Raw genomic sequence first — 54476 nt, 5'->3', positions numbered from 1 at the left:
TCCGCCCCTACGGGGCACCTTCTCCCACCAGGGGAGAAGGGAGGCAATCGCCTCCGATGGCTTATATGCAAGTCGTGCCGAACAGTATTGCCCTTCGGGCCACCTTCTCCCACAAGGGGAGAAGGGAGATCCGTCGCAGATCCTGGCCCGCTCGGGAGGCGACTTCAGAGCAAGCCGTGCTTACGCCCTCACCACCCCCGCTTCCTCCATCTGCTGCCAGGCGGCGTCGAGGGAGCCGTTGAGGTCGATGCCGCGGCAGGCGGCTTCGATGACGGTGACTTCGAAGCCCAGGCGGCGGGCGTCGAGGGCGGAGTAGGCGACGCAGAAGTCCGTGGCCAGGCCGACGAGGAACAGGCGGTTGAGGCCGCGCTCGCGGAGGTAGCCGGCCAGGCCGGTGGGGGTGGTGCGGTCGTTCTCGAAGAAGGCGGAGTAGCTGTCGATCTCGCGGAGGTAGCCCTTGCGGATGATCATCTCGCAGTTGTGGACCTCAAGCGCCGGGTGGAACTCGGAACCTTCCTCCTCCTGGATGCAGTGGTCGGGCCAGAGGATCTGGGGGCCGTAGGGCAACTCGATCGTGCCGAAGGGCTTCTCGCCCGGGTGGGACGACGCGAACGAGAGGTGGTCGTCCGGGTGCCAGTCCTGGGTGAGAATGACGTGCGAGAACTTGCGCGAGAGCTTGTTGATGACCTTCGGCAGCTCGTCGCCGCCGGGAACAGCCAGCGCCCCGCCGGGGCAGAAGTCGTTCTGCATGTCCACCACCAGCAGCACGCGGTTCTCGCGAGGGGTCGCCGAATGCACCGCGCGGCCGGCCGTCCTCGCCGCGGGGATGATCCCGGAGGACATGATCGACGGCCGCGTCGCCGACCGGATCATCGACGAGAGCGACGACCCGCTGCCGCTCGGGTTCTGGGCGGCGCGGATCTCCTCAATCAATTCCGCGTGGGTTTGGTGCCGGTCGTGGGGCCGCTTGGACATCATCTTCGCGACGAGCTGTTCCACGGCCAGCGGCACGTGCGAGGGGAGGGCGGGCGGATCCTCGCGCTCGATGAGGCGGAGCAGGCCGAAGACGGAGTCGGCCTGGAACGGAGGCTTGCCGGCCAGCATGTGGTAGAGCGTGGCGCCCAGCGAATAGACGTCGGCTCGAAGGTCCACCGCGGAGGCGTCCAGGAACTGCTCCGGCGGCATGTAGGCGGGCGTCCCCAACGACGTGCCGGCCTCGGTCCGCGGCGAATAGGCCATCGTGGCGCCCGAGTCGATCGTCGCGCCGCCGCCGTCGTCGTCGCCGGCCACCTTCGCCAGCCCCAGGTCGGCCAGCTTCACCTGCCCGCTGGAGGTTAACAGGATGTTCGCCGGCTTGACGTCGCGATGGATCACCCCCACCTGCGTCCAGGCCTCGCCGAGCGCCTGCGCGACGGCCTCCGCAATCTGCAGCGAGCGGTCCACGCCGACGCTCTGGCGCTCGGCGATGTGGGCCTCCAAACTCTGGCCGTCGACGAACTCCATGACGATGTAGCAGCGGCCGTCGGCCTCGCCGCAGTCGAACACCCGGACGATCCCCGGATGATTCAACCGCGCCGCCAACCGAGCCTCGCGGAGAAACCGATCCGCCCCGCCCTTGGCCACCTGATCAGGATTGAGGAACTTGACCGCGACCGCCAGGTCCAGATCCTCATGCCATCCCCGATAAACCACCCCCATCCCCCCCACGCCGATCCGGGAGTCCAGCCGGATTCGGCCGAGGCTCGGGAGCTCTCGAAGGGAGTCGTCGGACATGGCGGACCTCGGCGCAAGGCGGTGCAAGGGATGGACGATTCGGGCGACGGGAACCGTCTTCCCCCCTGGAGGGGGAAGACAGACCGCGCAGCGGTCAGATGAGGGGGAACGACCGGCGTCGGCCGCGCATCCGGCGGTTCGTTCTCAACTCGACGCCGATCCCCCTCATCCGGCCCTTCGGGCCACTTTCCCACGCGAGGGGAGAAGGCCGTTGCGGTGGTCGCCCAGATCCGGATTCTTCATCCAATCTACCGGGAACGCCGCCCGATAAGGAAGCCGGGGGGCACGTCTTGGGGGAGAGGTCTGGTCAGTCGAACCATTCCTCGAAGTCGTCGACGACTCGGGCGTTGAGGGCGCGGGCGACAGCCTTCATCTTGGTGATGATCTCCTCGTCGGGCCTCAGGACGTCGATGCGGCCGTTGAAGAGATCGAACCAGGCGATGTTGTCGTCGACGCCGTGCCCGGAGTATGCCGTCCAGGCCGTCAGACCCTCGTTTCTGTATTGATGACCTTCGGGTCCATTCGTGGCGACATCGGTCCGTAGCATCTCGGGATCGGACGCGACGTACGCCAGCCACTCGTCGAGCGTGATCGGCGTCGATTCCGACTCGCCCCAATCCGAGGCCCGCGTGATGTGGACTTCGTATCCCATACACTCCGTCTCCGTGGACCGTCCGTCGGCCGGGATCACTGCTCGGGGCGGCGTTGCTCGCGGAGGTTGCGGTCGTATTCCTGCTGGAGACCATCCGATTCGCCGCCGCGGTGGGCAAGCACCTGGAGCTCCTTTCGGGTTTTGCCGTCGCGTTCAGGTTCGCGCGACGTCTGTCGTCTCAGAGCAAACCGCTGTAGAATGAGAAACATGGAAACCGTCACTCTGCAAGAGCTGGAGCGAGACCCCAAGCGGTTTCTCGACCGCGTCGAGGCGGGGGAACGCCTGGTGATCTCTCGAGGCGGACGGCCCGTGGCGGAACTCCGGCCCATCGACGTCTCCCCGACGCCCCGAGGACCACGCCCGTTCGGCCTGGCCGCGGGGGAGTTCACCGTCCCGGACGACTTCGACGATCCGCTGCCGGAAGACCTGCTTCGGGCGTTCGAGGAGTGATGCGGCTTCTGCTCGACACCCACGTCTTCCTTTGGTACATCACCGCCGACCCCAAGTTGCCGGCCTCCTTCCTGGAAGCCATCCAGGATCCCGGGAACGAGGTGTTCCTGAGCGCCGTCTCGATCTGGGAAGCCGTTATCAAACACGGTCTGGGGAAACTGCCGCTCCCCAACGCGCCGGCCGAGTATCTGCCGCGAGAACGCGAGGTCCACGAGATCATCGCTCTCCCCGTGGACGAGGGGGCGATGTCGCATCTCGCCGGTCTTCCGAGCCTGCATCGCGACCCGTTCGACCGCCTCCTGATCGCTCAGGCCCTTCAACACGGGCTGACGATCCTCACCATCGACGCCGAAGTGACGGCGTACCCCGTGCCGCGACTCGAGCCGTCCTGAACGAACGGCCGTGGGGTTCGCTTAGTCGTCGGCGAGTCTGCGGAACAGGTCGGCGCGGTGGCGTTCCATCACTTCCAGCAGGGAATCGTCCTCGATCTCCCGGAGGGTCTCGTCGGTCTGATCCTCGACGAGGAAGGCGAGGCTTGCGAGCAACTGCCCGAAGCGTACCCCGGGCGACAATCGACGAAGCGCAGCGAGCTTCTCGACGAGTTCTTCCTGGATCGTGGAGGGCGTGGAAGAGCGTCTCCAGTTTTCGGCATCGGAGCCACGTCGCTCAAGTGGAGAAGCGAACCACGCAGGCCAGAACAAAGACTCCAGGCAGCCTACCGTCAAACCAACCCCGAAGGTGTTCGGAATCGCCGGCCATGGCATACTTTCCGTCGAACAGGGTTACAACGGAGGACGTACTTGTACCCAGCAGACGCACAACGATGGGACGGCTTCCGGCCTGGTCAGCCCTGGAGTGGGCTGTTTCCCTGTGGAATTGCCCCGATGTCGGGGACGGCCTATGATTTGCGTGAAATCAAAAGAAATCGCCGGGAATGGCGTCACGAAAACGGCGCTGCGCCGAATTTCCTAATGCGGGGTTGCGTCCCGGGGCGGTGCGAGGCAGGCTGGAGGCCACCTCCTTTCTGAATTCAGGCTTGAGTACGGGCGTTCTTCCCCGATGCGATCGGCGGAGCTTGCGGGCATGCTCGACAAGGTCAAGCTCGGCGATTTCCTGAGAGGCTGGGCGGAGCGGTTGGGTTCGTCGGAGTCGACGCGGTCGACGACGACGGTGACGGCCGGGCTCATCAGCCTGACGATCCACGCGCTGTTCCTGGCCGGCCTGGCATTCGCCGGGCATCAGGTGCACGAGGTCGCCCAAACCACGTTCTCGTCCGAGGTTTACGAGCCGTCGGCGCTCGAGCCGCTGAAGACGGATTCGACGCTTCAGGACATCGACCAGAGCGATGAGCGGCCGGTGCTGGAGGCCTCCGGGTCGTTCGCGCCGATCCTGGCGACCTCGAACGTGCAAGGGGCGGCCTCGGCGGCGAGCCCAGCCACGGCCGACGAGGCGCTGGCGGCCCTCGACATGGGGCGTCGCGACCTGACCCGGGCGATGGACATGATCGCCCCCTCGGCGATGACCCTCGGCAAGAACTTCGCGATCGAGGGGAACGGCGCCGAACACGTGACCGGCGTGGAAGGGGCCGTTGACCGGATCGCCGTGGAGATCGTCCGCCGTCTGGAACAGGGTCGGACCCTCGTCGCCTGGGCGTTCGACGCCTCGCTCAGCCTGGAGGCCGAGCGCAAGCGGCTGGCCAAGCACATTGAGACGATCTACACCCACATCAACCAGCTTGACGCGAACCGGCTGGCCGCCGACGACGGGCTGCTCACCACGGTCGTCGCCTTCGGCCAGGCCCGCAAGGCGATGACCCCCAAGCCGACGGGCGACGTCTCCCTCGTCCGCGAGGCTATCGCGTCGATCCAGGCCGACACGTCCGGCGAGGAGCACACCTTCGGGACCGTCGCCGAGATCGTCACCAAGTTCGGCCGCTACAAGTCGTCCAAGGGGGACTCGTACAACCTGATGGTCATCGTCGTCACCGACGAGGTCGGCGACGACCAGGAGAAGCTGGAACCGACCATCGAGGCCGCCGTCAAGCGTGAGGTCCCCGTCTACGTCCTGGGCTCGCAGGCCCTCTTCGGCCGCGCTCAGCGCGAGATGGACTACTACGACCCCAAGACCAAGCAGATGTTCCGCGGCCTGAAGGTCGACGCCGGGCCGGAGAGCGTCGCGATCGAGCAGATCCGCCTCCCCTTCTGGTACGGCGGCCCCCAGTACGACGTCCTGGAATCGGGCTTCGGCCCCTGGGGGCTCTCGCGGCTGGCCAGCGCCACCGGCGGCATCTACTTCGTCTCTCGGTTCGACGGCGCCAAGATGGGCTTCGACGCCTCCGTGATGAAGGAATACCGGCCCGACTGGGAATCGAAGCGGGCCTATGAGGCCGACGTCTCGCGGTCCCCCCTGCGCCGGGCCGTGATCGACGCCTCGCTGATCACCCAGCAGAACCTCCCGGGGATGCCCACCCTGATCTTCCCGCCGATCGACGCTCCCAACTTCAAGGACGTTCTCCAGAACAACCAGGTGATCGCCGAGCGGACCGCGTACACGGTGGACGAGGCCATCGCCCCCATCAACGCCGTCGTCAAGTATCGCGACCGCGAGACATCCCGGCGCTGGCAGGCCCACTTCGACCTGATCCGCGGCCGGCTCCTGGCCATGAAGGTCCGCTGCTACGAATACAACTTCGCCTGCGCCCAGTTGGTGAAAGATCCGCCCAAGTTCCAGAATTCCAAGTCCAACGCCTGGCGATTCGTCCCCGACGCCCAGATCCGCTACAGCGACAAGGCCGCCGCCGCCGCCAAGGAGGCCCAGGCTCTCCTCCAGCGGGTCGTCGACGAGCACCCCGAAACCCCCTGGGCGCTCCTGGCCGCCCGGGAGTTGAAGAACCCCCTCGGATTCAAGCCTGTCGAGGCCTACCTCCAGCCTCCCCGTCCTCGCGACGAATCGGCCGCCGCCAAGAAGAAGGCGATGAACAAGTCCGCCGAGATGAAGCCCGCCGAGCCTCCCCGGCTCTGACGACAGCATGTGACGTTGCGGGTTGGGCAATTGGGGTAAATCCTGGACGTCGTCGCCTCGCTCGATTCCAATACCATGGAATTGAGTGATGCTCTCGAATGTTCAGGAGGGTGCCGGATATGCGCGGCGTTTCGGCGGCGGTGGCGTTCTGTGTACTGCTGTCATGGACGGGGCGTAGCCGGGCGGATTACTTCTACACCACGTTGGTCCCCTTCGGGTCGAACGTCGGGACCGCTTACGGGATCAACGACCAGGGCGACGTCGTGGGGAACTACGTGACATCGGGAGGCGCATCCAACGGCTTTCTGTACTCGGGCGGCGGCTACACCTCGATCTCCTACAGCCTGTTCACCGGGACGAGCGTCGCGGGGATCAACAACCTCGGCTCGATGGTCGGGTTCTACTATCTGCCGTTCGATTCGAACCCGGGGGGCTTCCGGATCGACGGCGGCGTGATCAACGGCCTGGAGATCCCAGACTCCCGATACACCCAGGCCCTGGGCGTCAACAACCTGGGCCAGATCGTCGGGCTTTTTGAAGGCACTCGAGGCGGGCGTCACGGCTTCATCGTGGACGGGCTGACGTACAAGCAGATCGACGTGGGGGCCGACACGACCCTCTCCGGGATCAACGACAAGGGGGACATGGTCGGCTCGTACCTGGGGATGGACGGCTTCTACCACGGCTTCGTGTACCATCCCGACGGCACGTTCGACACGATCACGGTCGCCGGCGCGACGGAGACTCACGCCATGGGGATCAACCAACTCGGGCAGATCGTGGGCTACTACGTCGACGCGAACGGCGTCGCCCACGGCTTCCTGAACGTCGGCGGCAACATCACGACCATCGACGCGTCCAACGCTCTGGGGACGTATGTCTACGGGATCAATTCCCAGGGTTCGATCGTCGGCGAGTATCTCGGCGCCGCCGACTCGACGTTCCACCCCTTCCTCGGCACGCCGACCCCCGAACCGGCGTCCATCGTCTCGGCCGTGATCGGCCTGACGCTCGCGGCGGCCGGCCTCGCCTGGGGGCGACGCGCAGGTTGAATCGTCCGCGTCCGGGATGGCCGCAACATCGGCGGGCGGCGGCCGCTGGCGAGAGCCTGGATCGGGTGCGATGATGACCCTATCGAGGCGGATCGCATTCGGTCGAGGTTGGGCATGATTCGACCACCGAGCAAGGAGATCGTCGTCGCCGTCGTCGCGCTGACGGCGATCGGGCTCCACCTGCTGTTGAGGTTCGGGATCGGCGTGGAGGGAACGGTCTTCGGCGTCCCGTGGCCGACCGTGCCGTTGCTCGTCGCGCTGGCGTGCGGAATTCCGCTCGTCCTGGATCTGGCGGGTCGGCTGATCCGTTTCGAGTTCAGCTCCGACCTGCTGGCGGCGCTCTCCATCGTGACGTCGGTCGTCCTGGGGGAGTATCTCGCCGGGACGATCGTGGTGCTGATGCTGTCGGGAGGACAGGCGTTGGAGGCCTACGCCGTCCGGCGGGCCTCGTTCGCCCTGGAGGCTCTGGCGAAGCGGATGCCGACGCTCGCCCACCACCGGCAGGACGGCGAGGTGGTCGACGTGCCCCTGGCCGACGTGGCGGTCGGCGACTCGCTGGTCGTCTTCCCGCATGAGACGTGCCCCGTCGACGGCGTCGTGCTGGAAGGCCGGAGCACGATGAACGAGTCTTACCTGACGGGCGAGCCTTATCTGCTCCCCAAGGCGGAGGGGGCGTCCGTCCTCTCCGGGGCCGTCAACGGCGTCGGCGCGCTGACGATCCGGGCCGAGAAGACGGCCGTGGACTCGCGATACGCCCAGATCATGGAAGTCATGCGCGAGTCCGAGCGGCGGCGGCCTCGGCTGCGTCGGCTGGCCGACCAGTTGGGCGCGTTTTACACGCCGCTGGCGATCGGCGTGGCGCTCGCCGCCTGGGCGCTCAGCGGCGACGCCTCACGGTTCCTGGGCGTCCTCGTCGTGGCGACGCCCTGTCCGCTGCTGATCGGGATCCCGGTGGCGATCATCGGCGCCGTCTCGCTGGCGGCGCGGCGGGGCATCGTCGTGAAGGATCCGGCCGTGCTGGAGAAGCTTGACGACTGCCAGGTCGCCGTTTTCGACAAGACGGGGACGCTCACCTATGGGAAGCCGAAGCTGACCGAGGCGGTCCTGGCGCCGGGCTTCGGCCGGGACGAAGTGCTAACGGCCGTGGCGAGCCTGGAACGCTACTCGCGGCACCCGCTGGCGTCGGCCGTGATCGAGGCCGCGGAGGAGGCCGGGCTGCCGTTGGAAGAGGCCGTCCGGGTCGCCGAACGGCCCGGAGAGGGGCTCGTCGGCGAGATCCTTGGGCGGTCGGTCCGTGTAACGGGGCGGAAGAAGCTCGCCGCCACGTCGCCGGAAGCGGCGGCGTTGCTGCCGCCCCCCGCCGGGGGCTTGGAGTGCGTCGCGCTGATCGACGGCCGCTACGCGGCGACGTTCCGCTTTCTCGACGAGCCCCGGGCGGAAGGCGGCAGCTTCATCAGCCACCTGAAGCCGAGGCACGGATTCCGGCGCGTCCTTCTGGTCTCGGGCGATCGCGAGAGCGAGGCCCGCCGGCTCGCGGAGAAGGTCGGCATCGACGAGGTCCACGCCGATTGCAGCCCGGAGCAGAAGCTGGAGCTTGTCCGCGAGATCACCCGGCGCGCCGAGACCCTCTTCATGGGCGACGGGATCAACGACGCCCCGGCCCTGACCGCCGCGACGGTGGGGATCGCCTTCGGGCCGGGGAGCGACGTCGCCGCCGAGGCCGCCGGGGCCGTCGTCCTGGAAAGCTCGCTGGAACGCGTGGACGAACTGCTGCACATCGGCAAGCGGATGCGGGCGATCGCCCTCCAGAGCGCCGTCGGCGGCATGGCCCTGAGCCTCATCGGCATGGGCGTCGCCGCCGCCGGATATCTGCCGCCAGTGGCCGGCGCGATCTCCCAGGAGGTCATCGACGTCCTCGCCGTCCTGAACGCGCTGCGAGCGTCGACGCCCCCGCGGACGCTCACCGATTACGAGGTCAACCCCGCCGACGTACGCTGAGGAAGTCTGTCGACGACGCCCTTATCGCCTGGTGGCGCCCCGTTGAGAAAACCTGAAGAAGCCGAAGCTGTATTTCGGCGGCGGCGATCCGACGGTCTTCCCCCCTCGCGGGGGAAGACAGACCGCGCAGCGGTCAGATGAGGGGGACGACCAGCGGCGGATCGAAAATGACCCGTCGAACGCACGTCCGACGGCGGTCGTCCCCCTCATCCGGCCCTTCGGGCCACCTTCCCCCTCCAGGGGGGAAGGCCGTTGTGGTCTCTACTCCAGCCACTGGTGGGAGAAGGAAGGCTTGATCGGGCCTTCGCGATCAGACCTGGGCGACGCCGCCGTCGACGAAGAGTTCGCTGCCGGTGACGAAGCTGGAGTCGCTCGAAGCCAGGAAGAGCGCGGCGGTGGCGATCTCCTCGGGGCGGCCCATCGAACCGCGAGGGATGAGCTGCACGAAATCGTCGAGCGCCTCCTTGGGGACGCCTTCGAGGATCGGCGTGTCGATCGTGCCGGGGCTCAGGACGTTGACGCGGATGCCGCGCGACTTCAGGTCGAGCGTCCACGTCCGGGCGAACGAGCGGAGCGCCGCCTTGCTGGCGCTGTAGACGCCGAAGGCCGGGAAGCCCATCGAGCCGGCGATCGACCCGTTCATGATGATCGACCCGCCGTCGTTGAAGAGCGGCAGCGCCTTCTGCACGGTGAAGAGCGTCCCCCGGACGTTCAGCCCGAAGATCTTGTCGAACTGCTCCTCGGTCACCTCGCCGATGGGGGCGAAATCCCCCATCCCGGCGCTGGCGAAGAGGACGTCGATCCGCCCCTTCTCCTTCTTGACCGTCTCAAACAACCGGTCGAGATCCGCGAGCTTGCTCGCGTCCCCCTGCACGCCGGTCACGTTGCGGCCGATCGCCTTCACCGCCTCGTCCAGGTTCTTCTGACGCCGGCCGGTGATGAAGACGTAAGCACCCTCCTCCACGAACAACCTGGCCGTCGCGAGCGCCATGCCCGACGTCGCCCCCGTGATCACCGCCACCTTGTCCTTGAGCCTCGCCATGCGACCGTCCTCCCGTCGTGATATGTGGCCCGAACGACGGGTATGGTAGGGTCGGCTTTCCTGGGGGCAAGTACCTACGTTTTCGTAAGTGACCCATCGAATTGAACGTCGATACTCCGAAGTCTTCCCTCAGCGAGGAGGGAAGACTCTCGACCGCCGCCGTGCTGCCTCTCTGTTCCCGGTCACATCAATAAGCGTCCGACGAGACGACCTCGCCGCCGTTGACGGTGCCGAGCGCCCGCCAGACGTTCACCTGGATGGTGGACTTGAAGAAGTGGACGCCGCCGTCGCCCATGAGGGCCTGGACGCCGCCGGGGTGGTGGCTGCGGGCGGTGACGAGGGAGTAGGTCGGGCCGCCGTCGTCCTCGTCGATCGAGACGTAATCCGAGTCGAGGGGCGGGGACGAGCCGTCGCCGGAGATCATGTTGGGGGGGAGGGCCGTCGTGAAGGCGTCGTTGAAGGTGTCGCCGTGGACCCACTTGGTGTGGCCGGCGGCGGGCGCCTTGCACGCGGACGTCGTCGTCTTCATCATCGCGAGCAACGCCGAGACGTCGGGCGAGAGGGTCGGGACGGCCAGGGCGGGGGGGAGCGCTCCGGCGCAGTCGTGATAGGCCGTCTGGTAGGTCTTGACCTCGGCGGCCAAAAGCGTCTGGCTCAGGCCGTCGCTGAGGGCCGCGAAGGTCTTCCCCTGGTTCGGAACGACGGCGCCCGGGCTGACGACTGAGTTCGGGCCGCCGTAGACGTACCACGTCCCGCCGCACCAGCCGTAGTTCGACACCCCATAGGTGCTGGTCACCCCCGCGCTGCTGGTCGTCGTGTTGGGCTGGGGCCTGACCTCGCTGGGGCAGATCAGCATCGCGACCGTCGTGGAGACCACTGTCGAGTTCGCGGCGTTGTTCGTCGCCAGCAGATAGTTGATCGAGTTGTACAGCGACCCCATCTCCAGATACGGCGCCAGCCGCGAGGTCGCTCCCCACTGCGAATTGAAGATCCGCGTCGACCCGGAAAATCCCAGGATCTGCTGCGGAGGCAGCGTCCCGTTGGCGCTCTCGTAGTTGTGGATCGCCAGCCCGAGCTGCTTCATGTTGTTCGTGCACGAAATCCGCCGCGCCGCCTCGCGAGCCGCCTGCACGGCCGGCAGCAGCAGAGCGATCAAAACCGCGATGATCGCGATCACCACCAGAAGCTCGATCAGCGTGAAACCACGTCGCGAAGGAGCATGTCGCACGGAAGAAGTCCCCTCGGTCGAGAAGAAGTCGCCCTCCCATCGTGGAAAGGCGTGCTATTGAGACTCAGTATCATTAAGGCTTGCAAATCATAATGAGTCTTAATCTTCTCCGTCAACGCGAGAGTCCCAGGGCGATGAGGTTTTCGATGTCGAGGTGGGTTTCCAGGGCCTCGGCGAGTTCGTCGAGTGCGGCGTCGACGGTCGTCGCGTGGTCGAGGCCGCTCCCGGCCGCGCCGAGCTTCGCCAGCAGGGCGCTGCGGAGGCCCGGCGATCCCAGCAGGCCGTGGCAGTAGGTGCCGATCACGCGGCCGTCGGCGCTGACGGCGCCGTCGGGACGGCCGCCTTCGAGGAGGGCGAAGGGGTGGGCGGCGCCGGGGCCGTCGGTTTCGCCCATGTGCATTTCATAACCCGTGAACGACGCGCCGAGCGCTGCTCCGGTCACGTTCGCCAGACGTTTGGCGGGCTCCAGCCGGGTCTCGACTTCCAGCAGGCCGAGGCCCGCGGCCTCGCCGGGGGGGCCTTCGATGCCGAGCGGGTCGGCGATGCGTCGGCCGAGCATCTGGAAGCCGCCGCAGAGGCCCAGCACCAGGCCGCCGCGCCGGCGGTGGGCGATAACGTCGACGTCCCACCCTTGCTCGCGGAGGAAGGCCAGATCGGCGAGGGTCGCCTTTGAGCCGGGGAGGACGACGAGCGCCGCCGCGGCCGGGATCGGCTGGCCGGGGGGGATCATCACCAGCTCGATCTCGGGTTCGGCCTTGAGGGGGTCGAGGTCGTCGAAGTTGGCGATCCGCGGCAGGATCGGGCAGGCGACGAGCTTGCGGCCGGGGGCCTCGGCGCGGGGAGCGTCCAGCACGACGGCGTCCTCGCTCGGCAGCCGACGCGCCGAGGCCAGCCAGGGGACGACCCCGAATCCTCGCCAGCCGGTGAGGCGTTCGATCGCGCGATAGCCGTCCTCGAAGAGCCTCGGATCGCCACGGAACTTGTTGATGAGAAAGCCGCGGATCATGGCGGCGTCGGCCGGGTCGATCACAGCCTTCGTACCGACGACGGCGGCGATGACGCCGCCCCGGTCGATGTCGCCGACGAGCACCACCGGCGTATCCGTCGCTCGGGCGAAGCCCATGTTGGCGATGTCCCCCTCGCGGAGGTTGATCTCGGCGGGCGAGCCGGCCCCTTCGATCACGACCAGGTCGCAACGGCCCTCGAGCCGTCGGTAGCTCTCCAGCACCTCGCCCAGCAGCGGCCGTCGGCCTTCGCGGAAGTTCCCGGCGCCCAGCGTCCCGCGCACGCGGCCGTGGACGATGAGCTGCGCCGTCATGTCGGCCTGGGGCTTCAGCAGGACCGGGTTCATGTCGGTGTGGGCCTCGGCCCGAGCGGCGACGGCCTGCAAGGCCTGCGCTCGGCCGATCTCCCCGCCGTCGACGGTCACCGCCGCATTGTTGGACATATTCTGAGGCTTGAACGGCAGAACTCGAAGCGACCGGTTCGCCAGCGCCCGGCAGAGCCCCGCCGTCAGAACCGACTTGCCCACGTCCGATCCCGTCCCCTGCAACATCAACCCAGACATTTCGCCCTCGAGACGAATTCCCCGCATGGCCCGTTTGCGACGAACCAGGATGAGAAGCAGACAGCGATTCCGCCACCCATGATTGAAGCACGAGTCAGTGACGAATATGATGCCGAAGACGTCGTCGCTGCCAGGGGAGGATCCACATCTCGTCGACCGCCGCCAGGACGACCGAAGAGCGGCGGCGTCGATTCCGAGTCTCGACGATGAACGACCTTACCGACGATCGGGATCCGTTTGAAGCCGTCGCCGAGTCGTTCCTGGCGAGGCATCGGGCCGGCGAGCGCCCTGGCATCGAGGAATACGCCGCGCGCCACCCCGAATGCGCCGACCAGATCCGCAGGCTGCTGCCGGCCATGCTGATGGCGCAGCAGGCGATATGGACCGAGGTCGATGCGGGAGTCGTCAACAATTCGTTGAAGCTGCCGGAAGCCCACCCGCTGCTCCCCGTCGCGCTGGAAGAATACGAGAACGCCTGCGCCGCCGGGACTCCGCCTTCTCCCTCGGAGTTCATCCGCAAGTACCCGGCGATCGCCAGCGAACTGGCGGCGTGCCTGGTCGGCTTCGACCGGATCCGCACGGCCGCGGGGTCCTTCCAACCGGGGCGGTCGGCGCTCCCGGCTCGGCTGGGGGATTACCGGATCCTCGGCGAGATCGGCCGGGGGGGAATGGGGGTGGTCTACGAGGCCGAGCAGATCAGTTTGGGGCGTCGAGTCGCGCTGAAGGTCCTGCCTCATCAGGTCGCGCGCGACCCGATGGCTCTGGAGCGTTTCCGACGCGAGGCCAAGGCCGCCGCGCGGCTGCACCACACCAACATCGTGCCCGTCTTCGAGGTGGGGCGCGTCGGCGACGTCGCCTTCTACGCGATGCAGTTCATCGAGGGCCAGGGGCTCGACCGCGTCGTCAATGAACTGGTGCGGATGCGGGCGCGACGGGGGATGGACAGGAACGAAGGCCGACCCGGAGCCAACCCCTCGACCCAGCCCATGACGAGGGACGTCACGCGGCTCGCCGAGTCGCTCCTGGCCGGCCCCTCGCGCGCCGAGGTCGAGTTCGCGGCGCGGGGAGGCGATGCTCCGTCCGCCGACGCCGTCGCGTTCGACCTCGTTGATCCGGACGCAACCCTGGACGGCGTGGACGAGATCGATGAAATCCCCGAGCCCCGGCGAGTTTTGCCGCTCTCCGTCACGTCGAGCGGCCCGGTGCTGCCGGGCGGCGCATCGATCACGTCGATCGAGTCGGCGGGCCGTCGGCCGTTCTATCGGAGCGTGGCTCAGATCGGCCGACAGGCGGCGCAGGGGCTGGCTTACGCGCACGCCCGCGGGATCGTCCACCGCGACGTGAAGCCCTCCAACCTGCTGCTGGACGTCGCCGGCGTCGTCTGGATCGCAGACTTCGGCCTGGCCAAGGTGGACGACGACGGCCTGACGGCCACCGGCGACCTCCTGGGCACGCTCCGCTACATGGCCCCTGAACGGTTCCGAGGCGGCGGAGACGCCCGCGCCGACGTCTACGCCCTGGGGCTCACCCTCTACGAACTTCTGACGCTCCGGCCGGCCTACGATTCGATGGACCGCTTCAAGTTGGTCGAGCGGATCAAGAACGAGGAGCCCGCGCGGCCCCGATCGATCGACGCGCGGATTCCTCGCGACCTGGAGACGATCGTCCTCAAGGCGATCGAAAAGGACCCCGGGGGCCGGTACGCGACGGCGGCGTTGATGGCCGAAGACCTGCGCCGGTTTCTGGCTGACGAGCCGGTCCTGGCGCGGCCGGCCGGCGTCTGGGAGCGTTACTGGCGGTGGGCTCGGCGCAATCCGGCGGTCGCGATTTTGGGCGCGGTGCTGACCGGGGTTCTGTTGCTCGCCACGGTCGGTTCGTTGCTGGCCGCGGAGCGGTTCCGTCGCCAGGCCGAGACCCAACGGGGCCTCGCCGCCGACGAACTGGCGGCCCGCCTGAAGACGAACCAGGCCAACGCGCGCCTGAACGCAGCCCAGGAGGAGCTTCGGCAGACCGTCTACGCGACCCGCTCGAACCTGGCGATGGCCGCTTACGACGCCAACGACATCGGCCGATCGGGCAAGATCCTCGACCTGATGCGGCCTTCGCCCGGCGAGCCCGATCGCCGCGGGTGGGAGTGGCGCTACCTCTGGAGGCTCGGGCATGAATACCGGCTCACGCTCGGCGTCGGCTCGAAGGAACAGTTCATCCGCGTCGCGTTTAGTCCCGACGGGGAGATCCTCGCCGGGCTCGAAGGCCGGGGGCGCCTCCAGCTTTGGGACCGCCGATCGGGGCGCCTGCTTCGGACGACCGGCGTCGTCTCGGAGGGACGAACTGCGGACCTCGGCGGCGGCGTCGGCGCGCTCGTCTTCAGCCCAGACGGTCGCAGCCTCGTCGGCCAGGGGCCGGATCGATGTCTCGCCCTGTTCGACGTCGGCGACGGCCGGCTGATCCGTCCCTTCGAGGGCCGGCCGATCGCCGTTCTGGGCCTGACCTGGCATCCCCACCGCGACGCCTTATACGCCGCCCTCTCGACTCACGTCGTCCGGGTGTTGAACGCCGGCGACGGCCGCGTTGAGAACCAGATCGGCGGCCACGCGGGACCGATCGCCGCCGTCGCCGTCAGCCCCGACGGCCGGATCCTGGCGACCGCCGGCTACGACCGCCGCGTCACCCTCTGGCCGCTGGACGGGGTGGGAACGTCCCGCCGACTTGAAGGTCATACCGACGAGGTGCACGCCGTGGCCTTCAGCCCAGACGGTCGTCGGGTCGCCTCGGCGGGGCTGGATCGCACCGTCAGGATCTGGGACGTTGAGTCCGGCTCGCAACTGTCCGTCATCCGCGGGCACGACGGCATGGTGGGCTCGCTGAGTTTCCTGCCCGACGGTGTGAGGATCGCCACGGCCTCCGCCGACAGGACGGTGCGCGTCTGGGACGCTGGGACGGAGCAGGAGATCCGTCGATTCCAGGGGCCGGACAGGCTTGAAGGCCTGGCCGTGAGCCCCGACGGTCGTGAGATCGCGGCGGCGGCGGGCGGCTCGGTGGAGGTTTGGGACGTCGAGGCCCCGCCGAATCCGCACACGCTCCGGAGCCCCTCGCTGCTCACCTACGGCGGCGCGGGAGAGTGCATCGCCTTCAGCCCCGACGGAGCGCTGCTGGTGACGGGGCACGGCGATCACGCCCTGCGCGTCTGGGACTTTCCCTCGCGAAAGCTGCTCCGGGTGGTCAAGGGCCACGACGGGCCGATCAAGCGCGTCGCCTTCAGCCCGGACGGCCGCATCATCGCCGCTGGCGACGATCGCAAGATGATGCGGCTGTGGGACGCCGCCACGGGCGAGTCTCGCGGCGCGTTCCCCGAGCAGGCCGGCCGCATCGCGGGCCTGGTCTTCAGCCTTGACGGCCGGACGCTCTTCTCCGCTGACTCCTCCAAGACGATCACCGCCTGGGATTTCGCGACCCGGCAGCCGCTCTACACGCTCGACGGCCATGTAGACGACATCTTCGACCTGGCCGTCAGCCCGGACGGCCGCACTCTCGCCTCGGCGAGCGGCGACGACACGTGCATCGTCTGGGACCTCGTCGAACGCCGTCCCCGCGCGACGCTTCGCGGCCACGCCAACGTGGTCGACACGGTCGCGTTCAGCCCGGACGGGAAGATCGTCGCGACGGCCTCCTCCGATCGAACCGTCAGGCTCTGGGACGCCGCCGACGGCTCGCCCCGAGGCGTTCTGGAAGGGCACGTCGACGCCCTGGAGAGCCTGGCCTTCAACCCGGACGGCCGACTCGCCTCGTCCTCGGCCGATCAAACCATCCGAATCTGGGACGTGCCCAGCCGCCAGACCGTGCTGATCCTCAAAGGCCACACCGACCGCATTCCCGAGATCCGTTTCAGCCCCGACGGCGGCGCTCTCGTCTCCGCCAGCGACGACCGCACCATCAAGATCTGGCAAGCCGCCCCGCCCGAGGTTTTGGCCATTCCCGGGGGGTGATCGGCGTTTCTTCAGCCGACTTCTCGGGAGGTCTCAGGGTGCCATGGCCACGCTTGCGTGGCCATGAACCGGTGTGGGAAGTTAGCAAGACCGTCGCTGTTCGCATGGCCACGCAAGCGTGGCCATGGCACCCGGCACGCATCATCAAGGGACACTTTCGTGACGCGATGGTTGATCTGGTCCCAGGTCGGGTTCGCCGTCATTGGGCTCGTCGCGAGTCTCGCCGATCAGGGGCGTCTCCCGCGGCATCTGTGCCCGCCGCAGTTCGTCCTCCTGGCCTGCTATGTCTCGGTCATTCTGCTCCCGGCGCTCGTCCTCCGGGCCGGCGGCCAGGGCAAGGCCGCCGGTCGAATCGTCGAGGGCGTGGTCACGATCGGGCTCGCATTGGCGACGTTCTTCGCCCTCTTGCCGCTGGTGCAGTAGGCTCAAACGCGACCGGCCGTGACCTTGTCGAAGACCCGACAGAAGTTGCCGCCGCCGATCTTGACGATGTCGGCGGGGGCGAAGCCCTGGTGGAGCATCTCGGCGACGAAGGCCGGGAAGAAGGGGCCGGAGAAGCCGGACCATGCCGTGTTGAACGCCTGGCCGGGGCGGGAGGAGAGGACGTCGGTGTCGCTGCCGATGCCGACGTGATCCACGCCGATCGCATCCGCCAGCGCCTTGATGCCGGCGACGTAGCCGCTCAAGGAATCGCAGAGCTTGGTCCAGACGCCGACCACGCCGCCGGCGTCGGCGACGACCCTGGCGTGCTCCTTGCTGATGAGGCGCGGGGCCATCATCTTCGCCATTCGCGAGTCGCCCGCCTGGGTGTTCAGGCTGGTGTGCGAGACGATCAACGGCTGCGTGGCCACCTTCAGGGCCCCGAGAACCGTCTCATGCGCGGCGTGGGCCAGGTCGACGACGATCCCCAGCCGGTTGCACTCCTTCACGACCGACGCGCCGAAGGGGGGCAGGCCCCCCAGGGTTGGGGGCTCGGTGTAGATGTCGCCCAGCGGCTGGACCTTGTCCCCCTTGTCGTGGAGCAGTTGAAGGTGCCGCAGCCCACGGTTGTAGACCTCCTCCACCCGCTCCAAATGCCCCTGGAGGAAATGAGCCCCCTCGATCGACTGCACGATCGCCGGCCGACCCTTGGCGTGGGCCGTCTGCAAGTCCTTCAGATTCTTGGCGCGGCTGAGGCCGTCGGCCTTCATCAGGGCGTCGATCGCCGTGAGCCCCTTCAGGAAGTCGGCGAAGGGCTCGTTGGCGTTGAAGCTCAGGCGGAAGGCCGCGCAGACGGCCGTCAGGCCCGACTTCTTGATCTCGTCGGCCAGGTCGAGCGGAGCCTGCGGCCTCGGCGGTTCCTGCGGCTTCTGGCCCGGCCCGCCGCGCCGGCCTCCGCCACCGCCTCCGCCTCCCCCTTCGCCGCCTCCGCCGGGGGTGACGTGGTTGTGCATGTCGACGGCGATCGTCTCGGCCAGCACCTGCGCGACCCGAGGATCCTCGGCGGGGCTCTGCGCCCGGAGCCAGCCCGGCGACAGTCCCATCACAGCGCCGGCCCCCACCGTTCCCGCGAGGAAGTCACGCCGCGTCTGGTTCCATCGCATACATCGCATCCTGAATAGGTGGAGAAATCCGTCTCGCGAGGCGGCTTCGCCTGCCGGGAGCGAATTCCCTCGGGCTTTTGGTTGTCCTGGAATCAGCGACGATCCCCCGGCGGCCGCCCCTCGGATCTCGGATTTTTCGACACTCCTCGCTCAACACCACCATAGAAGGACTGATTTGGGTGCCATGCTACGCCATCCTCTGACATGTAATCGGCCGCGGCGGAAAGTGGGCTGTCGATTGGATTTCGGCCGCGGTGGCTGTGCGGGTCTTGGGGGGCTTCGGGCCTTTTCCTGTTCCTTCGCGGGTAGTTCCGGGCCGCCTTGGGGTTTCGTCGCGTGTAGTCGTCCTTGTGGCACTCCGCCTGCTCGCGGGGCAGCGACGGTCGGCGGCGGCCTCGAGGGGGGCGGCCGTCGCGCATCGCTCGGCGGACCACGTCGCGGGCTCGCGCCGGCGACAGCCGGTTCGGGTCGCCGCCGGCCTCGGCGATCCGTCGCGAGGCGGTCAGGGCCAGCAGCCACAGGCCGATCAGGATCCACGCCGCTTCCAGAAGGCAGGTCGTCGGGGTCCGGCTCAGGAGCCGGCGTCGCTGCATCGTCTGCTTGTATGTTCGGAAGAAGACCTCTTCGCCCCAGCGGGCCCGGTAGCGCCGCTTCGCTTCGGCGTCGTCGAGCCGCGACGGGTCCAGGACGTCGGTCAGCAGGTGGACCTCCTCGGCGTCGCCGTCGCGGTCGCCGGACGTGGCCTTCAGGGTGATCCGTCGCAGGACCATCGGCGGCCGCCCTTGCTCAGAGTCGCCGTGGTCGTCGACGCACCAGCCCAGGCCTTCCAGCAGCGTGATGTTGCCGCCGACGCGGATCAGGAACGAGTGGCCGGCCCGCAGCAGCCGGCGGCACAGCGGGTAGCCGGCGAATCCGGCGTCGGCGACGACCATCGAGCCCGACAGCAGGCCGGCGATCATGTCGGCCATGTGGCGACGCTTGGAGTCGGCGCCGGAGCCCAGGGGCCAGAGGACCGTCAGGAAGACCTGGGGGCCAGTCTTCTCGCGGCCGGCTCGACCCAGGCCGCGTTCGTTGGCGAGGGTGCGCGGGGCCTCGATCCGGGTGCCGTCGACGGCGAAGACGCGACGCCCCCCGCCGAGGAGCCCGGCGGCCTCGCCGGCCGACCGGAGGCGAGCCGCGACGACCCCGACCAGATCAAGGCCGCGACAACTCAATGCCGCGGTGAACCCCGAATACGAGGAGCCGAACGTCCAGTGGAGATGGACCGCCCGGGCGACCTCGACGGCCGCCCTCCAGCGAGCCGTCAACGTCGAGCCGGCCCCCAGGACGACAACAACCCCAGCCAGACCAACCGCTGGGGCCGCCAGATCTCGACGCGACCCACCGGGAGCCGAGTGAAGAGGTGAGGCGGCAGGACTTCGCGGATCGCCTCGGCGAGCTGCTGACCGTAAGATGACGTCACCTTCGGGCCCCCGCGTCGTGACTTGATTCCGTGGTAAGAACGAAGCCATACCGGAGGCCCCAAGGCCTTGTCCAGGACCATCTTCCAGCCGCCCAACCCTCGCATCAGTGGACGGCGTAGCATGGCACCCGGCAGATTCGACGGTTCGCGGATTTCTCAGGACGACCGAGGCCCCGGCCCCGCGGGGTTGCTGTCGGGGTCGACGCGGGCCTCCAGCTCGGTCTCGATCCGGCGGATGATGTCCTCGTGACGGGTCTCTTCCTCAAGGGCCGATTCGGAGGCGTCATGGGGTTCGACGCCGTTCTTCGCGCAGAGCTGTCGCAGCAGGCGGAGGATCTCCGTGGTCTCCTGCTCGGCCAGCATGTTGACCTGCAGGTCCAGGTTGTGCCGACGTTCGCTGAGCCGGGCCTGGCGATTCTGGCTCATCATCAGGATGGGCGCAGCGTAGGCCGACTGGAACGACAGGGCCAGATTCAGCAGGATGAACGGGTACGGATCCCAGTGCCGGACCCAGGCGACCAGGTTGAGGATCATCCAGGCCGTGAGCAAGCCGGTCTGCACCAGGATGAAGGTCCAGCTCCCGACGACCGACGCGAAGGAGTCGGCCAGGCGTTCGCCGCGCGTGCGGATGTTCCGCGAGTCCTCTTCCATCCGCGCCACGACCGCGATGTTCCGACTGGTCAGCTCATCGAGCGACTGGGCCGAGTCGTTCGGCTCAGGGGGCGTCGGACAGGTCGTATGAGAAATCGTAGAAATGCTTCCCCTCCGTGATGGTGATCCCCATCTTCCCCGAGATCCCAACCAGCCCCTCGGTCCCCGAGTCGGGGACGACCGTGATCGACAGGCTGGGCTCGCCGCGGTCCATGATCCCGTGATGCTGAACCACGAAGCTCCCGGCCCGCCCCTGCAACGTCCCCGTGATCCGCTCCATCGCCACATAGCCGGCCGAGCCCTTCACCCCGCCGTGCGCCGCCAGCATCTCCCCCTTCCCCACCGCGTCCAGTTCCCCGTGATACCGCTTGTCCAGCGCCATCCGATGCACCCCCGCCTCCCCCGCCAGCGGACTCGGCTCCTGGGGCGTCATCGTCACCTCGAACTCGCCGCGGACCTGCATCGCCATCGCCGCCGCCTCCTGTTCGTTTGACTACCGAAGTGAAAGTAGCCCGGAACTCGCAAGGCCGCAAGGGCGATCGATTCGATTTCTTTCATGAAGCCGCCTGGGCATCCACCGAGCGGACCGTTCATCCGAACCATAACGGCCTTCCCCCCTCGCGGGGGAAGGTGGCCCGAAGGGCCGGATGAGGGGGGATCGGCGTCGCGTTCAGAACGATCTGCTGGATTCCATTCGAACTCTGACAAACGCCCAACACGCTTGGCCTGGGCAGGGCGAGCCCGGGCTGCAGGCGACCCGAAATGGATGTATAACCAAGGAGCCGACGCCGTCCATTTGCAGTCTCGCGGGAGAAGGAACGTCGGCATCCGAAACGAGGCGATTCCGTGGCGATCCCCGATTTCCAAACGATCATGCTCCCCATGCTCAAGCTGTTATCTGACGGCCAAGATTGGAGCGTCCGCGACCTGACGACAGCGATCGCCGATCAGTTCGGACTCACGCAGGAGGAGCGCGAACATCTCGTCCCTAGCGGCCAGCAGACGACGATTGCGAATCGCGTGAGTTGGGCTCGAACCTATATGAAATTCGCTGGCCTCTTCGAGTACCCGACGCGCGGTCGGGTACGAATCACGAATCTCGGCCGCAGCATTCTGGCGGAGAGCCCTTCCAAGATCGACGTTAGGTTTCTGAAGCGATTTCCGTCATATCGCGAGTTCAAAGAGAAGAGCGAACCGGAAACCGAGGACAAGACCACCAAGCCAGCACCGATTCTCGAAGAGGAGCAAACACCGCACGAACTCATCGAATCCGCCTACCAATCTCTCCTCCAGGCCACGGCCGAAGAGGTTCTGGCCCGCCTGAAATCGTGCTCGCCGGCGTTCTTCGAGAGCGTTGTCGTGAGGTTGTTGATGGCGATGGGTTACGGGGGGGTCGCGGGGCATGGGAGCGTCACCGGGAAGTCGGGCGACGGGGGCATCGACGGGGTAATTCGACAGGACAAGCTCGGACTCGACGTGGTCTGTATCCAGGCCAAGCGGTGGGAGGGCCCGGTCGGTCGACCGATCGTCCAGCAGTTCGTCGGCAGCATGGACTACTATCGGGCCAAGAAGGGCGTCATCCTGACGACCTCCACATTCACCAAGGACGGCCTGGAATTCCTACAGCGGATCGAGGGCAAAACCGTCGTCCTCGTCGACGGCGATCGACTCGCGGCCCTGATGATCGAGCACGACCTGGGCGTCACGACAACCAAGACGTACGCTCTCAAGGAGGTCTCGAACGACTTCTTCGACGAGGGCGAGGGTTGATCAATCAAGTTTTTTGAAATCTCCATCCGTTGATTCCGACTCCCTGAACGATCCGACGGCCTTCGGTCTCGCCCCCCTCATCCGGCCCTTCGGGCCACCTTCCCCCGCGAGGGGGGAAGGCCGTTGCGATCGCAGAGCAGGAAGGAGCGTGCGCATGGGGAAGCACGACGAGCTTCGCAGAAAGGTCGCGAAGAAGGCCGTCGCTCGGGGGATCTCGACGACCGGCAAGGGCGGGTATGAGCGGCACGTGTTGATGTGCCTGGGCAAGAGCTGTTGCGAGGGCGAGGATTGCCGCGAGGCCGGCAAGCGGCTGAACAAGCAGTTGGCGAAGCTCCGGAAGAGCGGCCGCGACGTCTATTGCTCGTTCGTCAAGTGCCTGCGGCTCTGCCGGGGCGGGCCGCTGATGGTCGTCTATCCGGACGGCGTTTGGTATCACTCGGTCACGGCGGACGTCGTCGACAGGATCGTCGAGGAACACCTCGTCGGCGGGAGGGTCGTTCAGAGCCACGCATTCGCATGCAACCCCATGAGCGAGACGACGCCCGCGCGCGGAGCGGCCTCCCCGAAACCAGAAGATTCCGGGGAGCCCGTGGTTATCGACCGTCTTCAGTGAGCCGCTTTTAGCGCCGGGGGATGACGTTCTGGATCCCCGGCTGCTGGTAGTAGTAGCCGGTGGGAGCGGTCTGATACTGGGGCTGGATGAGCGTCCGGGCGGCGTCCACGTAGCGGTTGCCGGTCATCGGCTGCGAGTACGGGTACGTCTGCTGCTGATACATGGACTGCTGCTGGCCGGGGTAAGTCGCCTGGGGCTGGACGTATCCAGAATAGCCCGATTGATAATACGTCCCCGCAGGATACCTGGGGGCGTAGCCTGGGGCCGTGGCGTAGGGCGTCGTCGTCGCTGGTGCGTAACCCGGGTAGGTCGTACCGGCGGGGTAAGCGGTGTTGGGATAGTAGTAGCCGGTCGTCGGCGCGGGTTGGCCCGTGACCAGGCTGGTGACGGCGTTCACGGTGTTTGCGGTGCTGTTCGGGGCGACGGGCGCCGGGGCGTACTGGGCGGAGGCCGTCGAAGCCGCGCCGAGCGCCAAAGAGAGCAACACGGCGGCCCTGGTCCCCAGGATCGTGGCGTGGTGGATGGTCATTGGAGTGTCTCCTCCTCATGCGTCGCATTCGCCCGCCGTCGACCGCGACGGCCGAGAACCTCGTGCGGGCGTCGGTGAGAGAGTATTGCACATGCGATGCCGAGGAGGAGACGCGAGCCGTCGGCCGGAGCCGTCAATTTTTGGCCTTGGGGACGGTGATGGAGGCGATCGAGCCGTTCTTCGCGAGGTCCTTGCCGAACGAGAGTTCGACCTTGGCGGGAGCGTCCTTCACGCCGGGGACGGTGATGGTGGGCGTGGAGCTGTAGCCGGAGCCCGCATCGGCGACCTCGTAGCCGACGACCTTGCCGTCCTGGACCAGGGCGAAGGCGACGGCCGGCTTGTTGCGCCACATCTCGCCCTTGCCGCGGTTGTAGCGGTAGTAGTTGGAGACCTCGTCGATCCGGTCGCGGTCGACGCCGTACTTGCCCAGGGCCTTCTCCAGGACCTGCTTGTTCTGACGCTTCTGCTCCTCGGTCGGCTGCGTCCCCGCCGGCGCGGGGCGAACGCCCTTGAAGGCCTCGCGGAAGACCTCGGGCTTGACCCCCATCCCGGCCGCCACCAGCACGACGGGCCGGCCGCGATCTTCTGGCTCAGTCTCATATCCACCCGAGAACGTCACGGGCACTCGTTCCGGCTTCTTCGGCTCGTCGGCTGAAGCCGATGAGAGGCCGGCCCAGGCCAGCCCCGCCAGGGCGATCGTCGTCGCAGCCACGTTCTTCATCGCGACTCGTCCTTTCGCACGCGTCCCAGAACAGGGACGGCCTCCCCGCCCCGTCGCGGGCCTTCGACGTCGAGGTCCGATCGAGGGGCATGCTCCTTCTTCGCGAGGGGAGGAGGATTATTGGACGATCTTCATCATTTTGCGTCGAACGCGCCGGCCGCTCAGGTCAGAACTTCGGGACGAACTGGCTGCGGTCCTGGTACTTGGGGCTGTGCGACCATTCGTTGAGGACGACGCTGAAGCCTCGGGCGAGGACGTCGGCGGCGAGGTCGGACCAGGGGGTGTTGGGATATTCGGCGATCACGTCGTTGAGCAGCTTCTTGGCCTCGGCGATCTTCTCGGCGGTGATCTTGGGGTCGGCCACCGGATTGACGGCGTGGTCGACGACGAAGGTGTTCGTCACGTCCGGGGTCGACTGCTTCTTGGGCTTCTGGGGGGCGTTGACCAGCTTCTCCATCAAGGCCCGATATTCATACGTCTTGACCTGATAGGCGACGGTCTGGGCGAGCATCAGGTCGTAGTGGGCGCGCCAGCGGCGCTCGGGCTCGCGGTCGCGGAACTTCTTCATCTTGGCGAGCCGCCGGCGATAATCCTCCAGGATGTTCAGCCGGACGGTGGCCCCTTCGATCTGCTCGGCGGCGGTCTGACGGAGTGCGTCGGGCTCGATCGGGAACTCGCGACGGAACGAGAAGTCGCGGGTTTCCACCACCAGGGCGTACAGGCTGCGGCGCAGCTCCGAATCGTCGCGCCGCAGGGAGTACGCGGCGCGAGAGACGTACTCGGGCATGTACTCCTTGAGGACCTCGATCGAGTAGGTCCGATCACGCTGGCGGATCCGCATGCTCTCCTCGCTGGGGAGGAGGAAGTAGATGCCGCCGGAGTCCTTCGTCAGCCGGGCGAGTTCCCAGGGGGCGAAGCCGGAGGGCTGCTCGTCCCATCGGGTGTAGAGGCCGTCCCACTGATAGCATTCGACGTCGGCCGACTCGGGGCCGCGGCGGATGGTTGGGAAGTAAACGTCCTTGGTGATCTGGTCGACGTACTTGTGGCGGACGAAGGGGTAGCCGAAGGCCGCCTGGCGACCGATGACGTACAGGGCCGTCTTGGTCTTCTTGAGGGACTCGATCGCCTCCTCGACGAACTTGCCGTCGTCGCCGGACTCGTCGGTGACCAGCACCAGAAGCAGTTTGCGATCCTTGGAGACCAGGCCCGAGTAACGGCCGACGGTCTCGCGGATCGCCTGCATCGTGTTCTCTTCGCCCGTGGAGTCGATCCGAAGGTCGCCGATCGCCCGACGGATCACGTCGATGTCGAACGTGGGCTTGTCCAGGACGAAATCCATCTCCTTGCCGAAGCCGACGATCGCGTGGTTGAGCGCGCCGGCCGCCTTCTTGTCGGAGCCGACGTACTTGCCCAGCTCGGAGGAGACGCGGTCGAACTTGGCGGCGATCGCCTTCTGGTCGTCCCGCATGCTGGCCGACTCGTCGAACAGCCAGACGACCGTCACCTTGTGGTTTTCCAGGTGGCGGAGGATCTCACGGGTGAGTTGGTTCAGAGCGTCGCCGATCTCGGAGACGCCGAAGGTGGGGTCGCCGCCGACGTGGCCGTTGACCGAAACGTCCAGCCCCAGGGCGCTCGGGATGGTGGTCAGCGCCGAGATGTTCTTCCCCTTCAGCCCCTCGATGGAGGCGAACCGGGCCTCGGCGCCCCCTCGGGGGGCCGGACCGCGGACGGACGGCGTGGCCGAGGGCTTCAGCGCGCCGGTGGCCACCACGCTGCCGATGTCCGGGCGCTCGTCGGCCGACATCGTCTCGGTCGTCGGCGCGGAGGCCATTTCGAAGCGGTCCTCCAGCCGGTCGGGCCGCTCGTCGACCGGGTCGTCCATGATCGGCGCTTCCTCGATCGCCCGGTCGGCTCCCCCGAGCGCCGAGTCGAAGTCGATCGGCTTGGCCTCGTGCGAGACGCTGGTGACCGTGGCCAGCCCCAGGAAGGCGAACATCGCCATGTGGACGAAGAGCGAGACGCTCCACGCCGGCAGGATGTGCTTGAGCCGAACCCGCCGCTTGCGCTTCGGCTGGAGCTTCCGCACCCGAGGCTCCGCCGCGCCCCCCTCGGCGGGGGCCGGCGAACCGGCCGCCTCCGAGGCCGCCGGGGATCCGGCCGCGCGAGGAGCCGCCTCCGCCCCTTCCACTGGGGGACGGGGCTGGGGCGCCAGCAAAGGATCGTCGACCACCAGGGTCAGCTGGCCGTCCGTCGCCGTCGAGTGGTCGTCGACGTTCCTCGGCGCAAGGCCGTAGTCCGACACGTCGGCGACCGGATGCTCGTCGGACGACGGTGGCGAGAAGCGTCGTTCCATGTGGGCACGCCCCGCAAGCTAGACCAATTCGATCGAAAGCCTCGCGCAGCCTTCCGGTTGCTTACCTTTATAACGCCGCCAACCCGGTCGGGGCCACCAGGAACCCCTCGACGAGGCCTCAAGACGACGACGACCCTCCGCCGACTAAGCGACCGACCTGAGCGGCAAGCCTCTGTACACCATACGACGGCCGGGCTCGTGGAGTCGAGTCGCCGAGCGAGATTCTGGAATTCCTTCCCTCATCCACTCGCCCACCGACGCGCCCGCCAGCCGCCCCCGCCGCCGGAACTCGACGCCGACGGTCGGCTTCGATCGGGTTCCTTCGCGCGCCGCCGCAAGCGAACCCACGCAACGCAAACACTTTTCCATTCGCTCTTTGCATCAACAACATCCGTCCACCGCGGCGGCTTCGTTCGATCGCCCTTTCGATGTCGGACGCCGTCTGACTGCCTTCTGATTGAACACCGGACGTCGATCTCCCGGAGTGCACCCTCCATAAAATATCGTGGCGCATGATTGGGCCGACGGATCGAAAAAACGACGTTCCTCACTCAACACCACTTGTGATCGACCGCAGAGGATTCTGTGGGTAGAGGCGGGAATGCTTTCGTCGGGCGTCGGCGACCCGGGCGCCGGCGGGATCGGCTCGAGGACGTTCCCCCGCAGTTCCTTGCTCGCCTCGTCGATGCAGACCACCGGACGGGCCGGGTCGTACGGCTCGGCGTACAACTCCAGCACGTCCTCCATGCGATGGATGAATTCCCCGTCTACGCCCTTGGGGAGGTGCCACGACCTCTTCTGCCACGGCTGGAGGTCGCTTTTTGAGGACCCGGGCGACGACGATCGCCTCGGCCTTGCCGTCGAGGATGGGCCGGGCGCCGGGGCGCCGGGGCGGGGCTTGTCGTGCTGGGCCGCCTCGAAGCCGCCGGCGGCATACCGGCGCCGGACGTTGGTCGCGGCGCCGATCGAGACGCCCGCCTCGTCGGCGATCTCCTCGTCGGTGTCGCCGGCGTCGGCCATCAGCAGGATACGGGCCCGATACCGTTGGCGGCGGGTCAACGAAGCCGCCTCCCACTGCTCCAGGGCAGCTCGTTCGTCATCCGTCAGTCCTACGACGTGTCGCTTCGTTATGAGGCTCCTCCTGGCATGCCAGGAGAGCGAAACGGCCGTCAAGATTCACTGTGGTAGAACATGAGCCCTGCGGCCCGGCGACCACCGTTCCTATCGCGTCGTCACGACGAGGCGGGAGCCCACCAATGCGCCCGGGCTCCAATTTATGGTAAAATTAAATTCATTTCGGTTTCGTTTTGACACAGAAAATCCCGTGGTTTAGCGTGTAACAGGGTCTGTCGAGCGAGACCCTGTCGCATTCGGTCCCATCTGAGTGAACTTCATCTGGGCTTTGGCATGGCTCGTACACCGAAGAAGGGGAAACCCAAGGCGTTACCCCCCGACGACGTCGTCCTTCCGGACCCCGCAGAACGGAAACCCGGCGCGGCGGGACGGAAACGGAGTCAGAGTGCCAAGGCTCTGCACGGCGGGCAGAAGCCGGGCAAAGCGAATGTTTCTCGGAACGAGACCAAACCTCGGGGGTCCACAGGTCGAGAGCTATTTCACGACGAATCCTCACCGGGAGATGAGTCAATGGCCAGCGGTACGACGGAACAACGGCTTCAGAATCTGGAACAAGTGCTCCAGAAGATAGCCGTGTTGACCGCCCAGTTTGGCACCTCGACTAACAAAGTGCAGCAACCCCAGGCCGTCACAACGACCACCTCCGCGGGGACTGACGAGATCGAGTCGTATTTCGCGCAGGGCGGGGCCTCGCTGCTGGAAGGAGCGGTGTCGCTCGCAGCGGCGGCCTCTGCCTTCACGATCGAGGTGAGGTTCCTCGGCGGCCTTACCCAGACCCAGAAGGACGCCTTCCGCAGCGCGGCCGACCGCTGGACTCGGGTCATCGTCGGCGCCCTGCCCGGCGTACAAGTCGACGGGGAACTGATCCGGGGGGTGCTGATCCTGGCGCAGGGGGCTGACATTGACGGCCCCGGCAGGGTCCTTGGGCAGGCCGGCCCCACCAGGCTGCGGCCCGCGAACGCCGGCGCCGCCGCGTTCATTCCTGCCAAGGGCGAGATGACGTTCGATGCCGCCGACCTCCAAAGTATGGAGCAACGCGGCACGCTCAATGACGTGATCACGCATGAGATGGGTCATGTTCTGGGAATCGGTACCATCTGGTCTCAGAAGCGCGTTCTGAAGGGGGCGGGCACGTCGAACCCAACTTTCACCGGCGCAGGCGCGATGCGGGAGTACGGTACTCTGCGCGGCACTTCCCCAACAGCGGTCCCGGTCGAGAACACCGGCGGACCAGGCACCGCCAACTCCCACTGGCGCGACACGGTTTTCGGCAACGAACTGATGACAGGGTTTGTCGGCGCTGCCGGGAACCCGCTCAGCCAGCTCACCGTGGCGAGTCTGGCCGATCTGGGGTATGGCGTGGACCTGAGCGCCGCGGAGCCCTATAACCTGCCGGATCTTCTTATGATGGCCGAGGCGGGGCAGTTTGCGGCGGCCGAGAGTGAACAGGATCTGGGTGTCGTTCTTCCGCATCTACCGATCGTGTTGCCCGCGACTAGTCTCAGGTAAGCTGTTCGCGACTGGCGGGCGGAGCAGTCGTGACGCCCGATGCCTGGGAGGCGGAGAACCGCGTGATGAAAGGCTTTCGCCGGCCCGAATCGATCGTCTTGCCCGAGAACGCTTGCGTCCCGGGCCCGAACGTGATTGTTCCCGCCCCGAATCGGTTCACCCACGAGGCGACCCGGCCCTTGCCGTACTCCTATTCGGGCGCCCAGGCCGGGAAGTCGCCCGATGGCACGTTCCCGGCGGGCGCCCGGGTCGTCCTGCTCCGGCATGACGGAGGTTCACAATGCCGAGTTGTGGACGGACAAGGGCTCTACGTCGAGGTCGAATACGACGGCCTGAAGCCGCTCTGAGCCTGGGCGCTCGATCTCGGCCCCGGATTCGGGGACCGAACTCTGTGGGTGTTTGGACACGGCCGAGCGCGGGCCGCCGCGTCGTCCTGGAGCCCACGCCGCGGACCGCTTCGCCGCCGACCGGGGCTCTCCATCGCCCCCTACGGATGAGGAATCGGGTGGAGACGCCTCGAACACCACATTCGGGAGCGGTCCGGCCGGGGAGCGGTCCTCCCGAGTGCCCAGCCCGCGCCCGGCGAGACGAGAGTCCCTGGCATGACCGACGCCGACCTGACCACCGAGCAGCGCCTGGAGAGGTTGGATCGGGTGCTTCGCCAGCTCGGTCGACCGTGCGTCGGGATCGGCGACACCGGGGACGAACCAGCGGCCGCGCGCGCTGGCCTCCCGAACGTCGGGGCGGGAGGGGCGACCGAGTTCTCGCTACGCGATTTCCTCGACTCGGTCGATGACTTGACCGCGGGCCAGCGGAGGCAGTTCATCGACGCGTATCAAAGAGTGATTAAGGTTGCAAATTTATATATTGATGGATGTAGATCAATGCACGCGGTCGCCCCGATCCAGCGGCTCAAGATCCTCGCAGGGCGGGCTGAGGCCATCAGTTCGGCCGCTTTCCACGTCGAAATGCGGGCCATCTTCCGCTCGCTGTGCGACTTGCACATCATCGACGTTGGCAAGCTCATCGCCGTCTCCACACTGGATTCAACCTGAGCGATCTCACTCGCTCGCCGGAGCGACGCGGATAAGGACCGGTCGACCGGTAGTTCAATGAAACAGCTCGGAGCATGCCGTGTCGGGGCGGGACGGGGCGGGGCGGGGCAGGTCCGCCCCCACCATCCTCTGGGCCATAACCCTGGCGGGTGTGCGGTTGGTTCGGAGCCAGCCCGGACAACCCCTGTGGGTGTCTGCTGTGTCGCCCGGAAAGCTCGATGACTCACCACGCCCGCCTTGATTCCGCGCCTACTCCCGCCGCGCACGGGGTCGACCGGCCGGCACGCATCCCGAATCCTCCACGCAGAAAGGAACGCAAGTCGTGCCTCTCTTCGACGGGCTAACCCTGCGGCGCGGCGACAACGACCGACCCGACCCCGGCGACGCGACGAGAGCGCCGCGCTACGAGGGGCGCGGCAACCACGGGAAGCCGCCGGGGACGACGTTCGTCGCCGATCTTCAGCAACTCCTCCACGAGTTGGGCTTCGGCTTCATTAAGCCGGCCGCCAACGGCGAATTCGACGGTCGCTACGGACCGGCCACCGAGATGGCCGTCCGCGAGTTCCAGATCTATGCCGCCTCCGAGTTCGTCGCCGAGGTCCATCCCCAGAGCAAGCAGGGGACGGCCCGCCCCTTCGACGCGCTCCGCGGACGCCAGTTGGCCGAGCCCGATCGCTACATTGCCTCGGGCCAACCTCGTCCCGCCACCGGCGTCGTGAATGCGGAGACGGCGCGGCTGTTGGAGTTCTGGCGGGACAACCAACTCCGCTGCCCGGTCGTCGTCGCGGCATTCCGGATCACTGGCTCGTTCCGCAACGCTCGCCGGACGGGCGACCCGTTCCCCAACGCTCTGAACCTATGGCGATTTGATGACCTTCGGGACCGCACGCCGCGGGTCTACGCCCGGGACTTCACGGCCGATTTCCGGCCCCTGGGCGACGCTCGCATGGCGGCGCGGGTTGAGATTCTCGCCCCGGGCCTGACGCGCCTGCGGTTCGGCACGGATGCCACCGGCGACACGGCTGAGCTCGACTTCGGTCCCGCGACGACGGCGGCGCAGGTGAACGCGCTGCTCCTGCCGCGAGTCGGCATCGAGCCGGCCGATCAAGCGCAATTGGAGGTGATCGGCCCCGACGGCGGGCCGTGGGACGTCCGCTTCGCCGGGGCGGCCGAGAACCGGAACGCGACCGACCTGAGGAACATCGCGGCCGCCGACCCGGCGAGCCTGTTGGTTTTCCTCGCCCCGGCCTGGGAGGAGATCGGCGAGTTCGCGCCGTACGAGTCGCTGGGCGGGCCGCGGTCGCACCCCAAGTTCCACCTGCTCCAGGCCGAGCTGATGCCGGAAAGCTTCACCGGGGAGACCGCCGTGGCGATCGACGTGTCGCCCGAAAAGCGCTCGACGTACCGCGTCCTCCGGGCGGTCGCCGAGGCGGAGTGCGTCGGCTACTTCGACAGCGTCAACGCGTACGACCCCGGGGTCGTCTCGGTCGGCCCGTGCCACTGGATCTTCGCCCTCGGTCAGTCCGGGGGAGGCGCCGCGGCGGGCGAGTTGGCCGGCTTCGCGGCCTACTATCAGAAGAAGGCTCCGGACGAGTTCCGCGACCTGTTTACCCGCTTCGGCCTTGGGGTGGATCGGGCGTGGGGGGCCGATGGGGCCGACCTGTTCGCCTCGGAGCTGCGGACCTACTCGAACGTCTGGTGGACGCGGCCCGCCGAGGCGGGCAACCCGACCTCCGTGCCACGGACCCTCGCGGAGGTGAATTACTATCGATCCTGGCACTGGTTCTACCGCTGGGTGATGGCCGGCAGGACGCGGGACATCTATCGAAGGGCGATGTATGACATGGCCCGCTTCAGGATTCGCGATCTGCGTTCGGCCTCTTTCCGTGATGCGCCCGGCCTGCCGAAACAATTCAGAAATCCGGCCAGTCCGAACCCGGCCGAGCTTCGGGCCGCGACACTCGGAGAGGTCTTCAACTCGGAGGCGGCCGTCGCCTTGCTGCTGCGTTGGCATATCAACCAGCCTGGCCGCGTGCTGCGGAGAGGGAACGCCTCTCGGCGAGTCGAAAACGTCATAGCTGCTGCTGGGCTCCTAAATTCTCCCACCACGGTCGGTCCGTGGAACGATGCGGACCAGGAGCGACTCATTGCGGCGTTGTTCGATGCGATCGTCTCCAGCGGTCCCCACCTTTCGCCGACACTGCCGAACGTGACCACTCGGGTCGACGCCGACAAAGATCGAGGGTGGCCGCGTTACCCCGGAAGGGGCAATCTAGGATTTGAATTGCGACCGCACCCTCCCGGACCTGATCCAGCCGGCGATCCGCAGCTCGCCGCCCTTCAGAGCATTGCACGCGATCCTCTCCTGCGGGGTGACGCGAGGTTCGAGTACCATGACCCCGCCGCAGTGACGGGCCCGGCGCTTCCTGACCCGTTCCATAACCTGAATCCGTCGGAGACATTCCAGCTCATCCCAACTGGCACCGCGCCCCCAGGGGCGGCCAAGCCGAACCAGAAATTCGGCCTGGCCCTGATCGGTCCGCTCAGCGAGACCGGCGAGTGCCAGGTCCAGGCCATCGCCCTGACCGCGCTGGACCTCGGCGGTCTGGTGACCCTCGACGAGGCCGAGGACGACGCGGGAGCGACCGCCCCCCCGGTGAAGCTCCCGGATCGGGTCTTCGGGTTCGCGATCCCGGTCGTCTCCCCAGCGTCGGTGAACGTCGCGGCCGGCGACGAGCCAGACGGCGATCAGGACGCCCTGCACGTCGCCAACTTCGCCAAATCCGGAGGCCCGCTCCCCCTGGCGAACGACGGTCGCCTCACCGCGAGGCGGCTGACAGCCCCCGGCGACCTGGAGGGGAAGTCGTTCGAACTGGATCTGCAGCGCGTGCTCGGCGCGTCGCATTTCACGGACGAATTGGGCGTGAAGCTTAGCGCCAGCCTCGTCGTGGACGAGGTCCGGCCGAACGGTCCCGACCTCGCGGTCGCGGCGCATCTCGACGTGGTGCTCGACCACAAGCTTCTGCCCCGCCCGCTCCGTTGGTCGTTCGCCACCTCCACCGGCGACCTCGACGAGCCTGCCGGTCGGACCCCGCCCTGGCTCCGATTCGCCCTGGCGCCCGGAGACGCCGAGGAGGCGGCGCTGGAATTCCGATCGGGCGCGCTCTTCGAGCAGAAGCCCGACCGCCTTTCGCCCCTGGAATACGGCCTCCCCTTGGTGCTGGAGCTGATCGGGAGCGGAGCCGACAACGGGATCTCGGCGGCGCTTCGGCTGACGATCGGGCAAGACGGCACGCTCCGGCCCGAGCTGACGACCACGTTGAAGGGGGAGATCGGCATCGACCTCGGCTCGCCCCTGGCTCGACTCGCGCTCGCCACCGGAACTGGCGCGCTGACGCTCCATTACACGCCGGAGCAAGGGCTGACGTTGGACTTGCCCGAGGACGTCTCGGCGCGCCTGCGGCTCGACCTCTTCGACGTCTTCCAGGGTTCCAAGGCGGTCGTCAACAATGTCTGGTCCGCCTCGGGCGCGGACTCGGATTGGCTGGTGGACCTGAAGGCCCGCGCCCTCTCCGCCGGCGCGCGACCTCGGGCGATCCGATGGACCGGCGGCTATCCGGAGCTGACTCTTGCCCTCGTCCGGGAGCTCTTCGACGGCGTGGAGCCGCCGGACGTCGCCACCGGCCGGCGGCTCCGGTCGCTCTCGGGCCGCGTGCTGGGGGCGGCCCTGCCGACCTCGGTGACGTTCGACAAGTGCGGCGACGGCCAAGCGACCAGTTTCGCCGTCGAGGGGGGCGAGGCGCGGCTGCGGGCCTGCATGCGGGTGCACGTGGCCGGCGAGGGGGAAGGTGAGCTGCTCGCGGCGGACGGCACGTTCGTCTTCACCATGCCCGGGGATGACGGCGGCCGACTGCGGTTCCGGCCCGGTGCGCTTCGCTGCACGGCCGAGACGCTGGTGCGTACGGGCGAGGCGGCGGGCTCGCGGTTCGGCAACGCGATGGTCTCTCTGCACGTGCCCGTGGGGACGGCCTTCCGGCTCGTCTGCGACCCGAGGGCGCCCAGCATCACCTGGGATCGGGCTGAGTCGCGCAAGACCACGCCGCAGCCGATCTCGGTCCGGGTCCCTGGCTCCGACGCCGTCGCGGCCGATCGGCCCGAGGCCCTTCGGTTCACGTTCGACCTGGAGGAGTTCCGGCTCCACTCCGCCGGGATCGACCTGAAAGGGTCGGCGAGGGCCGAGGGCGTCGACTTGGGGGCCGGCACCGACACGGGATTCGAGGGGGCAGTCGCGGTTCGATCGCCCGAGAAGTCCGGCGACGACCCTGGGCGTCCGCCCGTCGTCGGCGAGATCGCCTTCAAGGACAGCCGGCTTGTCGCGGGCAGCCTCCAGGCGTCGGCGACGTTGCGCTACTTCGACGACGCCGTGGGGACGCTCCGCATCAACCTGTCGCAGGACGACGCGACCGGGACGCTCGATTGCGCCGGCACGCTCGACATCGCGGGGGTGAGCGAGTTCCGCGTGGCCGCTCTGTTCGCGCTTTTTCGTCTGACGGCGTTCAGCCTGGGCATCGCGTTCAAGGGCGGCAAGTGGAGCAGCCGCGCCCGGCTCACCGGCCGGATCGAGTTCACGCCTCCGGTGGGGCGGTCGGCGCGCGAGGTGCGCGAGCTGTCCGACCTGTTCGGCGGCGTGGCAGTCGATTTCGAGGACCTGGACCTGCTCCATCTCAGCGCCGCCCGGATTCGGCTCGACTTCCCGCCGAAACGGTTCTCGTTCGCCGACGTCCTGAACGTCGAGCTGCGGGCGCTGACGATCGCGCCGGGGAACGAGTACGAACTGGAAGGGGACATCACGCTGTCGAATCTGCCGGGCGTCGATTCCTCGCTGACGCTCAGCGGGATCACGATCACGCCGGGCGAGCACGGCTTTGGCCCGCCGGACTTCCGGGTCGGCAGGATCGCGGCGAGCTTTGACGTCCCCGGCGGGTTTCGCCTCGACGGCGAGTTGGAATTCGTCGAGCTGGAGAACGAGACCGGTTTCGTGGGCGGTTTCGCCATCACGACGGAGTCGCTGCCGCGCATGAGCGGCATCGTCAAGCTCACGCGGGTGCGTGCCCTCAATGGGGACATGGTCCCGTCGATGGCGGTGTTCGTGGAGGCCGACTTCGACGCGGCCCTCTTCGCCGGGTTCTTCCTCCGGTCGCTGGGGGTCGGCATCGGCGTGTACCAGGCGCTGCGGGGGCTGGAGCCCTCGAACCTGCCGCTGCCCCAGAAGGTCGTGGCGCTGGTGGACAACCCCCGAGGCCTACCCGAGCCTCGGCAGGTCGAGTCGTGGGTGCCGGCGCGGCCCGCCAACCGGCGCGGTCCGCTCAAGTGGATGCTCGTCGGCTCTGGGCTGATCACCTACAGCAAGCTGGAGCGCGACCAGCCCCACCCGTTCGCCGGCAGTATTCTGCTGGCGATCGACCAGGATCTGCAGATCATCGCCGGGGTGAACCTCTGGCTGTTCACGTCGCCCGACGAGACGCGCGACCCGGCCTTCATCCAGCGGCCGGTGGGTCGGGGAGCCCTGGGGATCTCGGTGCGCGAGCGCCGCGTCTTCGCCATGTTCCGGACGCTCCCGAGGCCCAAGCTCGGGGGGAGCACGCCGAAGCTCCTGGGCGAAGTGCTGTCGCGCGTCGAGACCACCATGCTCTTCTCGGCCGACCCGGACGGCCTGCTGCTGGAGGTCGGCTGGCCCTGGCAGACGAAGATCGGCCCGTACCGGCTCGGGCCCTTCGAGGGGGAATTGACCGCGGGCTTCCGCTTCGGGCTGTACCGGGGCGTCACGACCTTCGGCCTGAACTACGCCATCGCGGTGCAGCTCCGCGCGCAGGCCGAGTGGGGGTTTGACGTCGGGTTCGGCTCGGCCCGCGCAACCATCGGCATTGAGGGCTCGGGCCTCTTTCGCGCCTCGTTCGCCGGGGCGATCGACACCCAGTTCCGGACGTTCCTCGTAGGGGACGTCCGGCTGGCGACGACCGTGAGGCTGTTTGCGGCGGCTGAGGCCAGTTTCCGCATCAAGATCAGCCGCTGGCTGAAGATCTCCAAGACGATCCGCTTCCGGCGCACGCTCGATCTGGCGATCAACGCGGCGCTGACGGCCGCGCTCGACAGCCAGGCGAACGTCGGCTTCCGGGGCGAGGCGGAGATCGCCGTCTCGATCAGCGGCTACCGGCTGGCGGGCCGCGTCGCTTTCGAGCACGAGCCCGGCCAGATCGAGGAGATCCGCCAGAGGATCACCGAGCTGCTCCCGCCTCGCCTCCTCGGGGGAGTTTCCTTCGCGCTGGCCGCCGCGACGATCGAGGCGGCGACCGACTGGCAATACCGCTTCCAACGGCTCGCGCGGGCCGACGGCCAAAAGGTCATCCGGGTCCTCCTCTTCCCGCAGCCGGGCCTCGAATACCCGGCCCCGAAATCGGCCGACGACACCGAGCGGTTTGACGTACCCCTAACTGACGGCCACCCGGAGTTCCTCGGCTTCGTCGGCTCCAGAGCCGACGGCGTCTCGGTGAACGGGTCAATCCGATGGACGGAGGATCTCAAGCACCGCGCCGATCAAATCGCCTTTGACGAGCACGACCCGAACAGGCGACCCCAGGAGATCTTAGTGGCCGACCTGCTGGGCATCGTGGAAGTGCCGCCAGGTGGGAATGCCTCCAGCCAGAACCGGTTCGACAGCACTCTCCAGACGGAGGTCGCCGACGAGCGGGCGACCCGGCCTGGCGCGGCGACGACCGACGACGAGACGGCCGGCCTGGAGCCGGCCGGGGGCCCCGTCTCGCCGAACCTGAGCCGCACCGACAGCGACTATGACACGGCCCTCACCGAGGCGTGGAAGCGGGACTCGCGCCCACCCGACAGCCCGCCGAGGGTCGTCCCGACCCCTCTCGACTTCGCCAAGTTGGAGGGCCGGACCCGCGACCTCCGGGAGACGCCCGTCATCTTCCGGGCCGACTCCGGCGACGCGAACGTAACCGCCGTCCATGCCATGCTCTCGACGCTCCTGCAGTTGCCGGCGGGGACGGTCGCCCCGCCGTTCGAGGTGGCCGAGCTACGGCTCGACCGCCCCGCCGAGGCGACGGCCGAGACCGACGAGCTGACCGCGCGCTATCGGGCGGTCTGGGGCCTGACCAACCCCGTTCCCCCGGGGGGGGCCCGCATCTGGCTGGTGGCGCTTGACGAAGACGGCACGCGCCAGGCACTCATCCTGCGGCGTCGCGAGTCGGAGGTCGTGGAGGTGACGCCCATCGAAGAGGTTGAGGAGCAGGGGGGCCGGCTCTCGTCCGGGCTCATCCTGGCCGAACTCCTCGAGTTGCTGGGCGATGGCCGGCTGAGCGGAGGCGTGGACTTCCAGCCAGACGACTCGGTTCCCCGCGTGCCGGGAGAGCTGGACGAACCTTACCGGATCGCCCCCTACCTGCGGCTGGTCCTCGAGTTCGCCGAGTTCCCCGACACGGACGAGAGGCTCCGGGTCGCCGACCCGGTCCCCCTGTTGATCAAACTCCAGGAGGACAGCGGCGCCCCCGTGCCGATGACCCTGGGCGGCGACGGCGACCGGCGCCTCGTGTCGGTCCTGGGCCCCCGGGGCCAGCTGTCGGCCCCGCCGGAGTACGACATCTTCCCCGGCCCGGTCTATCAATCGGCCCAGCAGATCGGCCTGACCTGGCGATTCCTGCGCGAGGACGCGGCCGACGTCCGCCGGACCGTGACCGACGACGGAGACGGAGACGGAGACGGAGACGGCGACGACGCCTTCCTGCCGTACCAGGAGCTGGAGAAGTTCGTCGTCACGCGGACCAACCTCAGCCGCCCGGCCGATCGGCCGCGCGCGGTGGAGATCCTCCCGGTCTGGCTGGTCGCCGGCAGTAACGGCGAGACCCTGGTTAAGCCGCAGCTGCAGTTCGTCGACGACGACCTCCGAGGCGTGCAGGAGAACGACCTCCTGCAATACCGGGTTGAGGCCCGGGCGACCGACCGGTTGCTGACCTCGTTCCTCCTGAACGTCCAGAGGCGGACGTTGGCCCCGCTGGAGTCGGTCGGCCAGGCGCTGGCTCTGCACTGGATCGACAGCGAGCCGCCGCACCGTAAGGGGCGGGTCGAGATCGTCGTCGCGGCCGTCCCCGCGCGCACGCAGGCCGAGACCGAGCGGCCCGACTTCCTCAAAGACCAGCTTCGGGTCCTGTACCGCCGCGTGCCGGCCACGACCGTCGGGGCCTACGGCTTCGAGACCCGCCCCCCGGTCCAGACGCGGCTGGTGCGGGGCGTCCCCTCGCGGGCCGCCGACGACGCCTTCCCCGACGTCCGGTTCGCCGAATCGGAGTCGACGCGCACGGTCCCCTGGGCGGAAGTCCAGGCCCTCTCGGACGGGTTCGCTCTGACCTGGGAGCCGGTGCGGATTCGACGTCGCGACCCCCGCTCGGGCGACTTCCCGGAAGTCACCGCCGGATACCGCGTATTCCTCGACGAGGAGGCCCTGCGGGCCGCGCTCGGGGAGGTCCCCGGCGAGGCGCTCGAGCTGTACGTCGGCCGCGAAGTCCCCGCCACCCGCATCAGCCCGCTCCAGCGTTCGCCTCTGACCCGCTGCCGGCACGCCGTGACCCCCCTGAACAGGGAGACCCCGAACGTCCCTGACACCGAACGCGATGCCCAGTTCGTCCTCGAAGCCAATCGGGGCAACCCGGTGGAGGCCCTGGAATGGCTCCCCGCGGAGGAGCGGGCGCGCGAGTTCTTGCCTGCGACCGCCATCCGCGCCGTCGCCGAGTACCCGGCCCTGCCGGACGACGACGCGGAGGAGGCGGACGCGCCCCGCGTCGCGGTCGAATGGGCCCACGACGCCCGTCGCCGCGGCCGCGCCACCGAGGCCGACGACCTCGCGTTCGACCCGGTCATCGGCTATCGCATCCACCGAGTCGACCACCACGATCCGGCCTTGCTCGTCGGCATGGTCCCTGAGGCCGATGCCGATTTCCCGGCCCCGGCACGTGCCGTATCGGTCGTGCCCGAGGCTTATTACCGCTCCCAGCCGGATACTGTCGCGGTGATCGGCCTCCGGACGTTCGAACCGTCCGCGGAACTCGCTCCGGGCGCGCCCACGAGGCCGGCGGAGCTCGATGAGCTGGTGACCCGCCTCACCGGCGACGGAGTCGGCGCGGCCCCCCCCATCCCGCTGACGCCCCGGGCGGACTGGGTCGCCATGCCCTCTCCCGGTTGGGTCGACCCGACGCTCCGCGCGGACACCCCGCCCGCCTCGCAGGCCCTGGGCGACGCCTTCGCAGGCGGCCCGCGCGAGTCCAACCTCGGCCCGGTCTGGTTGCACAAGGCCCTGCGGTTGGGGACCGAGATCCTGCGAGACTCGCTGTCTCAGAGGCTCGGAGACGCTGTCGAGGTCGAGCTGAGATTCACCCGGCCGCTGCCCGACTGGTCGCTCATCCCCCGCGAAGGAAACCCGGCCGCCCGGGCTCGCCTCGATTCACTCGTCGCCGACCTTGGGACCGAGGTCGATCCCTACGGCTGGCTCACCGCCGAGGCCCTGGGCCGCTCGTGCGAGTGCCGCTTCCGCACCCCGGACGACGACCGGCCCGTCCGCGCCGAGCAGGCCATGGCCGCCTTCGCGTCCGAGGCCGACCGAGATATCGATCTCGCGGTCGTCGGCGGCGCGGCGGTAACCGCGCCGCTTCGGGCGGTCCTCCGGGTAGTGAGCTTCGTCGGGGAGGACGAGCGAACCCCCCTGGACGTGCTTCGCCTGGTGGTCCGCCAGCCGATCGCCCTCACGGATCCTTCGGTCTCGCTCGGTCTGGCGCGGCAGCTCCGCCTCGTCGATCACGACGCCGACGTCGCCGGAACGGCGCTCGACTCCATCCCGGCGGACGACCTGACGCGCTTCCGCGACGAGGTGAATCGGCGGCTGGGGCTGTTGGGGACGGCCCCCGCGGTGGTCCTGCGTCGCGAGACGCGGGGCGACCTCGCTCGGGGAGGCCCCCAACCCGTCGGACGACCCGCCGACGCGGCCGACGCCAACCCAGCCGGCCCCGCCTCCGGGACGATCACCCTGCCGATCGACGCACAGGGCCGCATCCGGCTCGACCTGAGCGTCCCCGACACCTGGGCCCACCTTTATCGGATCGCCGTCGAGCCGGTGCGGCGCTATGACCAGGTCCGCGCCATGCTCGGTCTCGCCGCCCACCCCGCGGACCCGACCGACGAGCCGCTGCGCCCAGAGACGATCCCGGCGGAAAGCTGGACGGAAGTGCCGATCGACCGTACCCGCGAGTTGGTCGCCCACAACATCATCGCCACGCCTCTGCCCGGCTCCGTCCAGGCGCTGGTGTTCCGCCACCCCGCGGCCTTCGCCAGCACGGCCAACGCCGCCTCCAAAGCCTACGGCCAGTATTCCTCGCAGGTGGTCGTGTTCGAGAGGCGCATCGAACCCGCGCTGGCGACTCGCCTGGACCTCTTCGCCGCTCAGATCCCGGCCCGCGTCGAGACGGGTTTCTCATGGGACGCTTACCGCGCCTGGCTCCGGGCGAACGACCTCGACCATGCGTCGGACGATCCCGCCCACGACCCGGACGGCCCCGTCTTCGTCGCGCGCCCCGGCGAGGCACTGGAGGACCTACTTCTGAAGCCGGTCGCCGGCACCGAGGTCGGCATCTATGGGGCCGACCGCTACGTCGCGCCCGACCTGCCGGGCTATTACGAGTACCGCGCCGCGGCGTCGAGCACCGCCGGCCGGCGCCGCAGCCCGCCGGCGCGCACCGGCTGGGTCGCGCCGCTCTACGACGAGCTGCGCCAGAGGCCGAAGACCGTGGGGGCGAGGGCGTCGTACGAACTCGCCAACCCCTCGACGTTCTCAATCGAACTGCTGCTGATCCACCCGCTCTTCCACATGCGCGAGGCGCTGCGAAGGCTCTGGGTCGGGGCCGATGCGCGGGTCTCCGTCGATGCCGAGGGCGTGCCGCTGGGACTCCTGCCCGACCTCGCCCTGAGCTACCAGGTCTTCGTGTGGGAGAACTTCAACCCCAAGGACGACCCGGCCGACGCTCCGGCGCCTGTGTACGTCCCTCTCGCGCGGGTGCTCCCGCCGACGCTCACCAACGCCCTCTGGTTCCAGTCGGAGTCGCAGTTCCCCGGCCTGACGATCGCGGCCGACGCCGGGGGCTTTACTCCGACGCTCCAGCCGGACGCCGGCGATGCGGCGCACGTCGGCGAGCTGAGGCTCCGCCTGGAATTCCGCCGTTCGGGGCCCGCCTCGGAGGGATTGCTCGCGATGCTCCGCGACGCCGCCCTCCGGAAGCCGCCGGTCGACTTCGCTACCCTGTTCCCGATCAACGTCGAGCGCAACGGCGTCCGCTCGGATCTCGTCCCACCACCCCCGTCCGCGTCCTAACGCGAGGAGCCCATCATGGCCGAGACGATCTCGCTCTTCCTACCGCTCCCGCGCGCCTGGTCCACGATCCACGACCCGGAGGCGCGGGCCGAGGTGGTCCTCGAACGCCCCGCGGGCGCCGCCTTCGAGGCGCTGACCCTCGGGACGACTCTCGGGGACGACCTGACCGTAAACCCCGCCGCCCACCAGCGGCGGATCGCCCGGACGACCGACGCCCGGCTCACGCTTATCCTGCATCGCACCGGGAACTCCGCCGAGTCCATCTCGCTCACCGCGTCGGACCTGGCGATCGGGCCGATCGCGCTGGGCCGGACCCGACGGGCCGTGGGCGTCGATCCCGAGCTGGACGTCCTCCTGCAAGGCTCCTTCGTCGTCCCCACGGCCGGCCTGGCTGGAGGCGACCTGACCGACTGGATCGAACCGCTCTGGCCCACGGGCGACCTGTCGGCCGTAACGCACTTGCGCATCGAGCCCGACGGGCTGTACCTCCAGGGCAGACTGCCGGGCGCCCTCTTCGCCGACGCGGCTGACCGGACCGTGGCGCTCCGCGTGCCTCAGCTTGCCGGCGACCTGGTCGACGGCCCTGACGCCGACCCACGGCACCGGGGCCGATTCTGGTCCCTCACCTCGTTCCAGTTCCCGGACCTCCCGACCGACTCCCGGGTGTTCGTCCGGGAGCACGCCAAGCAGTTCGAGAGGTTCCGGCTCCAGACCAACGGCGACGCCACGGATCCCTCGGCGCCCCGGAGGAGCGACACGTTCGTCGACAACCTCGCGATCGCTCCGCCGGCGGAGTGCACCGTCCGCATCTTCCGCGACGGTGATGCGCTGGAGTGGGACGCCCGGCCGCCCGGCGTGCGCCTGGTGATCGCCGCCGGTCGGTCGGACGAGACCACATTCTTCCCCCGCGCCCTGACCGGCCGCGCGGAGCGATCCGGCGGCGCCTTCGCCCGCGACTCGGATCGCCCGGTGCAGTTTGAGTCGGGCATCTTCGACCCCACGAAGGTGCCGATTCGCCTGGAGGCGAGCAACCGCGGCGGTTCGGGCCAGGTGGACTTCCGGTTCCCGGCCGAGTCGCTGGTCGCCCTGTCGGTGCCGATCGTGCCGCCATCGCCGCCCGGAGGGCCGCCGCCCCTGCCCGAGCAGGCCGGCGACCTTGGCCCGGACGCCCCGCGCGAGCCAGTCCGCAACTGGATCTGCACGCGCGACGGCTGGCTCCAGCTCGATGCCGAACGGCCCGTGTCGGCCCCCACGCCGGGGCTGCCCGAGCGCGACGTGTCGGGCGTCCTTCCGCTGGACACGCTCAGCGGGGCGCTCCTGCGGGCCCTCGACCCCGACGATGGCGACGAGGCGGTCGCTGGCCTCGAGGTGCGCACCGAGGCCCTCGCGGCCGGGCATATCGCCATCGCCCTGGACCGCGCCCCCGACGGCGCCGAGAGCCTCCGCCTGGAGTTGCACGGGGCACGCACGACGGTCCTGACCCCGCGCGTCTGGTTCGCGCCTCGCACCGGACCGGGCCCCGACGCCCCCCGCGACGCGGTTCCTTCGTTGACCGCGGCCGCCCTGCCCGAGGCGACCCAGGCGGACGCCCTCGATCTCGACCAGGAGAGCGACGAGCAGCGCGAGGCCCGCGCCCAGAGGCTCGAGGCGCGACTCGATGAGGTCTTGCAGCCGGCCACGTTCGTCACGCCGCCCCCCGAAACGCTCGGGGACCTCAATATCGCCAACGCACGCCGGCTCTACGCCGAGATCTCCTGGGACGCAGCACAGCGGCGGTTCCGGTTCGGCTTCCCGGCCGATCGGCTCGTGGCCTGGCAACGGCCATCGCTACCCCTGGTCACCAATTATCCCCTGACGCCCCCTTCCGATCGCGACGCCTATCTCGACTCGAATCGCGGCCTCATCCCGTTCGTCCGCGCGGAGCCGATCGGCGCCTCAGGGCCGCGGTTCGTCCCCGTCGGCTTTCCGGCACGGGCCCTGCCGCGCCTGCTCGACGACGACGTGGCTCCCCCCGACTTCCCGCGCGGGGAGGACGACGGCTGGACGCCGGCCCGCGAGGTCCGCGTGTTCCTGCCGACGCTGCCGGGGCTGGAGGCCGACATTGCCACACGGCCGACCGACTGGGCCTACCGCCACGCGGTCCCGGCGCTCGACGAGGCCTACGCCGAGGCCCGGGAGGCCGACGACGGCCCGGCGGTCGTCAACCCCGGCGGCCGGGGCCCAGACCTGGCTCGCGTCGAGGGGGCCGCCGCCTTCACCATCGGCACTGCCGAAGCGGCCGGGGCCTCCGGCTGGCTCCCGATCGGGGCGGCCCCCATCCACGACGCCGTGACCGCGGGCCTGGAGACCGCGAATCCTCGCCTCACTTTCCGCCTCGGCGCCTCAACGTCGGCCCCGATCACTTTCGATCGCGGCTCCGGCGTGGCCGAACTCTCGGCCGACCTGTCGTCCACTTTCAACGACGGTCCGAGGCCCGATTTCGCCGCCCTGGCCCTCACGCCGGTCACGGCGGCGCAGGCCGGAGAGGAGGCGATCATCCACAACGGCCAGCCGATGCTCACCCGCTGGAGCCCAACGCTCGGCGCGGTGGTGGCCCTGGACGGCGATGGCCTCGTGCGCGCCGAGCCGACCGGGCGCGACCAGCTCGCCTGGCCTCCCGGCGCGACCGACCCGATCGTGCGCCGAACCGCATCGCTGACGCTCCGGGCGGCGCAGGCCGTCCACACGCTCGACCTCGTCGGCGTGACCGTTGGGAGGGCCCCCGAGCCGGATGAACTCGGCCTGGAGCGCTGGTCCTGGACCGAAGGGGGGACCTGGCCCAGCCTCCTGGGATTCCCGCTCTACCCGTTGCAGTTGGCGAGCCTCGAGGCCGACGGCACGACGGTGCTCCGGGCCGTGCTGCTGCCGCGTCCGCCCGACGTCGCGGCCGACCCCCTGCACGCGCCGGGCTTCGCCGCCGGGTCGGTCCTCTTGACCTTCCGGCCGACCGCCGGAGCCGATGAGTTGGAACTGGCCGAGGTCGCCGGGGACCTCGACTGGCGATTCCCGGTACCGCCGGAGGCCCCCGAGTCCGAGCCTCGCGTCGAGAGGGTCGTCGCCGACGTCACCCTCGACTCAGGGGGCGATTCCCTGGCCCTGGCGATCCGAGAAGTCGCGGTGCGCCACGAGGTCGGCCTCCTCCGCCTGGTTCCCGGCGCCTCCGCCGATCGCGACGGCTCCATCGTCGTCGATCCCGCCCCGGATGGGCCGGTGCTCCGAGCCCGCCTGCAAGACTCCGTGGAGCGCGCGAGAGACGGGGCCCGCCTCGTCTATCAGGTCGCCCTGCACGTCACCCCTGGCGCCGCCGGCGCGACCGAGCAGACGCCGGTGTGGGACGGCTACCTCTTCCGTTGGTCGTCCGACTTACCCGAGATGGAGGGTACGGCGGACCGGCCGAGGTGGGAGTTGGCCAACGGCGACCCGGCACCCCCGGTGGACGGGGACGGCGCGACGCAGCCGACCCGGTGGCAGTTGCGGCTCTCAAGGACCTCGCAGGACCTCGTCGGCGTCCTGGGCGTCGAACCCCACCGCATCGGCGCCCGCGATCTGCTGTTCCCGATCAAAGCCCTGCTCCGCTCCCCCGACGTCGCCGACCGATCCTGGTTTCGGACCACGCCGCTGCTCCGGGGATTCGCCGCCGTGACCTTCACGCCAGGCGGCGACCCGGCCACAGTCCCTTTGCCCGCCGTCTTCGCGGCCGAGATTCCCCTGAGCTTCGCCGGCCGGACGGCTGACCGGACGATCCAGGTCTTCGACCCGCAGGACGACACCTTCCATACCCTGGATCGGGGTACGGAGGCGGTCGCCCTGGGCGACGACGGCCGCCCGTTGCCGGCGTTGGACGTCCGCCTCGCCAATGCCACCCTCGTCGGGACCAGCCAGGACGAGATCGTCTTCGCCCGCTCGCAGGAGCCGGGGCAACTCGTCTCCATGAGCCTTCCCCGGAATGTCACCTCCTCCAAGCCGTTCGTCGCGGGCGTGACGACGCGGGCCATGACGGTGATCCGCCTGATCGGCAGGAACATCGCCGTCACCGTGGACGATGCTGAGAACGTCCGGGCCTGGGACCTGACGAGCGACGGCCCCCCCCGACCGCTCCCGGCGAGCCCGACATCGGCCATCGAGGGGCCGCTCGGAATCGTGACCGTCGCGGACTCGCGAGTTTCGGCCCTCGGCGCCCTCCCGCCAAACAGCGGGGTCGAGGTCGTGGCGTGGGCCAGGATCTCCGCCGACGGCGGGTCCGACGCCGGCGTCTACGTCTGGGAGCAGAACGTGAACTTCCTGGCCGAGGATGTTGGGCCCGGCTCCGCGCGCTTGCTCCGCCGGGTTAACCCGCATATCCCCGGCCTCTCCCCGACCACGACCGTCCCCCCCGTGCCCGATCCGGGCGCCTCTGCGATCACGGCCATCGCCGTCACAAACGACGGGCATGTTATCTCGGGCGCCCGCGACGGGTCGTTGCTGGTCTGGAAACGGGACGTCCCGTTCACACAGTTGCCGGTGGTATTCCAGCGGATGGAGCATGGGACGCTGCCGATCTCCGCGGTTGCGGCCCTCATCGCCGGCGACGACCGGATCGTCTCGGCCGATGAGTCGGGGACGCTGAAAATCTGGCCGCCGCCGCCGGACACGGGCCTCACCGCTCCCCCGGCCACGATCCACGAGGCGCAGGCCCAGCACGTCATCGACCACGGGTCGGCCGTGGCGGCGCTCGTGCCCCTGGGCTTCGACTCGACGACTCAACGGACACAGTTCGCCGTGCTCGACCGCGACGGGGCCGCCACCCTGTACAAGGTCCTGCTGGCGAGCAATTTTTCGGGCGAGGACACGGTCTTCCAGAGGGAGCGGCTCGACACCCGCGGCGCCTCGGTCCGCTCCATCGCCCCCCTGCCGATCGACGACAAACACATCCAGTTGCTCCTGGACGGCGTCGCCCCGCCCACTCGGCTGGAAGGCGTGCTCCGGGCGGGCACCGCCGGACTCTCCATCGAGGTCAGCGGCCGGCTCACGGCCCAGGACGCGATCGAATATGAGGACCCAAGCGTTCCCGGCGCGCGATGCACGCATCGGGCCGACCTGTTGTTCGATCGAGCCCGCGTCCCACTCGAGTCCCTCTTCCGCGGCGCCGGGCCGCCCCGGCCGCTCTCCCTCGGCGCGGTGGTCGAGCACACGTATCGATTCCCGCGCGGCCCCGAGCGAGTCTGGCAGACGCCCCAGGTTGTCCGTCTGATGCGGGCCGCCGACTTCGTCGCGGCCTACGGTGTGACCCGCCCGGCGGACGACGACCTCGTGATCGACGCCGGGGCCGTCCACTGGCTTCAGTGGGTGGACCGCGCCGACCGCGAGCCCGGCGGCGCCGCCTCCGTGAGCAACGACCGCCTCAGCATCCTCCTGCGACCGCGCGAGGTCGGCCGGATGCAGCGCGGGGCCCCGCGGACGGTCCGCCTCCCGACCGTGCTCCAGCGCGACCCGTTCGCCCCAGGGCTCAAGGTGGTGCTTAAGGTCCCCACCGCCGCCGGAGCAGCACTGGACGCCCTGACCCTCGCGGCCGACACCAGCGGGGCCCAGCCGATCCAGCCGCCGCCCGAATCGTTGCCCGTCGAGGTCGCCGAGCCGCCCGTCGATTCCCGGGCCGATGCGGACGACTCGGTGTCCTACTTCGACCGGGCGGCCGAGGCCGCCTGGCTGGATGAGCGGTTCCTGCACGGGCTCCTGATCCCGAGGCGCACGCCGGGTCTGGCCATCGACGACCTGGCCCAGCCGCCGACCGGGCCCGTCTCGCCGATCCTCAACAACACCAACGTCGGCCTGGACTCGACGCACGACCTGGGCGATCTCGCCTGGCTCCGTCTGACGGCCCGGCCGAGTCACCTCCCGGAGGGGGCCGAGGATCTCCGATCGCTCGGCCCGATCTCCCGCCGTCGCCTCCAGCCGCAATTGGCCGCCGCAACGGTGGCGAACAAGCACCGGCCGGGAGGCCCGGAGTCACTATCGGTCGCTCGGTTGGACGGCCCGACCCTGGCCGAGTTCCCCTTCGTCGTGGAGTCCGGGGCGCCCGCGACGGCGGGTCCCTCCCGCGGCTCGGCCCTGTTCCAGGACGTCCAGCTCGTCGTCTTCGAGGGCGGCCGATTCCGACGACTGGAGCGGGTGCAGCTGCCCATCGGCGCCGACCCGGTCGCCTGGGCGAGCGATCTCCGGGCCGCGCGCCGCCGCCGCGATGCCCTGTTCCTCTTCGTCGAGGCCAGCCGCCTTCTACTCCTGCCGCGGTCGTTCCAGTCCGCCCGCGAGGACCTGCGCGCCGCCTGGCCCTGGGAGGTCGAGGACGGGGGCGAGGCCCGACCAATCCCCGAGCCGCGCTGCGTCTCCCCGGGGGCCGTCGGCGGCGATCTCGTGGGCGACCCGGGTCTCTCGCTGACGGTCTTCGGCGCGAGGCCGGTCGGCCCACACCCGGTCGACCGGCCGGTCAAGGGGGTCGCCGCGACCCGATTCCGCCTAGCTCCCACCCCCGCCGACGGCCCCTCCGGGGCCGGCAGGCTCCGCGCCGCGCGGATCGACCCGACGCAGCCCCTGGCATACAGCGCGTTGGACGAGGTTCGCTTCGCCGCCCAATCGGAGGGCCGTTCCTATCCGCGCGCCGACCCCGGAGCCCTCGCTCGGCGGCCCGATCCCGCCATCGCGCCGGAGCCCGACACGGTCTCGCTGCTCCTCCCTCTCCTCGATGTCGTCGCCTGGGCCGCCCGCCCCGGCGAGCAGACGCGCACCACCTGGTCGCTCCGACGCGTTGGGGCAGCGCTCGGGCCGGCCGTGAGGACCAGCCTGCGGAGACCCCGGGCCAAGCCCGGCGTCGAGGAGGCGGTACGCCTCCAGGCGCTCGGCCAGCCGGTCCTCGCCGGCCGAGGGCGCTTCTGCGAGCGTGCCTTCCGGCTTACCCAGGTCATCGACTCGACCCGGTTCCTCCCCGTCAACGAGGACGGCGACCGTCGGGTCTACGCCGTCCTCACAACCCGCAGCGAGCTCTTCCGATCCTCCTCCGGCCGCGACGCGGCCAGCACCGGCCCCGCGCGCGTCTACACCGGCGAGCCGTCCGAGCTGACCCTGATCGCCGCGGCCGGAGGGATCCCCGACGTCCAGACGGCCGAAAACCCAGACGGCACCGGACCTGTCCCCGTAGCGATTCCGTTCCTCCTCTACCTCAACGCCGGAGAGGACCCCAAGGACGTGCCCGATGGACCTCGAAAGTTGAAGGTCGGCCCGCCGCCCTTGGGCGACTGGAAACCCGTCGGCGATCCCGCCGATAACGTCTTCCTCCAGAAGTTCCCGGTGCCGGAGGGGCTGTCGGCCGACTTCGAGATCCTCATCATGATATTCCGAAGAGACCTGCCCCCAACGCCGGGCGACTTGCCGGATCTAGCGCCCAACGGCAACGACGTGCGGGCCTGCCTGAAAGTCGACCGCCTCGATCGGCAGGGCCGGTTCCGGGCCCCGAAGATGGGAGTCTCGCTGCTCGCGCGGACCCGGGCCTCCGACCCCGTCTCCGGCCCGTACCGGCTGTCCGGCTACGGCCGACTCGGCGACGCCGCGTTCACGCCGATTCGCCCCGGGCGGGGCCGGGCGCCGGGCGACGTGGACTGGTCCAGGCTCGCGGGCCTGCGTACGCTCGACCGGGTCGACGAGCGTGACGACCCGCTCGATCCGTTCGCCTACGATGTGGTCGTCTACGGGCCCGGGGGCGAACTCCTCCCGACCGATCCGCCATCTTCCGGTTGAAGTCGACCCGAGGTCATGGACGCGAATCAGGACCACAACCTCCAACTTCATCGGTCGCGGAGTCTGGGATCGATCTCCAAGGATTCGAATCATGCACCCGAACGTCCAACTCATCGAGAGGCTCTATTCGGCGCTCTGTGACGGCAATCCGGACGCTGCGGCCTTATGTTACGCCCACGACGCACACTTCCAGGATATCGCGTTCAGTCTCGACGGCCGCGAATCGATCCGCCAGATGTGGCGGCTCGTATCGAGCCGCAAGGTGCAGGTGACATTCGACTCCTTGACAGCCGATGACCGCCAAGGAGCCGGCCACTGGGTGGCGGACTACACGTTCTCCGATACCGGAAGGCCGGTCGTGAACGACATCCGGTCGCGATTCGCTTTCCGAGAAGGCCTCATCGTCGACCACCGGGACGAATGTGATGCTTGGTCGTGGGCGAACCAGGCCTATCCCTTTCCCAAAAACCTCCTCGTCGGGCTCATCGGGCCACTCCGGCGTTTTGGCGCGCGAAAGAAACTCGAAGAGTTCATCCGAGAGAACCCCGAGACGTTCACCTAACCTCGAGAGTGCTCGCCATGATTCACGAAACATACCGCGTTGACGCGACGACGTCATTCGGCATCGACATCGCTCCGGCGCCAGCCGACGGCAGGAAGTACCCGGTCGTCGTCTTGGTCCATGGAAACTTCGGCCTGCGCGATCCCTACGGAGACCAGTTGCGGAACTTTACCGACGAGATCGCCGAGCTGGGCTACCTCGCTGCACTCCCGACGTACTTCCCGTCCGGCTTCGCGAATCCCGAGGACGTCAACATCGACGCCCATTCCCCGGCACTTGTCGCCGCGATCGATCACCTGTCGCGTCGCGCGGACGCCGACGTCACCCGCCTGGGATTGGTTGGCTTCTCGCTCGGGGGTGGCATCGCCCTTTCCTACATCCAGCGCGCGTCGATCGGATCCGTGAAGGCATTCGCGGATTTCTACGGGCTCGTCGGCCCCAAGCTTAGCGCCGGCGTCGCCAAGGTGCCCCCGACGATCATCTTTAGCAACGAGCATGACCCGTTCGTTCCCGTGGCCCAGAATTCCGGACCATTCGCCGACGCACTCGCCAGGGCGCATATCGAGCACGAGCCGATCGCCCCCTACGCCTGGGCCCACGACGATTGGATCGGGGGCGGAGTGCACGCCTTCCGCCCCGGCGGCCCCGACGACGTCAGTTCGCGCGATCGGACGAAAAAGTGGCTCGTGAAGCACATGCCGCCGGTCGGACTGCCCTAATAGACCGATTTCCTTGAAGGTATAGCGCCCTGTTGACGGATCGGGTAGCCTCGCGGTATCGCCACTCCCGAGGGCCATGCCGTGAGAGCCTATTCCGCCGACCTGCGCGAGCGCGTGCTCGCCGACTGCGACGCCGGACTCGCGACCGCCGAGGTGGCGGCCAAGTACCGCGTCAGCGCCAGCTGGGTCCGCCGCCTGAAGCAGCGCCGACGCGAGACCGGCGAGACAGCCCCGCGGGCCCAGCGCTACGGCCCGGCGCCGAAGTGGGCCGGGCACGCCGAGGCCATCCGCGCCTCGGTCCGCGAGGCCCCCGACGCCACCCTGGAGGAGCACCGCCGCCGCCTCGGCCTGGACCTGGGGATCTCCACGCTCTGGCGGGCGATCGACGCCCTGGGCCTGACCGTGAAAAAAAAGCCCTGAGGGCCGCCGAACAGGACCGCAAATCCGCGAACCATCGGCCCTCCTGATGCGTCTGGTCGTTCAAATCGACGAGACGCAACAGGAGGCGTGACATGTATGACGTCGGCTTGCTTGAACAGAAGTTCGCGAAGATCGGCGCCCGGTTGAGGCCTGCGGAGGAGGGGGGACGGCGGCCGATCGCGTCCGACGGCGGCATTGTCCTCGACATCCGGAACGACGGCGACGGGGAGTTCTTCCAGGTCGTCGGCCGGCAGGAAGGGCCGGCGGAGGTTGAGGTTCTGGACGTGCAGCCCAAGGATCGGCACCTCTTGCTCATGGTGCGGATGCTTCGAGGCAAGCAGAAGTTCCTCTGCGGCCACGACGAGCGCCACTGGTTCGTCGCCGCGATCCCGGAATCGGCCCCGGTCGGGACCGTCCGGGCCGCCAAGGAAGCCCTGAAGCCCCCGGAGGTCCGCGCCGCCCAGGCCCGCGCGGGGCTCGACGCCCGTCGCGGCAACCGGCGCAAGAACGCCGCCAACCGTCGCCAGGGGGAGTGGTTCTTCCTGCCCTCCCCGCGACTCGTCGTCGATCCGAAGCTGGTCCTCGTCCAGGAGCCCATCCGTCGCGGCGGCGGCAAGGCCCACTGGTGCGAGTTCCTTTATCGGACCGGCGGCCGGGCCGTTCACGTCTGCCGTCGCCACCCTAACGGGGTCGACGCCGCGACCTATCACCGGATCTTGACCAAGAATCCCGAAGCCAAGAACTGGGGATGGCGGACGATGGTCCGCGACGCCGAAGTCTACGCCCGGGGACGCATCAGCCACCCCGACCACCGGACGATCACGCTTCACGGTTGGCACCGCGTGATCATGAACACGGAGACCCAGGCCGCCGCTATGCGGAACGTGGCGTTCCTGGACTGACCCCGACCGGGGCCAGCATCTCTTCCGTCTCTTCCAACCTCGCGCGGGCCGGCGAAGACTTTCTTCGCCGGCTCGCCAGCCAGGCCGCCGCGGCGAGCGCGACGAGGCTCATCTGCCAGAGGTAGTAGGCGACCAGAATGTCGGTCGGCCGGTAAAGGGTCCACGTCGTCGCCGCGACCCCCGCGGCGAGCACGCCCAGCATTCGGGCCGCGCGGTGTCTCCCGAACCCGAAGAAGATCCAGGCCCCGAGCGCCAGCACGTTGGCCGACCAGGGGATCATGGAGTACATCGGGAACCAGCCGTACGCCAGCGTGAACCAGCCGCGAAGCAACCCGCCGTCGCCGCCTCGTAGTGCCGGCAGGGCGCACGAAGTCGCGAATAAAATCGCCGAGATCCCCGCCCAGTTCCTTGGACGCCTCATCCCCGACCTCCTCGCCGCCCTTCGCTTGCTCTCGGCCGCCCTTCGGCGCTACGGCGGCCGATCCCTCTATGTAGCAAGCTCGATGCCGATCCGACAAGGCAAGCTGCGGCGAATCGTCCGGCGCCTGGTTGGGATTTCATTTGAGTCGGCCGCGTTCGACGGGTTCCAATGAGCGGACCTGTAGGACGTCCCGCTATTCGGTTCGCGAGCGATCAACGCCATGAAATCCGCCCTCTCCCTCTCTCTCGCCCTTGTGCTTCTCCCAACCCTCGCCTCCGCGGCCGACGACCCGGTCGACCTTCCCCAGGGCTACTGGCCCGCCTCGAAGGTGGACGAGATCCTGTCGAAGACGCAGGTCGTCCGCCTGGCGCCCGATCTCACCGGGCTGGACATCAACGAGAGGGAGGCCGTGGACTCGCTGCTCGAGGCCGGGGCGATCATGCAGCGGCTCTACGAGGACGCCCGCCACCATCAGGCCCTCAAGTCGCACGAGAACCTGATCGCGCTCAACCGCCGGCTGGGGAACCCCAAGCGGACTCGGGACCTCCTGGACCTCTACCGGCTCTTCCAGGGCCCGATCGCCACGACGCTCGCCAACGGCCGCGAGGCCTTCCTGCCCGTCGCCTCTCAGGTCCCCGCGCGGAACGTCTACCCCGTCGACGCGACGGCCGAGCAGGTGAACGCCTTCCTGGCCGCCCACCCGGAGCGCCGGGGGATGATCCTGGCCGAGCGGTCGGTCGTGCGGCGGACGGCTCCCGAGACCCTGGAACGCGACCTCAGGACGCTCAACGACGGGGCGCTCGCCGTCCTTCACAGCCGCCTCAAGGCGGACCTGCAGACGATGTCCCGCCAGCCGGACCTGAAGTCGTTCTACGCCGTCCCTTACGCCGTCGCCTACGCGACCGAACTCCGCGGCGTCTACCAGCGCCTGAACGACGCCGCCGAGAAGATGGAGCCGACCGACGCCGACTTCGCCGCCTACCTCCGCAACCGCGCCCGCGACTTCCTCTCGAACGACTATGAGAGCGGCGACGCCTCGTGGGTCGCCGGGCGGTTCGGCAAGCTCAACCTCCAGGTCGGCGCGTACGAGACCTACGACGACGCCCTCTTCGGCGTGAAGGCGTTCCCCAGCTTCAGCCTGCTGCTGGTCGACCGGCCGGCGACCGACGAACTGCGCAAGAAGCTCGGCGGCCTGCAGGCCGTTGAGGACGCCCTCCCTTACGACCACCACAAGCACGTGCGCGAGGACATCTCCGTGGGCGTCTACGACGTGGTCGCCGACTTCGGCCAGGCCCGCGGCACGAACACGGCCACCATCCTGCCCAACGACGCGAACTTCTCCCGCAAGTACGGTCGGACGATCCTGCTGCGTCGCAACGTGATGGAGAACCCAGATCTCTTCGCCGCCGACCTCCGGATCTGGAAGGCGTCCGTCGCCGACCCCTTCGCCGACGACCTCGCCCCGGCGGGGAACTTTCAGCGCACGCTCTGGCACGAGGTCGGCCACTACCTGGGCGTCGACCGCGACAAGGACGGCCGGACGCTCGACGAGGCCCTCAAGGACCGGGCCGACTCGATGGAGGAGATGAAGGCCGACCTGGTCTCGCTCTTCACGCTGCACCGCATGGCGAAGGACGGCGTCATCGACTCCGGCCTCCTCCGCGCCGTGCAGGCCGGCGGGATCCGTCGCACGCTCCAGAACATCAAGCCGAGGAGCGACCAGCCGTATCAGACGATGCAACTGGCCCAGTTCAACTACTTCCTGGACAAGGGCCTGATCACGGCCGACCCCTCGACCGCAAGGCTCACGATCGACTACGGTCGATACGCGGACGTGGTTGAGAGCCTCCTCCGCGAAGTCCTCGCCGTCCAGTACGCCGGCGACCGCGACGCCGCCGACGCGTTCCTCACCCGCTGGGGCGCCTGGACGACCGGCCTTCACGAAAAGCTCGCCGCCCGCATCCGAGACGCCCAGGGGCCTCGATATCGGCTCGTTCGCTACGGGGCGCTGGGGGAGTAATCTTGCCGATCCCCTGACGACCCGAGCCGCTCCCCTTGTCCCCTCTCCCGCC

36 protein-coding genes and 1 pseudogene are annotated in these 54476 nt (G+C 68.7%); 19 read left to right on the top strand and 18 right to left on the bottom strand.

The window, feature by feature from the left end:
- Positions 1 to 180 precede the first annotated feature (180 nt).
- The 4 genes and pseudogenes from pncA to G5C50_RS28325 form a co-directional block, all read right to left on the bottom strand.
- Positions 181 to 843, bottom strand: coding sequence for a bifunctional nicotinamidase/pyrazinamidase (gene pncA / locus G5C50_RS33340; RefSeq protein WP_407673613.1), 663 nt, complete (start codon positions 841 to 843; stop codon positions 181 to 183).
- A 111-nt stretch (positions 844 to 954) separates the two neighbouring features.
- Positions 955 to 1773, bottom strand: a pseudogene (locus tag G5C50_RS33335) (serine/threonine-protein kinase); the annotation flags it as partial.
- A 307-nt stretch (positions 1774 to 2080) separates the two neighbouring features.
- On the bottom strand, positions 2081 to 2425 hold the full coding sequence (locus G5C50_RS28330; RefSeq protein WP_165074497.1) for a hypothetical protein: 345 nt from the start codon (positions 2423 to 2425) through the stop codon (positions 2081 to 2083).
- Between the two features lie 35 nt (positions 2426 to 2460).
- On the bottom strand, positions 2461 to 2634 hold the full coding sequence (locus G5C50_RS28325) for a hypothetical protein (RefSeq protein WP_165074495.1): 174 nt from the start codon (positions 2632 to 2634) through the stop codon (positions 2461 to 2463).
- Between G5C50_RS28325 and G5C50_RS28320 the strand changes: the two genes are divergently transcribed.
- Together G5C50_RS28320 and G5C50_RS28315 are read left to right on the top strand one after the other, a co-directional pair.
- Positions 2633 to 2875 carry a type II toxin-antitoxin system Phd/YefM family antitoxin gene (locus tag G5C50_RS28320; protein ID WP_165074492.1) on the top strand — a complete coding sequence of 81 codons (243 nt, stop codon included), beginning with the start codon at positions 2633 to 2635 and terminating at the stop codon, positions 2873 to 2875. The two genes, G5C50_RS28325 and G5C50_RS28320, sit on opposite strands and share 2 nt — an antisense overlap.
- Positions 2875 to 3267 (top strand): type II toxin-antitoxin system VapC family toxin, encoded by a 393-nt coding sequence (locus G5C50_RS28315; protein ID WP_165074491.1) that lies wholly within the window; start codon positions 2875 to 2877, stop codon positions 3265 to 3267. Before G5C50_RS28320 ends, G5C50_RS28315 begins: the two co-directional genes overlap by 1 nt.
- 21 nt (positions 3268 to 3288) lie before the next feature.
- On the opposite strand, the gene G5C50_RS32995 is transcribed toward G5C50_RS28315, so the two are convergent.
- The gene (locus tag G5C50_RS32995) at positions 3289 to 3420 is read right to left on the bottom strand and encodes a hypothetical protein (RefSeq protein ID WP_255487573.1); all 132 of its coding nucleotides are present in this window, start codon (positions 3418 to 3420) and stop codon (positions 3289 to 3291) included.
- A 538-nt stretch (positions 3421 to 3958) separates the two neighbouring features.
- Here G5C50_RS32995 and G5C50_RS28310 point away from each other — a divergent pair.
- From G5C50_RS28310 to G5C50_RS28300, 3 genes are all read left to right on the top strand, one after another.
- Positions 3959 to 5896 carry a vWA domain-containing protein gene (locus G5C50_RS28310; RefSeq protein ID WP_165074489.1) on the top strand — a complete coding sequence of 646 codons (1938 nt, stop codon included), beginning with the start codon at positions 3959 to 3961 and terminating at the stop codon, positions 5894 to 5896.
- 119 nt (positions 5897 to 6015) lie between these two features.
- Positions 6016 to 6948 (top strand): hypothetical protein, encoded by a 933-nt coding sequence (locus G5C50_RS28305; protein WP_165074487.1) that lies wholly within the window; start codon positions 6016 to 6018, stop codon positions 6946 to 6948.
- 114 nt (positions 6949 to 7062) lie between these two features.
- Positions 7063 to 8946: a heavy metal translocating P-type ATPase gene (locus G5C50_RS28300; protein ID WP_165074485.1), complete on the top strand. Its 1884-nt coding sequence runs from the start codon at positions 7063 to 7065 to the stop codon at positions 8944 to 8946.
- Positions 8947 to 9256: 310 nt separating this feature from the next.
- Here the strand turns inward: G5C50_RS28300 and G5C50_RS28295 are convergent, their stop codons facing one another.
- The 3 genes from G5C50_RS28295 to G5C50_RS28285 all read right to left on the bottom strand — a co-directional run bounded on the left by G5C50_RS28295 (position 9257) and on the right by G5C50_RS28285 (position 12783).
- Positions 9257 to 9988 (bottom strand): SDR family NAD(P)-dependent oxidoreductase, encoded by a 732-nt coding sequence (locus G5C50_RS28295; RefSeq protein WP_165074483.1) that lies wholly within the window; start codon positions 9986 to 9988, stop codon positions 9257 to 9259.
- A 187-nt stretch (positions 9989 to 10175) separates the two neighbouring features.
- Entirely contained in the window at positions 10176 to 11216 is a 1041-nt protein-coding gene (locus G5C50_RS28290; protein ID WP_165074481.1) for a DUF1559 family PulG-like putative transporter, read from the bottom strand.
- Positions 11217 to 11328: 112 nt separating this feature from the next.
- Positions 11329 to 12783, bottom strand: coding sequence for a cobyric acid synthase (locus G5C50_RS28285; RefSeq protein WP_165074479.1), 1455 nt, complete (start codon positions 12781 to 12783; stop codon positions 11329 to 11331).
- A 206-nt stretch (positions 12784 to 12989) separates the two neighbouring features.
- On the opposite strand from G5C50_RS28285, the gene G5C50_RS28280 reads away from it, so the two are divergent.
- Both G5C50_RS28280 and G5C50_RS28275 read left to right on the top strand, forming a co-directional pair.
- On the top strand, positions 12990 to 16769 hold the full coding sequence (locus tag G5C50_RS28280) for a protein kinase domain-containing protein (RefSeq protein ID WP_165074477.1): 3780 nt from the start codon (positions 12990 to 12992) through the stop codon (positions 16767 to 16769).
- A 159-nt stretch (positions 16770 to 16928) separates the two neighbouring features.
- The gene (locus G5C50_RS28275; protein WP_165074475.1) at positions 16929 to 17192 is read left to right on the top strand and encodes a hypothetical protein; all 264 of its coding nucleotides are present in this window, start codon (positions 16929 to 16931) and stop codon (positions 17190 to 17192) included.
- A 2-nt stretch (positions 17193 to 17194) separates the two neighbouring features.
- Here G5C50_RS28275 and G5C50_RS28270 read toward each other — a convergent pair whose 3' ends face one another.
- From G5C50_RS28270 to G5C50_RS28250, 5 genes are all read right to left on the bottom strand, one after another.
- Entirely contained in the window at positions 17195 to 18352 is a 1158-nt protein-coding gene (locus G5C50_RS28270; RefSeq protein ID WP_165074473.1) for a dipeptidase, read from the bottom strand.
- Positions 18353 to 18444: 92 nt separating this feature from the next.
- Entirely contained in the window at positions 18445 to 19659 is a 1215-nt protein-coding gene (locus G5C50_RS28265) for a transposase (protein ID WP_165074471.1), read from the bottom strand.
- Positions 19656 to 19814 carry a hypothetical protein gene (locus G5C50_RS28260; protein WP_165074469.1) on the bottom strand — a complete coding sequence of 53 codons (159 nt, stop codon included), beginning with the start codon at positions 19812 to 19814 and terminating at the stop codon, positions 19656 to 19658. Before G5C50_RS28260 ends, G5C50_RS28265 begins: the two co-directional genes overlap by 4 nt.
- Before the next feature lie 156 nt (positions 19815 to 19970).
- Positions 19971 to 20465 (bottom strand): DUF1003 domain-containing protein, encoded by a 495-nt coding sequence (locus G5C50_RS28255; protein ID WP_165074503.1) that lies wholly within the window; start codon positions 20463 to 20465, stop codon positions 19971 to 19973.
- 64 nt (positions 20466 to 20529) lie between these two features.
- Positions 20530 to 20934 (bottom strand): DUF3224 domain-containing protein, encoded by a 405-nt coding sequence (locus tag G5C50_RS28250; protein WP_165074467.1) that lies wholly within the window; start codon positions 20932 to 20934, stop codon positions 20530 to 20532.
- Between the two features lie 377 nt (positions 20935 to 21311).
- On the opposite strand from G5C50_RS28250, the gene G5C50_RS28245 reads away from it, so the two are divergent.
- Positions 21312 to 22235: a restriction endonuclease gene (locus G5C50_RS28245; RefSeq protein ID WP_165074465.1), complete on the top strand. Its 924-nt coding sequence runs from the start codon at positions 21312 to 21314 to the stop codon at positions 22233 to 22235.
- 154 nt (positions 22236 to 22389) lie between these two features.
- On the top strand, positions 22390 to 22848 hold the full coding sequence (locus tag G5C50_RS28240) for a (2Fe-2S) ferredoxin domain-containing protein (protein ID WP_165074463.1): 459 nt from the start codon (positions 22390 to 22392) through the stop codon (positions 22846 to 22848).
- Positions 22849 to 22855: 7 nt separating this feature from the next.
- Here G5C50_RS28240 and G5C50_RS28235 read toward each other — a convergent pair whose 3' ends face one another.
- The 4 genes from G5C50_RS28235 to G5C50_RS33330 form a co-directional block, all read right to left on the bottom strand.
- Positions 22856 to 23377 (bottom strand): hypothetical protein, encoded by a 522-nt coding sequence (locus G5C50_RS28235; protein WP_165074461.1) that lies wholly within the window; start codon positions 23375 to 23377, stop codon positions 22856 to 22858.
- A gap of 133 nt (positions 23378 to 23510) precedes the next feature.
- Positions 23511 to 24098: a hypothetical protein gene (locus G5C50_RS28230; protein WP_165074459.1), complete on the bottom strand. Its 588-nt coding sequence runs from the start codon at positions 24096 to 24098 to the stop codon at positions 23511 to 23513.
- Between the two features lie 166 nt (positions 24099 to 24264).
- Positions 24265 to 26451 (bottom strand): VWA domain-containing protein, encoded by a 2187-nt coding sequence (locus tag G5C50_RS28225; protein WP_165074457.1) that lies wholly within the window; start codon positions 26449 to 26451, stop codon positions 24265 to 24267.
- Between the two features lie 381 nt (positions 26452 to 26832).
- Positions 26833 to 27510 carry a helix-turn-helix domain-containing protein gene (locus tag G5C50_RS33330; protein ID WP_165074455.1) on the bottom strand — a complete coding sequence of 226 codons (678 nt, stop codon included), beginning with the start codon at positions 27508 to 27510 and terminating at the stop codon, positions 26833 to 26835.
- A gap of 585 nt (positions 27511 to 28095) precedes the next feature.
- Between G5C50_RS33330 and G5C50_RS28215 the strand changes: the two genes are divergently transcribed.
- The 9 genes from G5C50_RS28215 (at position 28096) to G5C50_RS28175 (ending at position 51983) form a co-directional block, all read left to right on the top strand.
- Positions 28096 to 29094 (top strand): leishmanolysin-related zinc metalloendopeptidase, encoded by a 999-nt coding sequence (locus G5C50_RS28215; protein ID WP_165074453.1) that lies wholly within the window; start codon positions 28096 to 28098, stop codon positions 29092 to 29094.
- Between the two features lie 65 nt (positions 29095 to 29159).
- Positions 29160 to 29441 (top strand): hypothetical protein, encoded by a 282-nt coding sequence (locus tag G5C50_RS28210; protein ID WP_165074451.1) that lies wholly within the window; start codon positions 29160 to 29162, stop codon positions 29439 to 29441.
- 255 nt (positions 29442 to 29696) lie between these two features.
- On the top strand, positions 29697 to 30149 hold the full coding sequence (locus tag G5C50_RS28205) for a hypothetical protein (RefSeq protein WP_165074449.1): 453 nt from the start codon (positions 29697 to 29699) through the stop codon (positions 30147 to 30149).
- A 322-nt stretch (positions 30150 to 30471) separates the two neighbouring features.
- A complete protein-coding gene (locus tag G5C50_RS28200; protein ID WP_165074447.1) occupies positions 30472 to 41574 on the top strand; it encodes a peptidoglycan-binding protein in 11103 nt (3700 codons plus the stop codon).
- 15 nt (positions 41575 to 41589) lie between these two features.
- Positions 41590 to 49380 (top strand): WD40 repeat domain-containing protein, encoded by a 7791-nt coding sequence (locus G5C50_RS28195; RefSeq protein ID WP_165074445.1) that lies wholly within the window; start codon positions 41590 to 41592, stop codon positions 49378 to 49380.
- A gap of 91 nt (positions 49381 to 49471) precedes the next feature.
- Positions 49472 to 49942, top strand: coding sequence for a nuclear transport factor 2 family protein (locus G5C50_RS28190; protein ID WP_206107889.1), 471 nt, complete (start codon positions 49472 to 49474; stop codon positions 49940 to 49942).
- A 17-nt stretch (positions 49943 to 49959) separates the two neighbouring features.
- Positions 49960 to 50661 carry a dienelactone hydrolase family protein gene (locus tag G5C50_RS28185; protein ID WP_165074443.1) on the top strand — a complete coding sequence of 234 codons (702 nt, stop codon included), beginning with the start codon at positions 49960 to 49962 and terminating at the stop codon, positions 50659 to 50661.
- A gap of 81 nt (positions 50662 to 50742) precedes the next feature.
- Positions 50743 to 51081 (top strand): IS630 transposase-related protein, encoded by a 339-nt coding sequence (locus tag G5C50_RS28180; protein ID WP_165074441.1) that lies wholly within the window; start codon positions 50743 to 50745, stop codon positions 51079 to 51081.
- Positions 51082 to 51173: 92 nt separating this feature from the next.
- Entirely contained in the window at positions 51174 to 51983 is an 810-nt protein-coding gene (locus tag G5C50_RS28175; protein WP_165074439.1) for a hypothetical protein, read from the top strand.
- Here the strand turns inward: G5C50_RS28175 and G5C50_RS28170 are convergent.
- The gene (locus G5C50_RS28170) at positions 51955 to 52404 is read right to left on the bottom strand and encodes a hypothetical protein (protein WP_165074437.1); all 450 of its coding nucleotides are present in this window, start codon (positions 52402 to 52404) and stop codon (positions 51955 to 51957) included. The genes G5C50_RS28175 and G5C50_RS28170 overlap by 29 nt on opposite strands.
- 220 nt (positions 52405 to 52624) lie before the next feature.
- On the opposite strand from G5C50_RS28170, the gene G5C50_RS28165 reads away from it, so the two are divergent.
- The gene (locus G5C50_RS28165; protein ID WP_165074435.1) at positions 52625 to 54424 is read left to right on the top strand and encodes an NUDIX hydrolase; all 1800 of its coding nucleotides are present in this window, start codon (positions 52625 to 52627) and stop codon (positions 54422 to 54424) included.
- Positions 54425 to 54476: the final 52 nt, after the last annotated feature.

This window comes from Paludisphaera rhizosphaerae (assembly GCF_011065895.1).
GTDB classification, from domain to species: Bacteria; Planctomycetota; Planctomycetia; order Isosphaerales; family Isosphaeraceae; genus Paludisphaera; species Paludisphaera rhizosphaerae.
The sequence above is the reverse complement of the archived record's forward strand: the minus strand, read 5'-3'. Positions and strand labels throughout refer to the sequence as shown.

What these genes read in the sequence shown, in the direction of transcription:
- G5C50_RS28175 (WP_165074439.1), top strand. Translation starts at nt 51,174, where the DNA reads ATGTATGACGTCGGCTTGCTTGAACAGAAGTTCGCGAAGATCGGCGCC.
- G5C50_RS28300 (WP_165074485.1), top strand. Translation starts at nt 7,063, where the DNA reads ATGATTCGACCACCGAGCAAGGAGATCGTCGTCGCCGTCGTCGCGCTG.
- G5C50_RS28235 (WP_165074461.1), bottom strand. Translation starts at nt 23,377, where the DNA reads ATGACCATCCACCACGCCACGATCCTGGGGACCAGGGCCGCCGTGTTG.
- G5C50_RS28285 (WP_165074479.1), bottom strand. Translation starts at nt 12,783, where the DNA reads ATGTCTGGGTTGATGTTGCAGGGGACGGGATCGGACGTGGGCAAGTCG.
- G5C50_RS28210 (WP_165074451.1), top strand. Translation starts at nt 29,160, where the DNA reads ATGAAAGGCTTTCGCCGGCCCGAATCGATCGTCTTGCCCGAGAACGCT.
- G5C50_RS28295 (WP_165074483.1), bottom strand. Translation starts at nt 9,988, where the DNA reads ATGGCGAGGCTCAAGGACAAGGTGGCGGTGATCACGGGGGCGACGTCG.
- G5C50_RS28215 (WP_165074453.1), top strand. Translation starts at nt 28,096, where the DNA reads ATGGCCAGCGGTACGACGGAACAACGGCTTCAGAATCTGGAACAAGTG.
- G5C50_RS28305 (WP_165074487.1), top strand. Translation starts at nt 6,016, where the DNA reads ATGCGCGGCGTTTCGGCGGCGGTGGCGTTCTGTGTACTGCTGTCATGG.
- G5C50_RS28230 (WP_165074459.1), bottom strand. Translation starts at nt 24,098, where the DNA reads ATGAAGAACGTGGCTGCGACGACGATCGCCCTGGCGGGGCTGGCCTGG.
- G5C50_RS28280 (WP_165074477.1), top strand. Translation starts at nt 12,990, where the DNA reads ATGAACGACCTTACCGACGATCGGGATCCGTTTGAAGCCGTCGCCGAG.
- G5C50_RS28185 (WP_165074443.1), top strand. Translation starts at nt 49,960, where the DNA reads ATGATTCACGAAACATACCGCGTTGACGCGACGACGTCATTCGGCATC.
- G5C50_RS28195 (WP_165074445.1), top strand. Translation starts at nt 41,590, where the DNA reads ATGGCCGAGACGATCTCGCTCTTCCTACCGCTCCCGCGCGCCTGGTCC.
- G5C50_RS28315 (WP_165074491.1), top strand. Translation starts at nt 2,875, where the DNA reads ATGCGGCTTCTGCTCGACACCCACGTCTTCCTTTGGTACATCACCGCC.
- G5C50_RS28310 (WP_165074489.1), top strand. Translation starts at nt 3,959, where the DNA reads ATGCTCGACAAGGTCAAGCTCGGCGATTTCCTGAGAGGCTGGGCGGAG.
- pncA (WP_407673613.1), bottom strand. Translation starts at nt 843, where the DNA reads ATGTCCTCCGGGATCATCCCCGCGGCGAGGACGGCCGGCCGCGCGGTG.
- G5C50_RS28205 (WP_165074449.1), top strand. Translation starts at nt 29,697, where the DNA reads ATGACCGACGCCGACCTGACCACCGAGCAGCGCCTGGAGAGGTTGGAT.
- G5C50_RS28250 (WP_165074467.1), bottom strand. Translation starts at nt 20,934, where the DNA reads ATGGCGATGCAGGTCCGCGGCGAGTTCGAGGTGACGATGACGCCCCAG.
- G5C50_RS28330 (WP_165074497.1), bottom strand. Translation starts at nt 2,425, where the DNA reads ATGGGATACGAAGTCCACATCACGCGGGCCTCGGATTGGGGCGAGTCG.
- G5C50_RS28255 (WP_165074503.1), bottom strand. Translation starts at nt 20,465, where the DNA reads ATGGAAGAGGACTCGCGGAACATCCGCACGCGCGGCGAACGCCTGGCC.
- G5C50_RS28225 (WP_165074457.1), bottom strand. Translation starts at nt 26,451, where the DNA reads ATGGAACGACGCTTCTCGCCACCGTCGTCCGACGAGCATCCGGTCGCC.
- G5C50_RS28270 (WP_165074473.1), bottom strand. Translation starts at nt 18,352, where the DNA reads ATGCGATGGAACCAGACGCGGCGTGACTTCCTCGCGGGAACGGTGGGG.
- G5C50_RS28190 (WP_206107889.1), top strand. Translation starts at nt 49,472, where the DNA reads ATGCACCCGAACGTCCAACTCATCGAGAGGCTCTATTCGGCGCTCTGT.
- G5C50_RS28240 (WP_165074463.1), top strand. Translation starts at nt 22,390, where the DNA reads ATGGGGAAGCACGACGAGCTTCGCAGAAAGGTCGCGAAGAAGGCCGTC.
- G5C50_RS28320 (WP_165074492.1), top strand. Translation starts at nt 2,633, where the DNA reads ATGGAAACCGTCACTCTGCAAGAGCTGGAGCGAGACCCCAAGCGGTTT.
- G5C50_RS28165 (WP_165074435.1), top strand. Translation starts at nt 52,625, where the DNA reads ATGAAATCCGCCCTCTCCCTCTCTCTCGCCCTTGTGCTTCTCCCAACC.
- G5C50_RS28325 (WP_165074495.1), bottom strand. Translation starts at nt 2,634, where the DNA reads ATGTTTCTCATTCTACAGCGGTTTGCTCTGAGACGACAGACGTCGCGC.
- G5C50_RS28170 (WP_165074437.1), bottom strand. Translation starts at nt 52,404, where the DNA reads ATGAGGCGTCCAAGGAACTGGGCGGGGATCTCGGCGATTTTATTCGCG.